Source organism: Streptomyces sp. Tue6028 (assembly GCF_002300165.1).
GTDB classification, from domain to species: Bacteria; Actinomycetota; Actinomycetes; order Streptomycetales; family Streptomycetaceae; genus Streptomyces; species Streptomyces siamensis.
Window position 1 is genome coordinate 1 of record NZ_MLCE01000013.1, and the last position, 56,077, is coordinate 56,077.

Here is a 56,077-nt window from a genome sequence, read left to right on the forward strand (position 1 = left end):
CCCCCCTCCGCCCCCTCCCGGCCCTCGGCCCGGGGGCCGGCGGAGGGGGCACCGGCACGTGCCGCGTCAGTCGAGGTAGCCGCGCAGCTGGTCCGCGAACGCGTGGTCGCGCAGCTTGTTGAGGGTCTTCGACTCGATCTGACGGATCCGCTCCCGCGTGACGCCGAAGATCCGCCCGATCTCCTCCAGTGTGCGCGGCCGTCCGTCCGCGAGGCCGTACCGCAGCTGGACCACCTTGCGTTCGCGCTCGCCCAGCGTGGACAGCACCGCCTCCAGGTGCTCGCGGAGCAGCAGGAACGCGGCGGACTCCACGGGGGACGCGGCGTCGCCGTCCTCGATCAGGTCGCCCAGCGCAACGTCGTCCTCCTCGCCCACCGGGGCGTGCAGGGACACCGGCTCCTGCGCCAGCCGCAGCACTTCGCTGACCCGCTCGCTGGGCAGGTCCAGGTGCGCGGCGACCTCTTCGGGCGTCGGCTCGTAGCCGCGTTCCTGGAGCATGCGCCGCTGTACCCGGACGACCCGGTTGATCAGCTCGACGACGTGGACCGGCACGCGGATGGTGCGGGCCTGGTCGGCGAGGGCGCGGGACATGGCCTGCCGGATCCACCAGGTGGCGTAGGTGGAGAACTTGTACCCGCGGGCGTAGTCGAACTTCTCGACGGCCCGGATGAGGCCGAGGTTGCCCTCCTGGACCAGGTCGAGCATGGTCAGGCCGCGGCCCACGTACCGCTTGGCGACGGAGACGACGAGCCGCAGGTTCGCCTCGATCAGACGGCGCTTGGCCATGCGGCCCATGACGACGAGCCGGTCCAGGTCGAGGGCGAGCTGGCTGTCCAGGTCGGGCGTGAGGCGGAGCTTCTCCTCGGCGAAGAGTCCTGCCTCCACGCGGCGGGCGAGTTCGACCTCCTCGGCCGCGGTGAGCAGGGGGATCCGCCCGATCTCGCGCAGATACTGGCGGAACAGGTCGGAGGAGGGTCCGGCGGTGTCCGTGGCGCGGCTGCGGGGCGCTTCGACCGGCTCGGGGGCCTCGGCCTCGGTCTCCACCTCGCTCTCGACGGCACCGGGCGGCGGGCCGTCGAGTTCCGGCGGGCCGTCCGGCCCGGTCTCGGGGTGGTGCGCACCACGGCTCTGCGGGGGGACCGCCGTGACGGCGTCCGCCTCGGCGTCCGCGTCCGTGGTGGTGTCGGTCTGTGTGAGGGTCTGGGTCTGCACGGGGGCGACCTCCAGGAATGTCGCTGCTGAGGCGTGCGGCAGCGGTACGTCGGGGATGGGGTCGACGGCCTCGCCGCTGTCCATCCCGTAGTCGTGTGGCGGAACCGCGGGGATCGGGAACCCGTCGCGTGCGGGCCGGCCGCGCTCCGAGGACTCAGGCACCGGAACCCAGTGTGGAGTACGACACATCGCCGCCACGAGGGGCGTGCGGTGACTTTTTGCGTCCGGTCCGTGACCGCGTGGTTACCGTGGGGACGGGTGCGCGCTTTCCCGGACCCCAAACTGGTTGAAAGCTGCACGTGAGGGGGCAGTGGGGCGGCAGGGAGCGGAAGGCCGGGCACCGGTGCCCGGATCCCGGGCGCTCAGAGCGCTTCCGCGCCCCGCTCCCGCAACGCCTGCCCGTACTGCTGGAGGACCCACAACTCGTTCTGCACGGCGGTCAGCTGGGCCGGGTCCCCATGGGCGCTGAGACGGGCGAGGGAGCTCTGCACGTCGCGGACGCGACGGTCGACGGCGCGGCGGCGGACCATGACGAGCTGGTCGCCCGCGTACCCCTCGTCGACGGTCTTGCGCAGGATGGCCTCGACGGCGAGCTCGGTGACCATGGCGCGGACCATGTCGTCCGGCGCGGCCTCACGGACCCGGACGAGGTACTCCTGGGAGTCCTGCACGCCGTACTCGGCGCCGCCCGCCTCCATGATCGCCTGGCGCACGGCGGCGTACGGCGGGGCGGTGAACTCGTCCACGCCGTACGCGTCGAAGGCCGGGGAGACCAGTTCGGGCCGCTGGAGGGCGAGTTTCAACAGTTCGCGTTCGGTGGCGAAGACGGGGTTGCGCAGGGTGAGGGCGGGACCGCCGGCGGGTGCCTGGACGGCCGCGTACGCCTGCTGGGGCCGCGGTCCGGACGGCGCCGGGGTCCTGCCGCCCCGCTCGCGGGCCCAACGGGCCAGCTGGGCCACCCGCTTGACCACGAACTGGGTGTCGAGGATGCCGAGCATGCCCGCGAGCTGCACGGCGACCTCGTGCTGCGCGCCGCTGTTCTTGATGCGGGCGACGACGGGCGCCGCCTCGTCGAGGGCGGCGGCGCGGCCCGCCGGGGTCTCCAGGTCGTAGCGCAGGACGATCTGGCGCAGGGCGAACTCGAAGAGCGGCGTACGCGGTTCGACGAGGTCCGTGACGGCGTCGTCGCCCTTGGCGAGGCGCAGCTCGCAGGGGTCCATGCCGTCCGGGGCGATCGCGATGTACGTCTCGGCGGCGAACTTCTGGTCGTCCTCGAAGGCGCGCAGGGCCGCCTTCTGGCCGGCCGCGTCGCCGTCGAAGGTGAAGATGACCCGCGCCGAGCCGTTGTCCATCAGGAGGCGGCGGAGGATCTTGATGTGGTCGCCGCCGAAGGCCGTGCCGCAGGTGGCGATGGCGGTGGTGACGCCGGCCAGGTGGCAGGCCATGACGTCGGTGTAGCCCTCGACGACGACCGCCCGGCTGCTCTTGGCGATCTCCTTCTTGGCGAGGTCGATGCCGTACAGCACCTGGGACTTCTTGTAGATCGCCGTGTCCGGCGTGTTCAGGTACTTGGGGCCGTTGTCCGACTCGTAGAGCTTGCGGGCGCCGAAGCCGACGACGTCGCCGCCGATGTCGCGGATCGGCCACATCAGGCGGCCGCGGAAACGGTCGATGGGGCCGCGGCGGCCCTCCTGGGCGAGACCGGACAGCAGCAGTTCCTTGTCGGTGAAGCCCTTGCCGCGCAGATAGCGGGTGAGGTGGTCCCAGCCCTGGGGGCTGTACCCGACGCCGAAGTGGGCTGCGGCGGCCTGGTCGAAGCCGCGCTCGGCGAGGAACATGCGGCCGGTGTCGGCCTCGGGGCTGGTGCCGAGCTGCTCGACGTAGAACTGGGCGGCCACCTTGTGCGCCTCCACCAGGCGGATGCGCTCACCGCGCTGGTGGGACGGGTTGTACCCGCCCTCCTCGTACCGCAGGGTGATGCCGGCCTGGCCGGCCAGCCGCTCGACGGCCTCCGAGAAGGAGAGGTGGTCGACCTTCATCACGAACGTGATGGTGTCGCCGCCTTCCTGGCAGCCGAAGCAGTGGAAGAGCCCCTTGCTCGGGCTGACCTGGAAGGACGGGGACTTCTCGTCGTGGAACGGGCACAGCCCCTTCAGGTTGCCGCCGCCCGCGTTGCGCAGCTGGAGGTACTCGGACACCACGGCGTCGATCGGGACCGCGTCCCGTACCGCCTTCACGTCCTCGTCGTTGATCCGTCCTGCCACGCATGAATTCTACGGTGGCGCACCGACAGTCCTGACGCCTAGGAGACGAGACCGTCGAGAGGGGTGTGCGGGTCGGCCAGCGCCTCGGTGTCCACCTGGGCCCGGGACCGGACCAGCCGCTGGATCGGCTCTGTGACGTCCCACACATTCACGTTCATCCCGGCGAGGACCCGGCCGTCCTTCACCCAGAACGCGATGAACTCACGCTTTCCGGCGTCGCCACGGATCACCACCTGGTCGTACGAGCCGGGGGGCGCCCAGCCGCTGTACTCCATCCCCATGTCGTACTGGTCGGAGAAGAAGTAGGGCACGCGGTCGTACACCGTGTCGCGGCCCAGCATCGCGCGGGCGGCCGCCGGGCCGCCGTTGAGCGCGTTGGCCCAGTGCTCGACACGCACCCGGGTGTCGAACAGGCCGAGCGGGAAGGACGCCACGTCGCCGGCGGCGTGGATGTCGGGGTCCGAGGTGCGCAGGCGGGCGTCCACCACGATCCCGCCGCCGTGCGCGCGGTCGGCCAGCTCCAGGCCGGCCGCCTCGGCGAGGGCGACCCGCGGGGCAGCGCCGATCGCGGCGAGCACGTCGTGCGCGAGGTGCTCCTCACCGTCGTCGGTGCGGGCCGCGAGGACCACACCGTCCTGGCCGATGATCTCGGTGAGCCGCGCGCCGAAGTGGAAGCGGACGCCGTGCTCGCGGTGCAGCTCGGCGAAGAGCTGGCCGAGCTCCGGGCCGAGGACCCCGTGCAGCGGGGTCGGCTCGGGTTCGACGACGGTGACCTCGGCGCCGTACTCCCGGGCCGCGGCGGCCACCTCCAGGCCGATCCAGCCGGCCCCGGCGATGACGATGTGGCCGTTGTCGCGGCCGAGGGCGGCGAGGACGCCCTTGAGCCGCTCGGCGTGGGCGAGGCGGCGCAGGTGGTGGACGCCGGCCAGGTCGGTGCCCGGGATGTCGAGGCGGCGGGGCTCGGCGCCGGTGGTGAGGAGCAGCTTGTCGTAGTGGACGAGGGTGCCGTCGTCGCCGAAGCGGACGGTCTTGGCGGTCCGGTCGATGGCGTCGACGGTCTGGCCGAGGTGCAGCTCGACGTCGTTCTGCGCGTACCACGCGGGTTCGTGCACGAAGACGCTGTCGCGCTCCTCCTTGCCGAGGAGGTAGCCCTTGGACAGCGGCGGCCGTTCGTACGGGTGGTCGCGTTCGTCGCCGATCAGTATCACGCGCCCGGTGAAGCCCTCAGCCCGGAGCGTCTCGGCCGCCTTCGCGCCGGCGAGACCTCCTCCGACGATGACGAATGTCTGATCCGCGTCGACCACTTGATGCCTCCTCGTAAGGATGTCGCCACATGCGAGCGTCCCGCACGGAGCGTGATGCGGGAAGAGGGTGTGGCCCGATCAGGCCACGCAGGGTCACACTCCTGCGCCCCCATGGGAACGCGTGGTGAGCCTGTGGTGCAGGGAACGCGCCGAGGCGTCGGTGAGGGATGCGATCTGGTCGACGATCACGCGCTTGCGGGCGCGGTCGTCGGTCGCGTCGTCGAACAGCGCCCGGAACTGCGGATCCAGTCCGTCGGGGGCGCGTGCGGTGAGCGCCTCGGCCAGCTCGGCGACCACGACGCGCTGATCGGCGCGGAGCCGTTCCTGCTCGGCGCGCTGCATCACGTACCGGTGGGCGACGGCCTTGAGAACGGCGCACTCGTGACGGGCGCCGCGCGGCACGACCAGCTCCGCCGTGTACCTGCCGAGGCGGCCGCTGCCGTAGGTGGCGCGGGTGGCGCCCTCCGCGGCCAGGCAGAAGCGGCCGATGAGCTGGCTGGTCGCGTCCTTCAACCGGGCCTGCGCGACGGCCGATCCGTCGTACCCGTGGGGCCACCACTCCTGGTCCAGGAGCCGGTCCAGGGCCTCGGACAGCTCGGCGGGGTCGGTGTCCGCGGGGACGTAGCGGCCGATGGCGACCGCGAAGATCTCCTGCCGTTCCGGTTCTGCGTGAAGGCAGTTGGGGTCGATGTGGCCGGCGTGCAGACCGTCCTCGACGTCGTGGACCGAGTAGGCCACGTCGTCCGACCAGTCCATGACCTGGGCCTCGAAGCAGGTGCGGCTGCCGGGGGCGCCCTTACGGATCCAGTCGAAGACCGGCCGGTCGTCCTCGTACACCCCGAACTTCGGGGACGTGGGGTCGGTGGGGTGGGCGCCGCGCGGCCAGGGGTACTTGGTGGCGGCGTCGAGCGCGGCCCGGGTGAGATTGAGCCCGACGCTGACGAGGTCGCCTCCCCCTCCGGGGGCCGGTGCCACGGCGTCGCTGCGCACGAACCTCTTGGGCTCGATCCGGGTGAGCAGCCGCAGGGACTGGGCGTTGCCCTCGAAGCCGCCGCAGTCCTCGGCGAATTCGTTCAGCGCCTGTTCGCCGTTGTGCCCGAAGGGCGGGTGGCCGAGGTCGTGCGAGAGGCAGGCCGCCTCGACCAGGTCGGGGTCGCAGCCGAGCGCGGCGCCCAGCTCACGGCCGACCTGGGCGCACTCCAGGGAGTGCGTCAGACGGGTGCGGGGGCTGGCGTCCCAGACCTGGCTCCGGGTACCGGGGGTGACGACCTGGGTCTTGCCCGCGAGGCGGCGCAGGGCGGCGGAGTGCAGCACGCGGGCGCGGTCGCGCTGGAAGGCGGTGCGCCCTGGGCGTTTGTCGGGCTCTACGGCCCAGCGCTCCACGGCGGAGTCGTCGTACCCGCCGTGCGGGGCGTGGGGCCCGTGGCCGGTCCCGGACTGCGCGGGCCGTACGGGGTTCTCGGGGTGGTGGGGGCTTTCCGGGGTCTCGTGCGCCTGCGGTGCGGTGCCTTCCATGCCACCGACAGTAGACGCAGGCACCGACATCCGGGACGTGGGCGTCGGCGACCGGCGGGGCGGAGCCGTCCGGTTCAGGCCGGGGTGAGGGCGCGTTCGGTGACGGTCCCGGAGGCCGCGACGGCCTGGTCGTAGCGGTGCAGGACGAGGCGGGCCATCGCGGGATGGTCACCGAGCGGTTCGGCCGCGATCCACGGGGCGGCCTCGGCGCACTGGGTGGCGAAGCGGCCGGGGGCGGTGAAGTACGAGGCGACGGCGATCCGGTGCCGGCCTCGGGCGGTGAGGGCGCGCACGGCCGCCGGGACGGTGGGCGAGGCGGCCGACGCGTACGCGGGGACGACGGGGACCCCGAGGCGCTCGGCGAGCAGGTGGGCGGTGCGGCGGGTGTCGACGGCCGAGTCGGGGTCGCGGGAGCCGGCGGCGGCGAGCACGACACCGCTCGCGCGGCGGGCCGCCTCGCCGGCCCTGGTCCGCCAGCCCGCCTCGACGAGCCGTGCGTACAGCGTCTCCACGAGCAGCGGGTGCGGGCCGAGCGGGGCGGCGACGCGGGCCCGCAGGTGGGGTGCGGCGGCCACGGCCTCGGGGATGTCCTGCTTGACGTGGTAGCCGCGGCTGAGCAGCAGGGGGACGAGGACGGCGTCGCCGGCGGGCAGGGCGGCGAGGGTGTCGGGCAGCAGGGGCTCGTTCAGTTCGATGTGCCCCAGGTGCACGGGCAGCTGGGGGCGCACTTCGCGGACCCGCTCGACCAGGGTACGCACGGTGGCGAGGGTGCGCGGGTCGCGGCTGCCGTGCGCCACGAGGACGAGCGCGGGCGGTGCCGGACGGCGCGTGCCGTTGAGCGAGACGAGGCTGAGCTGGCTGCCGAGCTGGCTGGTGATCCGGTTCATGAGTTGCGCCGTACTGTCGAGGTGGCCGTCGAGGATGCTTTCCGGGTGGGCACCCCCGGGCGGCGGGCCGCCCGGGCGGTACGTGGACTCGTCGCGAGGAGTGTTCGACGCCGTCATGGAGCGATCCTGCCGGTACCAGGTTGCCGGGCCGTTGCGTGGGCATGACGGGTGTTTTCCAGGGGTTCACGCCGGGACGGACGGGCGGTGTGAGCGTGCGCGACCTGCGGGGACGGCACGGAGAGTGAACCGGGTCACGTCCTGCGCCGTGAACCGGACGGCGTCCCGCCGCGTCCTGAAGGGGCGGGGCCACCTGGGGAGGGGACAGCGAAGATGCGCTTCGTGATGCCGCGTGCGGTGCGGCGGCTGCGCCGGCCGCGACTGCCGCGCACGCGGGCCGGACAGCGGCGGGCCGTGCAGGCGGTGATGCTGCTGTGCGTCCTCGCGCTGCTGCCCGCGACCTGGATGTACGTGGTGACGGGCGACCGGCTGCGCACGACGGCGAACGCCCCACGCACGGACGTCGCGGTGGTCTTCGGCGCGGGCCTGTGGGACGGCGAGCCGTCACCGTACCTCGCCCACCGTCTCGACGCGGCGGCCAGGCTGTACCGCGACGGCCGGATCAAGGTCGTCCTCGTCACCGGCGACAACAGCCGCGAGGACTACGACGAGCCGGACGCCATGCGGACCTATCTGACCGCGCGGGGTGTGCCCGACGGCCGCATCGTCAGCGACTACGCGGGCTTCGACACCTGGGACTCCTGTGTACGGGCCCGGAAGATCTTCGGGGTGCACGAGGCCGTGCTGATCAGCCAGGGCTTCCACATCCGGCGGGCGGTCGCGCTGTGTCAGGCGGCCGGGGTGCGGTCGTACGGCATCGGCGTGGACGCCAAGCACGACGTCACCTGGTACTACGGGGGCACGCGGGAGATCTTCGCCGCGGGGAAGGCCGCCCTGGACGCGGTGTTCGAGCCCGATCCGCGGTTCCTCGGGCCGAAGGAGCCGGGGATCTCGCGCGCACTGGCCGCCGCCGGCGAGTGAGGGAGGGCGTCCCTCACGGAGCGCCGGACCCGGCCGGGAGGTGCCCGTGCCGTCGGCGTAACGCGGCCCGACCCGGCGCGTAACACGCCCGACCCACGCTGAGCGGTATGAACACCTCCGCGACGCCCACCCACTGCCCGTACTGCGCCCTGCAGTGCGGGATGAACCTGACGCCCGCCTCCGGCGGTGTCGAGGTGACGGAGCGCGCGGACTTCCCGGTGAACCGGGGGGCGCTGTGCGGCAAGGGCCGTACCGCGCCGGAGCTGCTGTCGTCCCGGGTGCGGCTGACGTCGCCGCTGGTGCGCAGGGCGGGTGTGCTGGAGCCGGCCGGCTGGGACGAGGCTCTCGACCGGATCGCCGCGGGTCTTTCGCGCACGCGCGCGGAGCACGGCCCGGACGCGTGCGGTGTGTTCGGCGGGGGCGGACTGACGAACGAGAAGGCGTACGCCCTCGGAAAGTTCGCCCGCGTCGTCCTCGGCACCTCGCAGATCGACTACAACGGCAGGTTCTGCATGTCGTCCGCGGCGGCGGCCGGGATCAAGGCCTTCGGTCTCGACCGGGGGCTGCCCTTCCCGCTGGAGGACGTGCCGCGGACCGGCTGTGTGATCCTCGTCGGCTCCAACCTCGCCGAGACGATGCCGCCGGCGCTGCGCTACCTCACCGAGCTGAAGGAGAACGGCGGCACGCTGATCGTCGTCGACCCGCGCCGGACGCGTACGGCCGAGCAGGCCGACCTGCACCTCGCGCCGCGCCCGGGTACGGATCTGGCGCTGGCGCTCGGGATGCTGCACCTGGTCGTCGCCGAGGGGCGCACCGACGAGGAGTACATCCGGGACCGGACGAGCGGCTGGGAGGACGCGCGGGCGGCGGCCATGGCCCACTGGCCGGAGTACGTGGAGCGGATCACGGGGGTGTCCGTTCCACGGCTGCGGGAGGCCGTGCGGCTGTTCTGCGAGCCGGAGGCCGCCATCGTGCTCACCGCGCGCGGGCCCGAGCAGCAGTCCAAGGGCACGGACACGGTCGGCGCGTGGATCAACCTGTGCCTGGCCACCGGGCGGGCGGGGCGGCCGTTGTCCGGGTACGGCTGTCTGACCGGGCAGGGCAACGGGCAGGGCGGGCGCGAACACGGCCAGAAGGCCGACCAGTTGCCCGGCTACCGCAAGCTGACCGACCCGGAGGCGCGCCGCCACGTGGCCGAGGTGTGGGGCGTGGACCCGGACACGCTGCCCGGCCCCGGACGCAGCGCGTACGAACTCCTCGACGCGATGGGCACGGACATTCGTTCGCTGCTGTTGATGGGGTCGAACCCGGTGGTCTCCGCGCCGCGCGCCGCGCACGTCGAGGAACGCCTCGCCTCGCTCGACTTCCTGGCGGTCGCCGACGTCGTCCTGTCGGAGACGGCCGCGCTCGCCGATGTCGTCCTGCCGGTCACCCAGTGGGCCGAGGAGACCGGCACGACCACGAACCTGGAGGGCCGCGTGCTGCTGCGACGTCAGGCGCTCGCCCCGCCGCGGGGTGTGCACAGCGATCTGTACGTGCTGCGTGAACTGGCCGCCCGCCTGGGCGTGGAGAAGGGGTTCCCGGCGGACCCGGAGGAGGTCTTCGACGAACTGCGCAGGGCGAGCGCGGGCGGGACGGCGGACTACTCGGGGATCACCTACCGGCGGCTGGCGGAGGAGAACGGCGTGTTCTGGCCGTGCCCTGCGCCGGAGCCCGCCGGGGCCGGCGAGCCGTCCGGCACGGATGTCGCCGGGACGGACGGAGCCGCCCGCACGACCGGAGCCGGGCCCGGGGCCGCCGGTGAGTGCGACGACTGCGAGGACGCCTCGCTCGACGTGTTCGAGGACGACCCCGCGGGGGACGCCGGCGCGGTGCCGGGCGGCGGCAGCGGCCCCGCACCGTCGGAAGAGGACGACACGACGGGGACGGGCGCCGGCCCGGCCTGGGCGGGAGGCGGCGCGGCACCGGCCGTCGACGGCACCGCGCGGGCGGGCGACGGTGCGGGCGTGCACCCAGGGACGCCGCGCCTCTTCCTCGACCGCTTCGCCACCGAGGACGGGCGAGCGCGGTTCGTGCCCGTGTCGCACCGGCCGGCCGCCGAGGAACCGGACGACGAGTACCCGGTGCTGCTGACCACCGGCCGGGTCGTGGCGCAGTACCAGTCGGGCGCGCAGACCCGGCGCGTCGACGAGCTCAACGCCGCCGCCCCCGGCCCGTTCGTGGAGATGCACCCGCGGCTGGCCGAACGGCTCGGGGCGCTGGACGGGGACGCGGTGGCGGTCGTGTCGCGGCGGGGCCGTGCCGTGGCACCGGCCCGGATCACGAGCACCATCCGGCCCGACACCGTGTTCATGCCCTTCCACTGGCCGGGCGAGGGCCGCGCCAACACCCTGACCAACCCGGCCCTCGACCCGACGTCGCGCATGCCGGAGTTCAAGGCGTGCGCGGTGCGTCTGGAGGCCGTCGAGCGGTGACCGTCCGGGGCGCGCCGGCGCCCGGGCCGGGGCGCGCCCCGCGGGGACGCCGTGGGCAGGTGCGCCGCCGGTCCGCTCAGAACCGTGAGTGCCAGTCCCCGCCCCTGATCCGCCTGCCCCGGGCGCGGAGGCGGGCCGCGACGGCGGGAGCGGCCACGTACACCCAGGCGCGGACGCCCGCGGTCCCGTCCGCGCGCACGACGTCGCGCGCCACCCGCTCGTAGAGGTTGCGCGGATCGCCCGGCGCGTACTCCTCCAACCGGTCGAGGGCCGCGAGGAGTTCCTCGTACTCGTGGGGCAGCGCGGTCACGAGTTCGCCGCTCACCAGTCCGCCGGCCTCCTCGACGGCGTACGGGTATCCGGGCCCGTCGTACAGCACGACGTCCCGCATCCGGACCGGTTCCTCGGACTGCGTGCGGCCCCGCAGGAACAGGTCGTGGTTGTGCTCGCCGGGGCGCAGGGTGCCGTAGACGAAGAAGGGGAGTCTCACCCGGCGGTCTCCTCCTCCAGCCATCGCAGGTAGTCCGCGCCGCCCCGGACGATCTCCGTCGCGATGATCTCGGGGGTGTCGTAGTCGTGCGCCCGCCGCAGATACGCCTCCAGTTCGTCGTACCGGGCGCCCGTCGTCTTGAAGAGCACCTGCCACTCGGCGGCGGTCTCGATGTCGCCCCGCCATCGGTAGACGGACGTGACCGGTCCGGAGATCTGCGCACAGGCCGCGACCCGTGCCTCGACCGCGCCGCGGGCGAGCGCCTCGGCCTTGTCGGCGGCATCGGTCGTGGTCAGGACGGTCAGCCAGGCGGCCGTGGCCATGATCGGCTCCCTCTCGGTTCGTCGCGGCGGTCTCCGCACGGCCTCGTGGGCGGCTGTCTCCGAGGCCTTTGCAGAAACGATTCTCACCCCTCACACACCCACACACATCCATCAGCGCGCGCTATGGACATGACATGTCATGGACCTTTAAATCTGTGACGACATCAGCGCCTCCCCCCACGCGCCCAAGGCGCCTTCCCAAGGAGACCGATGAGTCGGACACGGCACATCCGAGGTTCCCGTCTCGCCACCGCGGGCATAGCCGCGACCACGGCCACACTGCTGGCCGCGGCACTGGCCCCGACCGCGAGCGCGGACGGCAGACCGAGCAGGGCCACCGCCCTCGCGAACGCGGCGTCGGCGCTCGTGGAGCACGCCACGAGTCTGGGACTCACCTCCGCGCAGGACACCTCCGTACGAGACGTCGTCGTCGACAAGGACGGCACCCAGCACGTCCGGTACGACCGGACCTACCGTCAGCTGCCCGTGCTGGGCGGCGACTTCGTGGTCCACCTGGCGCCGGGCGGTGCGTACCGGAGCGCGGACCGCGCCACCCGCAGCCCTCTGTCGCTGCCCAGCGTGACCCCCAGCCTGGCCGCGCCCAAGGCCGCCGACCTGGCGGTGAACGCGCTGCGCGCCGCGAACCTGGGCGAGACCCTGAAGAAGATCACGGCCAAGCCCCGGCTGGTCGTCGACGCTCTGCACGGAGCGCCCAAACTCGCCTGGCAGACCGACGTGGTGGCACAGGACTCGCTCGGCAACCCGGTCGCCCGCAGCGTCCTCACCGACGCCCGTACCGGCGCACAGATCGACGCCTGGGACACCATCGAGACGGCGACCGGCGACGGCCAGTCGCTCTACAGCGGCACGGTTCCGCTGGAGACCACGCTGTCCGGGTCGACGTACCAGCTCAAGGACCCCACGCGCGGGAACACCTACACCGGCGACGCGGCGAACAAGACGGACCTGTGCATCTTCGGCATCTGCTTCAGCCGCGCCCCGGCGACGCTGTTCACGGACGCCGACAACCACTGGGGCTCGGGCACCGCGTCGGACCGCTCCTCGGCCGCCGTCGACGCCCAGTACGGCACGAACGAGACCTGGGACTACTACAAGAACGTCCACGGCCGCAACGGCATCGCCGGTGACGGCAAGGGCTCGTACAACCGCGTGCACTACGGCAACAACTACAACAACGCCTTCTGGGACGACAGTTGCTTCTGCATGACGTACGGCGACGGCGACGGGACGACGTTCGGCCCGCTGGTGGCGCTGGACGTGGCCGGTCACGAGATGTCGCACGGCGTCACCTCGAAGACGGCCGCCCTCACGTACTCGGGCGAGTCCGGCGGCCTCAACGAGGCGACGTCGGACATCTTCGGCACGATGGTGGAGTGGTACGCGAACAACCCCTCCGACGCCGGTGACTACCTGATCGGCGAGAAGATCGTCCGTTCCGGCTTCGGCAAGCCCGCCCTGCGCTTCATGGACAAGCCCTCCAAGGACGGCAACTCGGCCGACTGCTGGAGCAGTTCGGTGGGCAACCTCGACGTCCACTACTCGTCGGGCGTCGCGAACCACTTCGCGTATCTGCTGGCGGAGGGCAGCGGCGCCAAGACGGTCAACGGCGTCAGCTACAACTCCCCGACCTGCAACGGCTCGACGGTCACCGGCATCGGCCACGACAAGGTCGGCAAGATCTGGTACCGCGCGCTGACGGTCTACATGACGTCCTCGACCAACTACGCGGGTGCCCGTACGGCCACGCTGAACGCGGCGAAGGACCTGTACGGCGCGGGCAGCACCGAGTACAACGCGGTCGCGGCCGCCTGGTCCGCGGTGTCCGTGGCCTGACCCCGCGACAACCCCGGCCGTGCATGGGCAGGCGTCGACAGGACGCCTGCCCATGCGCGCACGGTGACCGGGCACGGGCCGGCCGCCGTCCCGCCGGAGCCTGCCGCCCGCACGGACCGGCGGACGTGGCGGGAGCGGCCGGCCGTCGTCGCTCTCTTCGAACCGGCCGCCCTCGCCTTCCGGGCTCCGCCGGGGGCCGCGCTCCGGCCCGCTACCCCCCGTACGGCCGCCTCTCCTTGGCCTCCCGCAGAGCCCGGGCCCACCAGGCCAGTTGGTCCAGCATCGCCGTGGCCGCCGCGGACGGGCCGGCCGGGTCGCGCGGCCGGCCACCGGTGTCGAAGGCGCCTGCCGCGCCGTGGAAGGACACCGTGTCGCGCACGGTCACGGCGTGCAGTTCCGCGAAGACCTGCCGGAGGTGTTCGGCGGCGCGGAGACCTCCGGAGATGCCGCCGTAGGAGACGAGGGCGACCGGCTTGGCACGCCACTCGGTGAAGTGCCGGTCGATCAGGTTCTTCAGACCCGCGGGGAAGGAATGGTTGTACTCAGGGGTGAGGACCACGAAGGCGTCCGCGGCGTCCAGGGCCGGTGACACCTCCGCGAGCGCGGCCGCCACCGACGGCGACGGGTCGTGCGAGAGCGCCGTGGGAAGCGAGGCGGCGGCGACGTCGACGACCTCGACGGCGAAGTCGTCGCGTTCCCCGATGCGCTCCAGCAGCCAGTCGGCGACGACGGGGCCGAAGCGGCCCTCCCGGTCACTGCCGACGACCACCGTGACCCGCACCGGAGCCTCGGGTAGGGCGGACGCGGCCGGCGCGGCGAGCGGGCCGGGGACCGGGACCGGCGCGGAGGCCGGGAGCGCGGGGTCGGACGCCGACGCGGAGTCGGGTGCGGCCGTGGAGCCGGCGGCCGGCGGGGAGACGGGGGCCGTGGTTTCGGCTGTGGCTGTGTTCATGACGCACACCCTCATACCTCAAGCTTTGTCGAGGTCAAGCCGACGAGACCGCCGCCCCGCGCCGGACCCCGCCTCCGCGCCGAAGCGGCGCCCGGTCACCCGTTCACACCTTCGCCAGCCCCCTTCGGGCTCTTTTCCGCGACCCGCCGGTCGCGGGCCGGTGACCTGCTGGAACACCGTGGAACCAACCCGTGTGGCGCTCCTTCCTGACACCCGTTCACCTCATTTTTGACAGTCCATCAGGAAGCGGGTTCGGTCGTGTGCCACTTACCTCGGTAAAGCAGGGGCGTGACCGACGCAGCGGCACTTGGGGGTGTCGCGGGCCGCGCCCCCTCGGAGGAGCAAGCACGATGCGACGTACCGCCCGGATGCTGACCGGTACCGCGCTCGCCGTCGCCGCCGCGGGTCTCGCCACGGCGCCCGCGTACGGCGGTGAGACCGGAAGGCTGGAGGTGTTCCCCTCGACCGTCGTCCCGGGCGCGGGCGTCACGGTCAACACGGCGGCGTGCGGCGCGGCCGCCGCGGCGGCGGGCGATGCCAGCGCGGTCGGCGCCGGCACGTTCCCGCTGGCCCCGAGCGCTCACGAGAACGACGCGATCGGACAGTTCCGGGTGCCGCCCAGCGCTCAGCCGGGGACGTACGAGATCGTCGCGCAGTGCGCGGGCGGCAAGCAGGTCACGGGTGACCTGATGGTGACGCTGACGTCCACGCGCGAGCAGGTCCAGCCGCGCGGACTGGTGAAGACGGGGGTCGGTGGCGCTCTGGGCACCGATCCCGTGCAGACCGCGGCGGGAGTGGCGGCCCTGGCCGTCGCCGCCGCGGGCGGTACCTGGCTCCTGCATCGCCGGGCGAGAGGCGACGGGATCTGACGGACACCCTCCGCTGTCCGTCCGCCGGTACCGCCGTCCCCTCCCCCTCCGTGGCCCGACGCCCCTCGCGGCCCGGAGGGGGAACGGGACCCGACCCGAACGACCCACAAGGATCCAGGAGAGAGCGCGGCCTTGGACATATCCCGCCAGGAGGCTCACGTGCGCCCGGTCAGCAACATAGCGATAGCGTCCGTCACCGTGGTCGCCCTCTGTTCCGGCGCCTTTCTGCTGCACAGCGGCGCCGAGACGAACGCGCCGCCCCAGCCGTCCGCCGCGCAGGCGGCGGCACCCGGCGCCGGTGACCGGCGGCCCGCCGCGCCCGCGCTGCCGCACTCCCCGCCGGAGCGCATCCGCATACCCTCCATCCGCGTGGACGCCCCCCTGATGGGTCTCTCCCTCACCCCGCAGGGCAGCCTGGACGTCCCGCCCGCGGAGCAGAAGAACCTCGCCGGCTGGTACGAGGCCGGCACCACACCGGGCGAACGGGGCACCGCGATCGTCGCGGGACACGTCGACAACTCCGAGGGCCCCGCCGTCTTCTACGACCTCGGCTCCCTGAAGAAGGGCAGTGTCATCGAGGTGGCGCGCCGCGACGGCGGCACGGCCGTCTTCACCGTCGACTCCGTCGAGGTGTACGACGCCCGCGACTTCCCCGACGACAAGGTGTACGGCGCCGCGCAGCGCGCCGAGCTACGCGTCATCACATGCGGCGGCGGCTATTCGAAGGCGACCGGGTACCAGGGCAACGTCGTCGTCTTCGCCCATCTGACGGGGAGCCGCGCGGCCTGACCGACGGCGCCCACGTGGTCCGGCGGCGGCCGTTCCCCGCCGCGACAGAGGTGTGGCGGAGGATTAGCCTGGAAGGGGCAGTTCTTCTCCCCGGCCTGAGTGTTGGGGCCTCGGCCGGGAGCTGGGAGGGCCCTGATGAGGCCGATAGCGAGAGTCTGCGTCACCGCCGTGTCCGCCATCGCCCTGAGCGGCGGGCTCACCACCACGCCGGCGCGGGCGGACGATCCGGACGAGATCTTCGAGAAGGTGGCACCCGCGACCGTGCAGGTGCTGGCCGGCGGCGAGGCCGACGGCACCGGCGTCATCTACGACGCCGAGAAGGGGCTCATCCTCACCAACGACCATGTGGTCTCCGGTCAGACCTCTCTCCAGGTCCGTATCGAGGACGGTGGGCCCGTGCCCGTGCGGGTCGTGGCGGCCGATCCCTGCGAGGACCTGGCGATCGTGAAGCTCGCCACCCCGCAGGACGACCTCAAGGAAGTGGAGTTCGGCGACAGCGGCGACCTCAAACAGGGCGACCAGGTGACCGCGATCGGCTATCCGGTCGGCGCGGGCGACACCAGCCACGAGAAGGCGGTGCTCACCACCGGCGTGGTGCAGTCCCCGGAGGTCGCACAGACCGGGCAGACCAGCTCGCCCAACCTGTCGTCCACCGTGCAGCATTCCGCGACCCTCAACCCGGGCAACTCCGGCGGCCCGCTGCTGAACAGCGACGCCAAGCTCGTGGGCATCAACACCTTCATCATCGAGGGCACCCAGGGGCAGTACTACTCCATCGCGGGCGACCACGCCAAACCCCTCCTGGAGGGGCTCGCCGAGGGGAAGAGCAAGAACAATCCCGGGTGGCAGGGGCTGGTCGCGCTGAGCGACCCCAACTTCGCGTCCTACTTCCCCGGACAGGAGACCGAGGCGACGAAGCTTCAGAAGGCCATCACCGCCCAGGGGATCGACGGCGTCTATGTGACGAGCGTGGACGGCCACTCCGTGGCCGCCAAGGCGAACATGGCGGCCGGTGACGTGATCACCGACATCAAGGACACGAAGGTCACGACGGTCCCGCAGGTGTGCGACATCCTCCAGTCGTCCGCACCGGGCGAGAAGGTCGACCTGCTCGGGGCGTACACGAGCGACACGAAGTTCCAGGACGGGACGTCCGCCAAGGCCGGGGACACCTGGAGCGCCACCGTCACGCTCGGCCGGTGAGCCCCGTCCGGGCCTGACGCCTCCCCGTGGCTAGGCGATCCACTGCTGGTAGGCCATGTTCGCCACCAGCGCGAACACCACCGTCAGCAGCACGACGCGGACGAACCCGCTGCCCTTCTTGAGCGCGGTGTGGGCCCCGACGGTGCCGCCGACCAGATTGAAGACGGCCATCAGCGCGGCGAGCTGCCAGTGCACCGTGCCCTTCCAGGCGAAGGTCGCGAGGGCACCCGCGTTGGTGCAGCAGTTGACGATCTTGGCGGTGGCGGAGGCGGTCACCAGGTCGAGGTGGAGGAGCGCGGTGAGGGCGAGCACGAGGAACGTGCCCGTGCCGGGGCCGATGAGCCCGTCGTAGAAGCCGATGCCGAGGCCCGCCAGCCCGATCGCGGCGAGGACGCGGCGCGCGGAGACGGGCGTCGTCGGGGGCGCCGTCCCGAAGGCGGGCCTGAGGATCACGAAGGCGCCGACACCGAGCAGGACGACCATGACGACCGGCTTGAGCACATCGGTGCTCAGCCCGGCCGCGACGAACGCGCCCGCCGTGGAACCGGCGAGCGCCGCGAGCCCGATCCGCACCGCGAGGCGCACGTCGACGGGCGCCTTGCGCGCGTACGTCACCGCCGCGCCGGTCGTGCCGACGATCGCCACCGCCTTGTTGGTGCCGAGCGCGTACGCCGCCGGGGTGCCGCTCGGCAGTCCGAGCAGCAGCGCGGGGAGCAGGAGCAGCCCGCCGCCGCCCACCACGGCGTCGATCCAGCCGGCCGCCAGCGAGGCGAGGCACAGGACGACGACCATGGTCAGCGATATGTCGGGCATGATCGCGACCCTACGGACGAGGTAGATGTGCCGTCCATCGATCCGGTGAACCTTGAGCGACTTCTGAGCTTCAGCGCACCGAGTCCAGATAGCGCAGGACCGCGAGGACCCGGCGGTTCCCGGTGTCCGACGGCGGCAGGTCCAGCTTCACGAAGATGTTGGCGACGTGCTTCTCGACGGCCCGCTCGGAGACGGTGAAGGCGGCGGCGATCGCGTGGTTGGTGCGGCCCTCGGCCATCAGCGCGAGGACCTCCCGCTCCCGGGGGGTGAGCGTGTCGAGGGCGCCCGCCCGGCGGCTCGCGCCGAAGAGCTGCGCGACCACCTCGGGGTCGAGGGCCGTACCGCCGCGGGCGACGCGCTCCATGGCGTCCACGAATTCGCCGATGTCGACGACGCGTTCCTTCAGCAGATAGCCGAACCCGGCGGGTTCGCGGAGCAGTTGCGCCGCGTACGTGGTCTCGACGTACTGCGAGAAGACCAGCACCCCGGTGCCGGGGTGGTCCGCGCGCAGCCGTACGGCGGCCCGCACCCCCTCGTCCGTCTGTGTGGGCGGCAGCCGGATGTCGACGACGGCGACGTCCGGCCGGTGCTCGGACACCGACGTCAGCAGCGCCTCCGCGTCCCCCACGGCGGCGGCGACCTCCACCCCGCGCAACCGGAGCAACTGGGCCAGCCCGTCGCGCAGCAGGGCGGAGTCCTCGGCGATGACGACGCGCATATGACCTTCCGGATCAGTAGGGCAGTTCGACCGTGACCACGGTAGGACCTCCCGGTGGACTGTCGCAGGTGAGCGTGCCGTCGACGGTACGGGCCCGGGCGCGCAGCCCGGTCAGGCCGGAGCCCGCGCCGATCACCGCTCCCCCGCGTCCGTCGTCGCGCACGGTCAGCCGCAGCAGTCCGTCCCGGGCGGTCACGGTCACGACGGCGGCGCTCGCCGCGCTGTGCTTGGCCGCGTTGGCGAGGAGTTCGGCGACGCAGAAGTACGCGATCGACTCGACGGCCGGGCTCGGGCGGTCGGCGATGTCGGCGCGGACCTCGACGGGCAGGGCGCTGTCCGCGGCGAGGGTGGCCAGGGCGGTGTCGAGGCCCTGGTCGAGCACGGGCGGGTGGATGCCCTTGACGAGGTGGCGCAGGTCGGCGATGGCCTGGGTGGCGTTGCCCTGCGCGGTGTCGACGACCGTGAGGAGCTGCTGCGGGGAGGCTCCCGTGCCGATCAGCTCCTTGATCATCGTGAGGTGCATGGCGAGGCCGACGAGCCGGGCCTGGGTGCCGTCGTGCAGATCGCGCTCGATCCGGCGCAGGGTCGCCGCAGCGTCCTCGACCGCCTGCGCGCGGGTCTCCTCCAGGGTGCGGATGCGGCGGTCGGCCGCATCGGGTCCGAGCAGCGCGGTGAGCAGGGCGCGATGCGGGGCGAGGGCGTGGCGCAGCAGCCAGGACGCGGTGGCGAGGAGCAGCAACCCGAGGGTCACGGGGATCAGCCAGCGGGGCCAGGAGTCGACCTGGAAGCCGAAGAACTCCAGTGACACACGGTGCTCCGTGCCGTCCGGGGCCCGCCGGGTGTCGTAGTTCCAGTTCTCGAGCAGGGGGTGCAGGGTCAGCAGGACGCCGTATACGTAGCCGATGACGACGGTGACGAGTCCGAAGGCCGCGGTGAAGGGCGTAGCCAGCGCGCAGGCGACGGCGCGCCATCCGCCGCGGTCGGCGAGCAGGGCCCGGCGCCAGCCGAGGATGCCGCTGCCGGTGCGGCGCTGCGGGTCCTCGATCTCCAGCCCGAGCAGCCGCCGTGCCAGCGCGCGTTGCAGCCTGCCGAGCGCCAGCGCTCCGCGCACGGTGACGGCGATCAGCCACAGCCCGAGCGTGGTGACCGACAGGACGCCGCCGACCAGCAGCCCCACGAGGGTGAGGACGAAGCCGACGAGGGCGAGCGGGAAGGCGATCAGGCCGTAGAGGAGGGCCGCGAGGGCACGCCGCCCGAACGGGAGGGCGAGCACGGCGCGGAGCGGGTTCATGGGATCAGCCTGAAGGTCGCGGAGAGGGTCGGGGTCTCGCGGGGCGGTCACGGCAGGAGGGCCGACGCGACACGGAGCTGGACGGCCGCCATCGCGCGGCCGAGCCAGGGCATGACCAGCAGGAACCCGAGGCCGCCGACGACGGCGTGGAAGGTCCAGGCGCCGGCGAAGGTGGGCCCTCCCCAGGCGTCCGCGTAGTCGGAGCCGGCGCGCAGGGGCCAGCCCAGGTTCATCGGCACGAGGGACCAGCCGTACGCGGTGACGGCGAGGACCAGGAGGTTGAGGGGGGCCGCGAGGAGGGCGTGGGCGAGGCCGCCCGAGGAGCCGGCCGGGCGGGCGCCGAGGAAGCGGCGCAGCAGACCGCGCTGCCAGCGCCCGGTCGGAGCGCCCAGCAGCGACAGCGGCATGCACGCCACACCGACCGGGAAGGCCAGCAGCGCGTAGGCGACGCGGCGCCATGTGCCCGCGGTGAAGGGTTCGCGGACGAACCGCCAGACGCGTACGGCGGTGTCGTCGGGTGCGGGCGGCGGCTGAAGTCCGCGGGCGGTGGCCATGGTGGTCCCCCTGTGGGTGAGCTGGTGTGGTCCGGCACCTCAAGGGTTGCGTGCGCGGGCGGCGCGTTCGATGGTGCTCGCACGGAGACCGGGGGTTCGGTCAACCCCACCTCCCCCGCTCCCGGCCGGACGGGCGGATGCCTCAGGTCTGCTCCGGCCGGACGGGCGGAAGCCTCACACCCGCTCCCCGTCGCACGACCCGAAGCCTCACACCCGCTCCCCGTCGCACGACCCGAAGCCTCACACCCGCTCCCCGTCGCACGACCCGAAGCCTCACACCCGGACTCCGGTGCCGCTGAGGGCAGCGTTCCTCCCGGGAAACAGTCGTGATCCTGCCGGGTAACACCGGCACCGCACCGTGTGGTCATGACCTCGAATACGCGTGTGGTGGTGATCGGCGCCGGGCTCGCGGGCGTACGGCTCGCCCGGCGGCTCGCGGAGCTCGGCGCGTCCGGCGGCCCCGCTCTCGTCGCTCCCGGCGGCCTCGCGGCGCCCGGCGTCTCCGTGGTGCTCGTGGGCGAGGAGGAGCACGCACCGTACAACCGCGTCCTGCTCGCCGAGGTCCTGGCCGGGCGGTACGCGCCCGAGGTGATCGCCCTCCCGGCGCCGGGCGGCCTGGTCCGCGCCCGGGTCACCGGCATCGACCGGGCCGCGCGCACCCTGCGCTGCGCGGACGGCTCGGAGATCGCATACGACACGCTGGTCCTCGCGACAGGCTCGAACCCGGTGCTCCCGCCGCTGCGTGGACTGTTCGCGCAGGGCGGGCACGAGCTCCCGGAGGGAGTCCACGCGTTCCGCACCATGGACGACTGTCTGGGCCTGTCGAAGGCCGTGCGGGAGGGCACCCGCGCCGTGGTGATCGGCGGCGGACTCCTCGGCGTCTCGGCCGCCCGCGCCCTCGCGGTGCGTGGCGCCCAGGTGGTGCTGGCGCAGCAGTCCGAGCGGCTCATGGAGCGCCAGCTGGACCCGGCGGCCTCCCGCCTGATCCACCGGCACCTCACCGGCCTCGGGGTGGAGGTGCACACCGAGTGCCGGGTGCGTGACGTGCGCTGTGTCGGCGGCGCGGTCCGCTCCGTGGAGATGGCCGACGGCTACGCCCTCGACGCCGACCTCGTCGTCCTCGCCTGCGGAGTCCACCCGCGTACGGGACTCGCCCAGCAGGCGGGGCTCGCGGTCCACAAGGGAATCCTCGTCGACGACGAACTGCGCACGTCCGACCCGCACATCCGGGCGATCGGCGACTGCGTCCAGTACGACGGGACGGTCTACGGTCTGGCCGCTCCGGCCCTCGAACAGGCCGACGTGCTGGCCGGGTTGATCGCCGCCGAGGCCGCCGGCGCGGGACGCGCCGCGGGCGCGGACGGTCCGGGCGCCGCGGACGGCTCCGGCGCCGCGGACGCTCCGCCTGCCCAGGCACGCTCCGCCGCCCGCTACACGGGGACCCGGTCGCTGACCCGGCTCACCCTCACGGGCGGCCGCGCCCCCTTCGACCTCGCCGCGTTCGGCGAACCCGACCCCCGCCCCGGGGACGACGTCGTCCAGCTCGCCGACGCCACCCGCGGCACCTACCGCAAGGTCGTCGTCCGCGACGACCGGGTGGTCGGCGGCGTGCTCGTCGGCGACCTGGGCACCGTCGGTGCCCTCGCCCGCGCCTGGGAGGGAGCGGAGCCGCTCCCCGGGGACGGCGCACCACTGCTCCACCTGCTCACCAACGACGGAGGCTCCTGATGTCCATGGACACCCCCACGATCGTGCTCGTCGGCCATGGCATGGTCGGCCAGCGCTTCCTCGAAGCGCTCGCCGAGCGCGGGCTGACCGCCACGCACCGCGTGGTCGTGCTCTGCGAGGAGCCCCGCCCGGCCTACGACCGGGTCCAGCTCACCTCGTACTTCTCGGGCCGCACCCCGGAGGAGCTCTCCCTCACCGAGACGGAGTTCATCGAGGAGCACGGCATCGAGCTGCACCTCGGCGACCCGGCCGAGTCGATCGACCGTGCGGCGCGGAAGGTGACGGCCCGCTCGGGTCTGACGGTCGCGTACGACACGCTCGTCCTGGCCACCGGCTCGTACCCCTTCGTCCCGCCGGTCCCCGGCAAGGACGCCGAGGGCTGCTTCGTCTACCGCACGATCGAGGACCTGCTGGCCATCGAGGAGTACGCGAAGGCGCGGGCCACGACCGGTGCGGTGGTCGGCGGCGGACTGCTCGGGCTGGAGGCGGCCGGTGCCCTCAAGGGGCTCGGACTGTCCACGCACATCGTGGAGTTCGCGCCCCGGCTCATGCCGGTGCAGGTCGACGAGGGCGGTGGCGCGGCGCTGCTGCGCACCATCGAGGACATGGGTCTGACGGTGCACACGGGCACCGGCACGCAGGAGATCGTCATCGGGGACGACGGCGCCGTGACCGGCATGCGGCTGTCCGACGGCTCCGAACTCCCCACGGACCTCGTGGTGTTCTCGGCGGGAGTGCGTCCCCGGGACCAGCTGGCCCGCGACACCGGGCTCGCGGTCGGCGAGCGCGGCGGCATCACGGTCGACGCCCAGTGCCGCACCACCGACCCGCGGGTGTTCGCGATCGGTGAGTGCGCCCTCGCCTCGGACGGCCGTGTGTACGGCCTGGTGGCGCCCGGTTACGAGATGGCCGAGACGGTCGCCGCCACGATCGCCGCCGACGAGGCGAGCTTCACCGGCGCCGACCTCTCCACCAAGCTCAAGCTCCTCGGCGTCGACGTCGCCTCCTTCGGCGACGCGCACGGTGCCAGCGCGGGCTGCCTCGACGTCGTCTACGCCGACTCGCGGTCGGGCACGTACAAGAAGCTGGTCATCGGCCGGGACGGCGAGCTGCTCGGCGGCATCCTGGTCGGTGACGCGGAGGCCTACGGCACGCTGCGCGCCCTGACCGGTTCGGTTCCTCCCGTCGCCCCCGAGCAGCTGGTGCTGCCGGCGGGCGCGGGCGCGCCGGTCGCGCTCGGCCCCTCCGCGCTGCCCGACTCCGCGGTCATCTGCTCCTGCCACAACGTCACCAAGGGCACGATCCGCGGCGCGGTCACCGAGCACTCCTGCACCACGGTGCCGGAGGTCAAGAAGTGCACCAAGGCGGGCACCGGGTGCGGCAGTTGCGTCAAGGTACTCGGCCAGCTCGTCAACGACGAGCTGGAGGCGAGCGGTGTCGAGGTCGACCACGGGCTGTGCGGCTGCTTCGGGCAGACCCGCGAGGAGCTGTACGAGATCGTCCTCGCGCTGCGGATCACTTCGTACCAGGTGCTGCTGGACCGGCACGGACGCGAGGAGGCCCGTGGTGGCGAGGGGTGCGAGATCTGCAAGCCGGCCGTCGGCTCGATCATCGCCTCCCTCGCGCCGACGATCGGCGCCGACGGGTACGTCCTGGACGGTGAGCAGGCCGCGCTCCAGGACACCAACGACCACTTCCTCGCCAACCTCCAGAGGAACGGCTCGTACTCGATCGTCCCGCGCATCCCCGGCGGCGAGATCACTCCCGAGAAGCTCATCGTGATCGGCGAGGTGGCCCGGGACTTCGGGCTCTACACGAAGATCACCGGCGGCCAGCGCATCGACATGTTCGGCGCGCGCGTCGAACAGCTGCCGCTGATCTGGGCGCGGCTGGTGGACGCCGGCTTCGAGTCCGGTCACGCGTACGGAAAGTCCCTGCGCACCGTCAAGTCCTGTGTGGGCCAGACCTGGTGCCGGTACGGCGTCCAGGACTCGGTGCGCATGGCGATCGACCTGGAGCTGCGGTACCGGGGGCTCAGGTCCCCGCACAAGCTCAAGTCGGCGGTGTCCGGCTGCGCCCGCGAGTGCGCCGAGGCGCAGTCCAAGGACTTCGGCGTGATCGCCACCTCCAACGGCTGGAACCTGTACGTCGGCGGCAACGGCGGTGCCACCCCGCGCCACGCGGACCTGCTGGCCCAGGACCTGAGCGACGCCGAACTCGTGCGTCTGATCGACCGGTTCCTGATGTTCTACATCCGCACCGCCGACCGGCTGGAGCGCACCTCCACCTGGCTGGAGCGGATCCCGGGCGGCCTCGACCACGTGCGGGACGTGGTGGTCCACGACTCGCTGGGCATCTGCGAGGAGCTGGAGTCGCTGATGTCGGCGCACGTGGCGAACTACCGCGACGAGTGGGCCGAGACCATCAACCACCCCGAGAAGCTGGCCCGGTTCGTGTCCTTCGTGAACGCCCCGGACACCCCCGACCCGGTCGTCGGGTTCATCCCCGAGCGCGACCAGATCAAGCCCGACCTGCCGCTGCTGACCATCGGCACCCGTCCCCAGGCTCTCGGCTCCGCTCGAGCAGGGGAGACCTCATTCCTGGAAGGAAGCGCCCAGCGATGACCCTGGCACCCGAGACGACCACGGCCCTCAGGCTCCAGCTCCTGCTGGAGGACGGCTGGTTCACGGTCTGCGACCCGTCCCTGCTGACCCCGGGCCGCGGAGTCGCCGCGCTGCTGCCCGACGGCCGTCAGGTCGCGCTGTTCACCGACCGCGCGGGGCGGACGTACGCCGTCGACAACCGCGACCCGTTCACCGGTGCGGCGGTGCTGTCCCGCGGGCTGACCGGCACCCACCGGGGCCGCCCGTTCGTCGCCTCCCCGCTCCTCAAGCAGCGCTTCGACCTGGAGTCGGGACGCTGCCTGGACGACGACGCGGTCGGCGTGGCGGTGTACGAGGTGCGCGCCGCCTGACCGGCCACCACCCCTTCTTGACCGGTCGTTCTTGAATGACTTACGGTCACCTGCATGGCCAGGACCAAGGAGTTCGACCCGGACGCCGCGCTGCGGGCAGCCCTGGAGCTGTTCTGGCGGCGCGGCTACGAGGCGACCTCGATGGCCGACCTGGTCGAGCACCTCGGCATCGGCCGGGCGAGCCTGTACGCGACGTTCGGCAGCAAGCACGAGCTGTACCTGAAGGCGTTCGACCGGTACGAGCAGACGGGACTCACCCGGATCGTCGGGGAGTTGTCGCAGCCGGGCCCCGCACTGCCGGCCGTACGGGCGGTCGTGCGGAGCTACGCGACCGAGGCCGCCCATGAGGAACTGCGCCGCAGTGGCTGCCTGGTCACCAACACGGCGGCCGAACTCGCCCCGCACGACCCGGCGTCCGCCCGGCGCGTCGAGCGCAACTGGGACCAACTGGAGACCGTCCTGCACACGACGCTGGTGCGCGCCCAGGCCCAGGGCGAACTGCCTCGGGGCCGCGATCCGCTCGCCCTGGCCCGCATGCTCCTGGTCCTGATGCAGGGCCTGCGGGTGGTCGGCAAGGCCTCGTCGGACCCGGCCCGCGTCCGGGACGCGGCGGAGCAGGCCCTGGCCCTGCTCGACTGAGTTCCGCGCCCTCCGTCGGAGGGCCTTTTTCTCGTCCTCATATTGAAACGATCGGTCAAAAAAGGGGAGATCATGACCACTCGGAGCACCGGCAACCGCTTCACCGACCGGACCGCCCTCGTCACGGGCGCCGGGTCCGGCATCGGCCGCACCACGGCGCTCGCCCTCGCCGCGGAGGGCGCCCGGGTCGTCGTGGCCGGACGGCGGGCGGAGCCCCTGGCCGAGACCGTCCGGCTGATCGAGGAGCAGGGCGGCAAGGCCCTCGCGGTGACCGCGGACGTCTCCCGCCCCGCCGACGCGGAGGAGTTGGTCCGGGCCGCCGTGGAACACTTCGGCTCGCTCGACGTGGCGGTCAACAACGCGGGCGTCTTCCGCGGCGGCCGGCCCCTGGCGGACCTGGCGGAGGACGACTGGCACACCCAGCTCGGCATCAACGTCACCGGCGTGTTCCTGGCCCTGCGGGCCGAGATCGCGCACATGCGGACCCAGCCGTCGGGCGGCGCGATCGTCAACGTCTCCTCCACGTTCGGCGCGCACACGGCCTCCGCGGGTGCCGCCGCCTACTCCGCGACCAAGGCCGCCGTGACCGCGCTCAGCCGCGGTGCCGCCCTGGACCACATCCGGGAGGGCGTCCGCATCAACGTCGTCAGCCCGGGCGCCACCGCCACCACCATGTCGCTGCGTCCCGGTGAGACCGAGGCCGGACGCGCGGAGCGGCTGCGGCACGACCTGCCGCTCGGCCGGGTGGCGCGGACCGAGGAGGCGGCCGCGGCGATCCTGTACCTGGCCTCGGACGACGCGGCCTCGACGGTCGGCACGGACCTGGTGCTCGACGGCGGCGGCTCGCTCTGACCCCGGGCCCGCCCCGGCCCACGGCCCGCCCCTGCCCACCGGCAGGACCTCTCGGCCCGGGTGTGCCGCGCGCTCGGGCCGTCGGCCGAGCGTGGGCCGTCACCCGGGCGCGGGCGGACGGCCGGGCGCCGGCCCAGGCCCCGTCCCGGCCGCGCGGCGGCTCCCGCGGCCGGTGGCGTCACACTTCGATCGTGTCGTAGGTGACGCCCGTCAGCCGCTCCGAGGCGGCCCAGAGGAGCTCTCCCGCCCGGTCGTCGCGGGTCCATGGAGCCCGCCACGACGGCGCGGGCGCGCCCCGCCACATCGCCAGCGACGGGCCGGTGAAGGAGTCGGGCGCCACCCGGGGCGCGGTGGCGGCGTACAGCGAGGGCAGCGCCCCGGCCTCGGCGCTCTGCGCGAAGAGCCGGTTGCCGGCCTCCATCATCCGCTCGGCGCCCTTGCGGCCCTCCAGCCGGGGCCCGGCTGCCTGGAGGTTGGTGGAGGCGTAACCGGGGTGCGCGGCGGCCGCGACGACGTCCGAGCCCGCGGCGGCCAGGCGCCGCGCCAGCTCGTGCGTGAACAGCAGGTTGGCGGTCTTGGAGCGGGCGTAGGCGATCCACTTGCGGTAGCGGCCGCGCTCGCCGCCCAGGTCGTCGATGTCGATGTTCGCCAGCGCGTGCACCATGCTCGACACGGTCACGATCCGCGCGCCGGGCGTGCGCAGCAGCGCGGGGAGCAGGAGCCCGGTGAGCGCGAAGTGCCCGAGGTGATTGACGCCGAACTGGGTCTCGAAGCCGTCGCCGGTGCGGCCCTCGGGCAGCGCCATGACCCCGGCGTTGTTGACGAGGAGGTCGAGCCGCTCGTACGCGCCCGCGTACCCGGCCGCGAACTCCCTGACGGAGGCCAGCTCCCCGAGGTCCAGCGGCAGGAACTCCACGTCCGCGGCCGGCACTTCCGAGACGAGCCGCTCGCGGGCCGCGGTGCCGCGCGCCGCGCTCCGGCAGGCCAGGACCACCCGGGCGCCGTGCCGGGCCAGCTCCCGCGCGGTCACGAAGCCGAGGCCGCTGTTGGCCCCGGTGACCACCGCGGTGCGCCCGCTCTGGTCGGGGATGTCGCCCGCGTTCCACCCGGTCATGACGGATTCCCTCTCCGGTTCCCGCGCCCTCGACGATCACGGTCCTCGCGCTCACGGTACGCGCCGTCCCGTCCCCGGGCAGGCGGAGAGGGCGGCACCCCCCGCACAGGGGTACCGCCCTCTCTTCGTGCACCGGGACCACCGCCGTCGGTGAGGGTCGGGGACCGACGGCGGTCCCGGGGCCGGGACAGGCCCTCAGGGCCTAGCGGTGGTCACTGCCCTTGGACGTCGACGCCGCGCGCCCCGCCTCCAGGCGGGCCACCGGGATCCGGAACGGCGAGCAGGAGACGTAGTCGAGCCCGACCTCGTGGAAGAAGTGGACCGACTCGGGGTCGCCGCCGTGCTCGCCGCAGACGCCGAGCTTCAGGTCGGGGCGCGTCGCGCGGCCGGCCTGCACCGCGGACTTCACCAGGGAGCCGACGCCGTCCTTGTCGATCGTCTCGAACGGGCTGACGCCGAAGATGCCCTTCTCCAGGTACGCCGTGAAGAAGGACGCCTCCACGTCGTCGCGGCTGAAGCCCCACACCGTCTGGGTGAGGTCGTTCGTGCCGAAGGAGAAGAACTCCGCCGCCTCGGCGATCTGGCCGGCCGTCAGCGCGGCGCGCGGCAGCTCGATCATGGTGCCGATCGCGAGCTTGAGCTGCACACCGGTGGCCGCCTCGACCTCGGCGATGACCTGGTCGGCCTCCTCGCGGACGATCTCCAGCTCCTGGACGGTGCCGACGAGCGGGATCATGATCTCGGCGCGCGGGTCGCCCTTCGCGTTCTTGCGCTCGGCGGCGGCCTCCGCGATCGCCCTGACCTGCATCGTGAACAGGCCGGGGATGACCAGGCCGAGGCGCACACCGCGCAGGCCCAGCATCGGGTTCGCCTCGTGCAGGCGGTGCACCGCCTGGAGCAGGCGCAGGTCGTTCTCGTTGGCGTCCTTGCGGGACTCGGCGAGCGCGACGCGCACCGACAGCTCGGTGATGTCCGGCAGGAACTCGTGCAGCGGCGGGTCCAGGAGACGGACCGTGACCGGCAGGCCGTCCATCGCCGAGAACAGCTCCACGAAGTCCTTCTTCTGGAGCGGCAGGAGCGCCTTCAGCGACTCCTCGCGCTCGGCCTCGGTGTCCGCGAGGATCAGGCGCTCGACCAGCTCGCGGCGGTCGCCGAGGAACATGTGCTCGGTGCGGCACAGACCGATGCCCTGGGCGCCGAAGCGGCGGGCGCGCAGCGCGTCCTCGGCGTTGTCGGCGTTGGCGCGTACGCGCAGGCTGCGCTTGCGGTCGGCGAACGCCATGATCCGGTGCACGGCCTCGACCAGCTCGTCGGCGTCGTCGGCTCCGGCGTGCATCCGGCCCTCGAAGTACTCGACGACCGGGGACGGGACGACGGGGACCTCACCGAGGTACACCTTGCCGCTGGAGCCGTCGATCGAGATGAGGTCGCCCTCCTCGACGACGTGCCCGCCGGGCACGGTCATCCGGCGGCGCTTGGTGTCGACCTCCAGCTCCTCGGCGCCGCAGACACAGGTCTTGCCCATGCCGCGCGCGACGACGGCCGCGTGCGAGGTCTTGCCGCCGCGCGAGGTCAGGATGCCCTCGGCCGCGATCATGCCGTCGAGGTCGTCGGGGTTGGTCTCCCGGCGGACCAGGATGACCTTCTCCCCGGAACGCGACCACTTCACGGCGGTGTACGAGTCGAAGACCGCCTTGCCGACCGCCGCACCCGGCGAGGCCGCGATGCCCCGGCCGACCTGCTCGACCTTCGCGTGCTCGTCGAAGCGCGGGAACATCAGCTGGGCGAGCTGGGCGCCGGTGACGCGCTGCAGCGCCTCGGCCTCGTCGATCAGGCCCTGGTCCACCAGCTGCGTGGCGATACGGAAGGCCGCGCCCGCCGTGCGCTTGCCGACGCGGGTCTGGAGCATCCACAGCTGGCCGCGCTCGATGGTGAACTCGATGTCGCAGAGATCCTTGTAGTGGTTCTCCAGGGTCTCCATGATCTGCATCAGCTGGTCGTACGACTTCTTGTCGATCGACTCCAGCTCGGCGAGCGGGACCGTGTTGCGGATGCCCGCGACGACGTCCTCGCCCTGCGCGTTCTGCAGGTAGTCGCCGTACACGCCCTGGTGGCCGCTGGCGGGGTCACGGGTGAAGGCGACGCCGGTGCCGGAGTCCGGGCCCAGGTTGCCGAAGACCATGGAACAGATGTTGACGGCGGTGCCCAGGTCGTGCGGGATGCGCTCCTGGCGGCGGTACAGCTTCGCGCGGTCGCCGTTCCACGAGTCGAAGACCGCCTTGATGGCGAGGTCCATCTGGTCGCGCGGGTCCTGCGGGAAGTCGCGGCCGGCCTCGGTCTTGACGATCTTCTTGAACTTGGTGACGAGCTTCTTCAGGTCGGCCGCCTCGAGGTCGGTGTCGACCGTGACCTTCTTGGCGTCCTTCGCGGCGTCCAGCGCCTCCTCGAAGAGCTCACCGTCCACACCGAGGACCGTCTTGCCGAACATCTGGATGAGGCGGCGGTACGAGTCCCACGCGAAGCGGTCGTCGCCGGCCTGCTTGGCGAGGCCCTGGACCGACTTGTCGGAGAGGCCGATGTTCAGGACGGTGTCCATCATGCCCGGCATCGAGAACTTCGCCCCGGAGCGGACGGACACGAGCAGAGGGTTGTCGGCCTGGCCGAGCTTCTTGCCCATCTTCGTCTCGAGGGCTTCGAGGTGTGCACTCACCTCGTCACGCAGTGCCGCGGGCTCCTCGCCGCTGTCGAGGTACGTCTTGCACGCCTCGGTCGTGATCGTGAAACCCGGAGGGACGGGAAGACCCAGGTTGGTCATCTCGGCGAGGTTTGCACCCTTGCCGCCGAGGAGGTCCTTGAGGTCCCTGTTGCCCTCGGTGAAGTCATAAACGAACTTCACGCCTTCGACGCCGTTCTCGGCTACGTGAAGATCCTTGTTTTCCGACACGCGTCTCGACTCCTCGACGTCGCGGTGGCTGCCCTGACGGCGAGGAACATACCCAGATCGAAGGCGCCTGGGTACGTCCACTTGTGCGTCATGCGCCTGTAACCACTCGTCCGCCAGCAGATCGAAAGTCAAAGCTTGGCAAGCGCCGAGGCCCAGATGTTTTCACTTCTTGAACGCAAGATCCCCCACGACACCTCATGAGCGCTCACATGAGCGAGCTTCAGCACGCCTGAGTTTAATCGATGAACGATCAAGGGGTGGCACTGAGTGCCACCCCTTAGGGAAGTGCAGCCGCCCATGATCCGCTCATCTGAGCAGCACCCCTATCAAGGGTGGCGAGAATCACGCCGGTGAGGACGTCCGGATTTCACCATGCGGACCGGTTCGCGGACACGACACACGGTGGTCACACACCGAGCGCGGCCAGCCGCTCCTCGGCCCGCTCCGGCGCGTACAGGTGCTCGACGACCAGCGCACCGGCCCCCACCAGCCCCGCCCGCTCACCGAGCCGCGAGGTCACCACGTCCAGATGAGCGGTGGAACGGGGCAGCGCCCGCTGATAGAGGAGCTCACGCACGCCCGTGAGGAAGGGAGTTCCGGCCAAATCGCCGGCGATCATCAGCACGCCGGGGTTGAGCAGCGTCACCACGGTGGCGAGCACGTCGCCGACCTGCCGTCCCGCTTCCCGCGCGAGCGCCATCGCCTCGGGATGTCCGGCCGCCAGCAGGTCCCGCACGTCCGAGCCGGACGCGGCGGGGACCCCCGCCTCGGCGAGCCGGCGCGCCACCGCGCCACCGCTCGCGACGGCGGCCAGGCAGCCGTACGAGCCGCACCGGCACAGCGCGTCGGCGCCCACCCGGATGTGCCCGATGTCGCCCGCGCCTCCGTCGACGCCCCGGTAGATGCTGCCGCCCACGACCATGCCCGCGCCTATTCCGGTGGAGACCTTGACCAGGGCGAACGCCGAGCAGTCGGGATAGCCGGTGCGCTGTTCGCCGTACGCCATGAGATTGGCGTCGTTGTCCACGAGGACGGGGACCGCCGCCCGGCCGGCGCCCGGGGCCGTGCGCGGGCCGGCGTGTTCGGCGAAGGCGCGGCCCAGGCGGCCCCTTATGTCGTAACCGTCCCAGCCCGGCATGATCGGCGGCTGCACCACGCGGCCGGTGTCGCTGTCGACCGGACCCGGCACCGCGAGGCCGATGCCGCACACCGCGTCCGTGCGCTGCCCGGCCTCCTCCAGCAGGCCGGCGAACCAGCGCCCCAGTTCGTCCAGGACCGCCTCCGGGCCCTCGTCGACCACCAGGACGCCGGTCCGCTCGGCCAGGATCTCCCCGGTCAGCGTGAGGAGGGCCGCCCGGCCGTGCCGGGTGTCGAGGTCGGCGGCCAGGACGACGGCGTGCTCGTCGTCGAACTCCAGGGTGATGGAGGGGCGGCCCCCGAGAGGCGAGTCGACCGGACCGCCGGCGCCCTCACGCAGCCAGCCCGCGCGGAAGAGCCGGTCGAGCCGCTGGCCGACCGTGGCGCGGGACAGACCGGTGACCTGCTGGAGCGCACCTCGCGTGGTGGCCCGGCCGCTGCGCACCAGTTCGAGCAGATCTCCGGCGCTCGCCTGATGTGAGGCCTTCACGGTTCTCCCTGCCCTTCCCGTCATGCGCACCCCCTTGCGTTCCTCAACTCTGCATTACATATTGAGTTTTGCGTGTTAAATAGACGTAACCCTACGGTAGCCACTGCCGAACCGGTCGGCCGGACGTCTTCGGGGAGACCTGAGTGGACCGCACAACCCAGCTCACCGCCCTGCGCACGGGGACCGCCACCCCCCTGCACACCTCCGGCACTCCCGCACACGCCTCCGGCCCGCCACTCCCGCCCGGCACGGGCGGAACTTCCCGGTCCGGATCACTTGTATACGACCCTGCCGGTCCGGCCGCTTCGATGCACCTCGGGGCCGCGCGCGTCCTCGACGACAACTGGACCGGCACGTCCACGGTGCCCTCGCGCGGCCTGTACCCGCACCAGTGGTCCTGGGACTCTGCGTTCATCGCGATCGGCCTGCGCCACCTGTCCCCGCTGCGTGCCCAGACGGAGTTGGAGACCCTGCTCGGCGCCCAGTGGGCCGACGGACGCGTCCCGCACATCGTGTTCAACCCCTCCGTCCCGCTGGACGCGTACTTCCCGAGCCCCGACTTCTGGCGCTCCTCGACCGCGGGGCGCGCTGCGGGCGCCCCGCGCACCGTACAGACGTCGGGCATCGTGCAGCCACCGGTGCACGCGCTCGCCGTCTGGCTGGTGCACCGCGCGGACCCGGGCCTGTCGTGGGCGCGCGCGTTCCTCCCCCGGATGTATCCCCGTCTCGCGGCCTGGCACCGCTATCTCCTGCACCGCAGGGACCTGGGGGGCGGCGGCCTCGCCTCCGTGGTCCACCCCTGGGAGCAGGGCATGGACAACAGCCCCTGCTGGGACGCCCCGCTCAGCCGGGTCACCCCGGCGCCGGCCCGCTCCTTCCGCCGTGCCGACCTCGACCACGGGTCCGCCGAGGACCGGCCGACCGATCTCGACTACGGGCGGTACGTGCGGCTGGCCGCCGACTACCGGGACGGCGGATACGCGGACGGGGGCGGCGCGTTCGCCGTCGAGGACCCCGCGTTCAACGCGCTGCTGATCGCCTCCGAGCACGCGCTGGCGTGCATCGCGCAGGAGCTGGGCGCGGCGGGCACCGCCCGGCACGCCCGCGCCGAACGCCTCACGGCGGCCCTGGTGGAGCGGCTGTGGGACCCGGCGGCGGGCATGTTCTTCTGCCGGGACGTGCACGACGGGGGTAGGAGCGGTGCTCCCGACACGGAGCGGCGTTCGCGGAGCGATGCTCACGACACCGAGCAGCGTTCGCAGAGCAGTGCTCGCGGCACGGAGCGGCGCTCTCCGGGTGGCGCGCTGATCCGCGAGCGCAGTGTGGCCGGGCTGCTGCCGATCGTCCTGCCCGCGCTGCCGCGCGACATCGCCGCCGCCCTGGTCCGCACGGCGAGCGGCCCGCACTTCGGACTCGGCGGCGACACCCGGCTCGTACCGAGCTACGACCTCGCGGGGGACGCCTTCGACCCGCACCGGTACTGGCGCGGACCGGCCTGGTTCAACACCAACTGGCTGCTGGAGCGCGGCCTGCGGCTGCACGGGGAGCACGCGCGGGCGGACGGTCTGCGGGCCGCGCTGCTCGACACCGCGGCGGAGTCCGGATTCGCGGAGTACGTGGACCCGTACACCGGCGAGGCCTGCGGAGCGCTCGGCTTCAGCTGGACGGCCGCGCTGACGCTCGATCTGCTGCACGACCCCTTCGGGGCGGACCGATTCGTGTCCCCGGCGGGCCGCGACGCGTTCGACAGGACACAGGGCGCAACACCACACGACACGACGGCACACAGCGCATGCGACACGGGCGCCAAAGGAGGGGACCGGGGATGACGGACCGGCATCATCTGCTCGTGCACGGTGGGACGTTCGCCGCCGTGGGCGACGGCGGGGACATCAGCGGCGTACGGGGCGGCAGCTCGCCGGACGGGCTGTTCGTGCGGGACGCCCGGCACCTCAGCCGCTGGCAGCTGACCGTGGACGGCGCGGTGCCCGAGGCGCTCACGCCGGTCGCGGACGGCGACACGGCACGCTGTGTGCTGGTGCCGCGCGGCGGGCGCACGGAGCCGCCCGCCTGCACGCTCTTCCGCGAACAGGCGGTCGCCGAGGGCGCGTTCGTGGAGGCGCTGCGCGTCACCAGCAACCGTCCGACGCCCACCACGGTCCGTATCGCGGTCACCGCGGACGCCGACTTCACCGACCAGTTCGAACTGCGCTCCGACCACCGCACGTACGCGAAGACGGGCGTGGTGCGGCAGCGTCAGGTCCTCGACGACGGCGTGGAGTTCAGCTACCGGCGCGGTGAGTGGCGGTCCTGTACGACGGTCACCTCCGAGCCCGCGCCGGACGGTGTGGAGGAGACGGGCACGGGCGCCCGCCGCCTCGTGTGGACGCTCGAACTCGAACCGCACGGTTCGGCGGAGCTGGCGCTGCGCGTCGCCGCCCGTCCGCACGGCGCCGTCGTGGCGCCGCGCGTGCCGCTGTCCCCCGCCGCCGCCAACGAGCAACTGCTGGAACTCGAAGGGGAGTTCGCGGAGGGAGTGCCCTTCCCGACCGGCTGGCCGGAGCTGGCCGCGGCCTGTGCGCGCGGCCTGTCCGACCTGGCCGTGCTCCAGGTCCCGGCGACGGGTCCGGACGGCGAGGAGCTGCGGGTGCCCGCGGCCGGGGTCCCGTGGTTCCTCACCCTGCTGGGCCGGGACGCCCTGCTGACCTCGCTCTTCGCCCTGCCGTACCGTCCCGGGCTCGCCGCCGCCACGCTGCCCGCGCTCGCCGCGACCCAGGCGACGGAGACGGGCGCAGGGGCGGTGGCCCAGCCCGGCAAGATCGTGCACGAGGTGCGGCACGGCGAACTGGCGCACTTCGGGCAGGTGCCGTACGGGCGGTACTACGGCTCGGTCGACGCGACTCCCCTGTTCCTGGTGCTGCTCGGCGCGTACACGGAGCAGACCGGCGACACGGCGCCGGCCCGCCGCCTGGAGGCCAACGCCCGTGCGGCGATCGGCTGGATGCTCGACCACGGCGGTCTGACCTCGCGCGGCTATCTCGTCTACCGCGCGGACGGAGGCGGCCTCGCCAACCAGAACTGGAAGGACTCGCCGGGGGCGATCTGCTCGGCGGACGGCAGCCGCCCCACCGGCCCGGTGATGGCGGCGGGCGCGCAGGGGTACGCGTACGACGCCCTGCGCCGCACCGCGCAACTGGCGCGCACGGTCTGGGACGACGAGGTCTACGCGGCCCTGCTCGAACAGGCCGCCGCCGATCTGCGCGACCGCTTCCAGCGGGACTTCTGGATGTCCGAGCACGGCTTCCCCGCGCTGGCGCTGGACGGCGACGGCCGGCACGTCGACGCGCTCGCCTCGGACGCGGGCCATCTCCTGTGGTCCGGTCTGCTGGACAAGGAGTACGGCGAACTGGTGGGCCGCCGCCTCCTCGAACCGGACTTCTTCTCGGGCTGGGGCGTACGCACGCTCGCCGCGGGACAGCCCGCGTACCACCCGATGTCGTACCACCGCGGTTCGGTCTGGCCGCACGACAACGCGCTGATCACGCTGGGGCTGGCCCGCTACGGCCTGCACGACGAGGCCCGCACGGTCGCGCACGGGCTGGTCGACGCGGCGACCGCCGCCGGGCACCGGCTCCCCGAGGTCCTCGCCGGCTACGGCCGTGACACGCACCGCGAGCCGGTGCCGTACCCGCACGCGTGCGTACGGGAGTCGAGGTCGGCGGCGGCTCCGCTGGCGCTGCTCACCGCCGTGGGAGGTGCGTAGCCCGGGGCCGGCCGGCCCCGGGCGCACGGACCGGGTCAGCCCCCGGACGTGTCCAGTTCCGCGTCCTCGCTGATCCCCGCGCAGTCGTACGGGTCCTTCAGCCAGCCGTCCGGCAGGACGACCCTGTTGTTGCCGGAGGTGCGGCCGCGGGGCCCGTCCGCGCCGGCGGGCCAGGGCTGGTCGAGGTCCAGCTCGGCGAGTCCTTCGGAGAGTTCGGCGAGCGACGAGGTGATCGCGAGGCGCTTGCGCATCTCGGAGCCGACCGCGAAGCCCTTCAGGTACCAGGCGACGTGCTTGCGGAAGTCGATGACACCGCGGGCCTCGTCGCCGATCCACTCACCGAGCAGGGTCGCGTGGCGGACCATGACGTCCGCGACCTCGCGCAGCGTCGGCCGGGCGAACTCCGCGCGCCCCTCGAAGGCGGCCACCAGGTCACCGAAGAGCCAGGGCCGGCCGAGGCAGCCGCGGCCCACGACGACGCCGTCGCAGCCGGTCTCGCGGACCATCCGGATCGCGTCCTCGGCGGACCAGATGTCGCCGTTGCCGAGGACGGGGATCTCCGGCACGTGCTCCTTGAGGCGCGCGATGGCGTCCCAGTCCGCCGTGCCGCCGTAGTGCTGTGCGGCGGTCCGGCCGTGCAGCGCGATCGCCGTGACGCCTTCCTCGACGGCGATCCGCCCGGCGTCCAGGAAGGTGATGTGGTCGTCGTCGATGCCCTTGCGCATCTTCATGGTGACCGGGAGGTCGCCGGCGCCGGCGACGGCCTCGCGCAGGATCGCCCGCAGCAGGTTCCGCTTGTACGGGAGCGCGGAGCCGCCGCCCTTGCGGGTCACCTTCGGGACCGGGCAGCCGAAGTTCAGGTCGATGTGGTCGGCGAGGTTCTCCTCCGCGATCATGCGGACGGCCTTGCCGACGGTGGCGGGGTCCACGCCGTACAGCTGGATCGAGCGCGGCTTCTCGGTCGCGTCGAAGTGGATCAGCTGCATGGTCTTCTCGTTGCGCTCGACCAGCGCCCGCGTGGTGATCATCTCGCTGACGAACAGGCCCTTGCCGCCGCTGAACTCGCGGCACAGGGTGCGGAACGGCGCGTTCGTGATCCCGGCCATGGGCGCGAGGACGACGGGCGGCTGCACCGTGTGGGGGCCGATCGACAGAGGGGACGCGGGGGCGAGGGTGGGCGTGGACATTCCCCCATTGTCGCGTACGCCGGCGGGTGCTCGTACGGGGATCCGGTCTCACCCCGCGGCCAAGATCGTGTACCGGTCATTAGTTAGACGCACTATCGAAAAAGGCGTACGCTGGGTGGATGCCCGAGCTCAGCCACCGCCACCGGATGCTGGTGCTCGCGATCTGCTGCATGAGCCTGCTGATCGTGAGCCTGGACAACACGGTCCTGAACGTCGCCCTCCCCTCGATGCAGCGGGAACTGCACGCCGACGTCGCGGGCCTGCAGTGGACCATCGACGCCTACACCCTGGTCCTCGCCTCGCTGCTGATGCTCGCGGGCTCGACCGCCGACCGCATCGGCCGCCGCAAGGTCTTCACCGCGGGCCTGGTGATCTTCACCCTCGGTTCGGTCCTGTGCTCCCTCGCCCCGAACCTCGAATCCCTCGTCGTCTTCCGCATGGTGCAGGCGGTCGGCGGTTCGATGCTCAACCCGGTGGCGATGTCGATCATCACCAACACCTTCACCGACCCGCGCGAGCGCGCCCGCGCGATCGGCGCGTGGGGCGGTGTCGTCGGCATCTCCATGGCCGCCGGCCCCCTGGTCGGCGGCCTCCTTGTCGACTCGGTCGGCTGGCGCTCGATCTTCTGGATCAACCTCCCGGTCGGCCTCGCGGCGCTGCTGCTCACCCTGCGCTTCGTCCCCGAGTCCCGCGCCCCCAAGGCCCGCCGCCCCGACCCGGTCGGACAGCTGCTGGTCATCGCGCTGCTCGGCTCGCTGACGTACGCGATCATCGAGGCGCCCAGCTCCGGTGCCCCGAAGACCCTCGCCTTCGGCGCGATCGCCGTCGCCGCGCTGCTCGGCCTCCTGTGGTTCGAGCCGCGACGGGCCGAACCCCTCATCGATCTGCGCTTCTTCCGCTCCGCGCCGTTCAGCGGGGCCACGGTCATAGCCGTCAGCGCGTTCGCCGCGCTCAGCGGCTTCCTCTTCCTGTCGACGCTCTACCTGCAGAACGTGCGCGGTCTGGACGCGTTGCACGCCGGTCTGTGGATGCTGCCGATGGCCGCCCTGTGCTTCGTCTGCGCCCCCCTGTCGGGACGGGTGGTCGGCAGCCGGGGACCGCGCCTGCCGCTGCTGATCGCCGGCGTGGCGATGTCGGCGAGCGGCGTTCTGTTCGCGGCCTTCGAGGCCGAGACGTCGAACGTCACGCTCGTCGTCGGCTACGTCCTGTTCGGGCTCGGCTTCGGTTTCGTCAACGCACCCATCACCAACACCGCCGTCTCCGGCATGCCCCGCTCCCAGGCGGGCGTCGCCGCCGCCGTCGCCTCGACCAGCCGCCAGATCGGCGGCACCCTCGGGGTCGCCGTGGTCGGCGCCGTGCTGGCGTCGGGGGTACAGGGGGCGGCCTACCGGGACACGTTCGTGTCGGCCGCCCGGCCCGGCTGGTGGATCATCGCCGCGTGCGGCCTCGCGGTCCTCGTCCTCGGCGCGCTGACCAGCGGACGCTGGGCCCGCAGGACGGCCGAGGACACGGCCGCGCGGCTGGTGTCGGAGGAGTCCCCGGAGGTACGGGACCCGGCGGGCGTAAGCGCCTAGAGGGTCGGTCCTGGCGCAGCACCACGGTGACGCCCAGCCGCTCCAGGAACGGCACCACCGCCTCGAAGTACTCCAGCTCGCCGTCCCTGTCCACGCTGACGCCCGCCAGGGCCCGCCGGGCCACGTCGGCGTGGTGCCAGACGAGCGTGAAGGGCGCGCGGGGCCCCTCCGGCCTCCGACGGCCGCGCCGATCATAGGCCGGGCACCTCCCTGACGTGGCCGGCGCGCGGTGCAGGGGACCGCGACCGGCCGTCACGGGCAGCCGTCACGCGGGCCCGGCGTCCCGCTCCGGATTCCCGTCCGCCGGCGCGAGGGCGTGCAGCCGCTCCAGCCGCTCACGGCTCTCCTCGTCCGTCGGGACGTACGTCACCATGCGGGCCCCCAGGTCGGGGGCGAGCCACAGGTCGGTGTGGTCGACGGTGACCAGCCCCACGTACGGGTTGAGGAACTGCTTGGTCCTGCTGCGGGCGCCGCCCACCACCTCGTACCGCTCCCAGTGCTCACGGAACTCCGCGGACTCCGTCGTCAGCCGCTTGACCAGCATCTTCCAGGCGGGTTCGCCGAGGTGTCCGGCCATCGAGCCGCGCAGCTTCGCGGCCATCATGCGCATCGCGTCGTCGAGCTGCACGATCGACCTGCGCCACTCGGCGTTCGTGTAGACGAGGATCATGCAGTTGCGGTCCTCGGGCGGCACCGCGTCGAGGTCGCTCATCAGCAGGCGGGCGTACGTCCTGTTGTACGCGAGGATGTCGTACCGGCTGTTCTGGATGCAGGCGGGGACCGGCTCCAGCTGGGTCAGCATGTGCCGCAGCGCCGGGGTGATCGTCGGGCACTGCGCGGCGGGCGAGGGGTCGACGGCGCCCGCCAGCTGGAAAAGGTGGGCACGCTCGCTCGCGTCCAGCAGCAGGGTGCGGGCCAGCGCGTCGAGGACCTGCTCGGAGACCTGGATGTCCCTCGCCTGTTCGAGCCACGTGTACCAGGTGACGCCCACGGCGGAGAGCTGCGCGACCTCCTCGCGGCGCAGTCCCGGGGTGCGCCGGCGCCGGCCGCGGGGCAGTCCGACCTGCTCGGGCGGGATGCGTTCGCGCCGGCTGCGGAGGAAGCCGGCGAGTTCGTGACGCCTGATCTCGCTGCCGCGGGGTGCGGCGGTGGCGGAGGGTCGGTCGACGGCGGGGGCGGCCGGTCCCGGCTGCGGGGCGGGGGCCGGGGTGCGGGCCCGTCCGGCCGGGGCGGGGGCCGGCGCGTCGGCCGGGGTGCGGGCCGGTGTCCCGGCCTGCGCGGCCGGGGCCGGGTGTGCTGCCCGCGGGGCCGGGGTCGTGGTCGTCTCCCGCACCATCGTCGTCATGCCTCCAGCCTGAGCCTCACCGGAACCTGTTTCCAGGTACTGCTTCTACCAGGATAAGAAGACTCTGGTACCAGCCTGAGGCGGGGAGAAGGCTGAGGGACGTGACCGATACCGGAACTCTCACGACCCCGACCGGCTCCCGAGTCGCCCCACCCGTGCTCGGCGGCCTCGGGCTCTTCACCGTGCTGCTCGGTGCGGCACTGCCCCTCATCGACTTCTTCATCGTCAACGTCGCCCTGCCGACCATCGGCCGTGACCTGAACGCGAGCGAAGCCGTCCTCGAACTCGTCGTCGCCGGCTACGGAGTCGCCTACGCCGTCCTCCTCGTCCTCGGCGGACGCCTCGGCGACCTCTTCGGCCGGCGGCAGTTCTTCCTCGGCGGCATGGCCGCCTTCGGCCTGACGTCCCTCGCGTGCGGGCTCGCGCCCTCCGCCTGGACGCTGGTCGCGGCACGCGTCGCGCAGGGCGCGGCGTCCGCGGCGATGCTGCCGCAGGTCCTCGCGACCATCCAGTCGGCGACCAGCGGGCCGCGCCGCGCCAAGGCGATGGGCCTGTACGGAGCCACGGCCGGCCTCTCCATGGTCGCCGGGCAGATCCTCGGCGGCGTCCTGGTCGCCGCGGACATCGCGGGCACGGGCTGGCGCTCGGTGTTCCTCGTGAACGTGCCCGTCGTCATCGTCGGCCTGGTCCTCGCCGCGCGCGCCGTACCGGAGACCCGCTCGCAGCACCCGGAGCCGGTCGACGCCCCCGGCACGGTCCTGCTCGCGGTGTCCCTGCTCGCCCTGCTCGCTCCGCTGACCGAGGGCCGGGCGGCGGGCTGGCCGCTGTGGACCTGGCTGTCGCTGGCCCTGTTCCCGCTCGCGGCGGCGGCGTTCTATCTGGTCGAACGCGGCAAGGACCGGAGCGGCCGTACTCCGCTGGTTCCGCCCAGCCTGTTCGCGCTGACCTCGCTGCGCCGCGGCCTGGTGATGATCGTGCCGTTCTCGATCGGGTTCAGCGGCTTCATGTTCGTGATCGCGGTGGCGTTGCAGCGCGGTGCGGGCCTCGGTCCGGTGCCCGCGGGGCTCGCCCTCGCGCCCATGGCCGTCGTCTTCCTCGCCGTCTCCCTGTGCGGGCCCCGGCTGGTCGCCCGCCACGGCACCCGTGTCGTCACCGTCGGCGGTCTCGTCCAGGCGGTGGGCGTGACGCTGCTGGCGCTGGCCGCCTGGCGGTCCTGGCCGGACCTCGGCGTGCGGGAACTGCTGCCCGGCGCGGCGGTGGCGGGCGCCGGCCAGGCCCTCCAGCTGCCGGTCATCTTCCGGATCATCCTCTCCGAGGTGCCGCCGGCCCGGGCCGGTGTCGGCAGCGGAGTCATGATCACCACCCAGCAGTCGGCCCTCGCCCTGGGTGTCGCCACCCTGGGCTCCCTCTTCCTGGCCCTGGTCCCCGCCCACGGCATGCGGGACGCCCTGGTGACCACACTCCTGGTCCAACTCGCGGGCGTGGCCCTGACCACAGCACTGAGCCTCCGCCTGCCGCGCACGATCAGCTGACGCCGAAGAAGTTCAACTCGCCGCCGAAGACACCCCGTTGATCTTCTCCTTGCTGCACACTCCTAAGCGCACGAGCGGAGCGCTGTCATTGGAGGGCGTCATGCTTCAGATCAACACGAGCAAAGTGAGCCGCTGGGACCAGCACGGTCGGGAGCATGTCGTCCATGTGCAACGCGCGGGCGTGCAGCGGACGATCAGATGCGACACGTGCGGCTGGCGCAAGGGTGCGCAGTTCCTGCCATGGCTCAAGGCGGAGGAACATCTCGCCGAGGCGCATCAGGCGACGGTGGATCCGGCCGACGCGTGAGGGGGACGCGAGGCCGGGCGTCCGGCGGCCCGGGGGCCGGGCGCCCGGCGGGTCAGGCGCGCAGGCCGCGCAGGACCAGGGCGACGACCGCCTCGAAGTCCGCCTCGATGCCCGGCTGTTCCCATTCGCGGGCGTAGCAGGGGTCGTGGAAGCGGCCTGTGGCGTCGAAGGCGGCGCGGGCCGAGACGGCGGGGTCGGCGGCGTCGAACACGCCACGCGCGACGCCGTCCTGGACGATCTCGGTGAGCTGGCCGGTGAGGTCGGCGATGTGCCGCTCGACGACCGCGCTGGTCTCGCCGATCAGCACCTGGTAGGTGGCGAAGAGCTGGGGGTCGTCGCCCGCCTTCTTGCGCTTGGCCGCGAACAGAGCGGTGAACCAGTCGCGCATCCGCGACGCGGGGTCGCGGTCCTCGGCGACGATGCCGGCGAGGGCCTCGGACGTCCGGTCCAGCCAGTGCTGGGTGACCGCTTCCCGCAGCGCCGCCTTCGTACGGAAATGACGGTAGACGCTGCCGTGGCTGACGCCGAGCGCGCGGGCCACGTCCACCACGGTGGCCTTGGCCGGGCCGTGGCGGCGCAGCACCTCCTCGGTGGCTGCGAGGATGCGCTCGGCGGTCAGGGTCTCGGAGGTCGGTGCCATGACGAAGACCGTACCTGCCGGTGCCGTCAGCGTTCGCTGTCGAGGTGTGCCATCTGGGCCGCCGGGTAGCGGGCGCCCGCGGCGGCCCCCACCGGCACCGCTGCCTCGATGGCGGTCAGGTCGTCCGGGCCGAGCGTGACGTCGAGGGCGCCCAGCGCCTCCGTGAGACGGTCGCGGGTGCGCGCGCCGACGAGCGGCACGATGTCCTCGCCGCGTGACAGCACCCAGGCGATCGCGATCTGCGCGACGCTGACGCCCTTCTGTTCGGCGATCTTCCGGAGCGCTTCGACGAGCGTGAGGTTGTGGCGCAGGTTCTCGCCCTGGAAGCGGGGGCTCATGGACCGGAAGTCGTTCGCGCCGAGCTGCCGGTCGGCCGTGAAGTGGCCGGAGATCAGCCCGCGGGACAGCACGCCGTACGCGGTGACGCCGATGCCCAGTTCCCGGACGGCCGGGAGGATCTCCCGCTCGATGCCGCGCGAGATGAGCGAGTACTCGATCTGGACGTCGGCGACGGGCGCCGTCGCGGCGGCCCGGCGGATGGTGTCGGCGGCGACCTCGCTGAGGCCGATGTGCCGTACGTGCCCGGCCTGGACCAGTTCGGCGATCGCGCCGACCGTCTCCTCGATCGGCACGTCGGGGTCGACCCGCGCGATCCGGTACACGTCGATGTGGTCCACGCCCAGGCGCTGGAGGGAGTACGCGGCGAAGTTCTTCACGGCGGCGGGGCGGCCGTCGTAACCCGTCCAGCCGCCGTCCGGGTCACGCAGCGCGCCGAACTTGACGCTGGTCAGGGCCTGTTCACGCAGGGCGGGCGGGGCGGAGCGGAGCGCTTCGCCGATCAGCATCTCGTTGTGGCCCATGGCGTAGAAGTCGCCGGTGTCGAGCAGGGTCACGCCCGTTTCGAGCGCGGCGTGGACCGTCGCGACGGACTCGGCCCGGTCGGTGTCGCCGTACAGCGCGGACATGCCCATGCAGCCGAGGCCGAGGGCGGAGACCTGGGGGCCGGTGGTTCCGAGGGTGCGGGTGCGCATGAGGACTCCTTGTGTCCCGAGGGGGGTGGTACGTCCCCAGCCTGACATGACAGATGACAGATTTCAATATCTGTCATCTGTCATTTGTCAGCCCACCTCACCGCCACTTTGGTCCAGACCTATTGACGAAAGGTCTGGACCGCGAGCACTGTCATGCCTACGACATTCCTTGCCAGCTCCACGGACACCTCGCCGTACCCCCACCCGGGAGGCCCGCATGATCCGCCGGAAGATCCGTCTGCTGGGCGCCGCACTCGCGGCGGCCTGTCTCGCACAGCTCATGACCATCGCCGGCGCGCCCGGCGCGTCCGCCGCCGACACCTGCGCCGTGAAGTCCCGCCCCACCGGGAAGGTCCTCCAGGGGTACTGGGAGAACTGGGACGGTTCGTCCAACGGCGTGCACCCGCCCTTCGGCTGGACCCCGATCACCGACTCCCGTATCGCCGCGCACGGCTACAACGTGATCAACGCCGCGTTCCCCGTCATCCGCTCGGACGGCACGGCGCTGTGGGAGGACGGCATGGACGCGGGCGTGAAGGTCGCGACGCCGGCGGAGATGTGCGCGGCCAAGGCGTCCGGGCAGACGATCCTGCTGTCGATCGGCGGCGCCGCCGCGGGCATCGACCTCAGCTCGTCCACGGTCGCCGACCGCTTCGTCGACACGATCGTGCCGATCCTGAAGAAGTACAACTTCGACGGAATCGACATCGACATCGAGACCGGTCTCGTCGGCAGCGGCAGCATCGGTCAGCCGTCCACGTCGCAGGCCAACCTGATCCGGATCATCGACGGGGTGCTGTCCCGGATGCCGTCGAACTTCGGTCTGACCATGGCGCCGGAGACCGCCTACGTCACGGGCGGCAGCATCACGTACGGGTCGATCTGGGGCGCGTACCTGCCGATCGTGAAGAAGTACGCGGACAACGGACGCCTGTGGTGGCTCAACATGCAGTACTACAACGGCAGCATGTACGGCTGCTCCGGCGACTCGTACTCCGCGGGCACCGTGCAGGGCTTCACCGCCCAGACCGACTGCCTGAACAAGGGGCTGGTCGTCCAGGGCACCACGATCAGGGTGCCGTACGACAAGCAGGTCCCGGGCCTGCCTGCCCAGTCGGGCGCGGGCGGCGGCTACATGTCGCCGAGCCTGGTGTCCCAGGCGTGGCGGCACTACGGCACGTCCCTCAAGGGCCTGATGACCTGGTCGATCAACTGGGACGGCTCGAAGAACTGGACGTTCGGCGACAACGTCAAGGCGCTCCAGGGGCGTTGAGCGACAGAGCCCCCGGTTCCGTGGGGAACCGGGGGCTCGTGTGCGCCGGGCGGGCGTGCGGCCCGGCGGCCGATCAGGCGCGGGGCGCGGTCAGCAGCCGATCAGACGCGCGGCGAGGTAGCCCTCGATCTGGTCGAGGGAGACGCGCTCCTGCTTCATGGAGTCGCGCTCGCGGACGGTGACGGCGTTGTCGTCCAGGGTGTCGAAGTCGACGGTGACGCAGAACGGCGTGCCGATCTCGTCCTGGCGACGGTAGCGGCGGCCGATGGCGCCGGCGTCGTCGAACTCGATGTTCCAGTGCTGGCGCAGCGCGGTCGCCAGGCCCTTGGCCTTCGGCGACAGCTCGGGGTTGCGGGAGAGCGGCAGCACGGCGACCTTGACCGGCGACAGGCGCGGGTCGAGGCGGAGCACGGTGCGCTTCTCCATCTTGCCCTTGGCGTTCGGCGCCTCGTCCTCGACGTAGGCGTCGAGGAGGAAGGCGAGCATGGCGCGGCCGACACCGGCGGCGGGCTCGATGACGTACGGGGTCCAGCGCTCGCCGGCTTCCTGGTCGAAGTACGACAGGTCCTGGCCGGAGGCCTTGGAGTGGGCGGAGAGGTCGTAGTCCGTACGGTTGGCGACGCCCTCCAGCTCACCCCACTCGTTGCCGCCGAACTGGAAGCGGTACTCGATGTCCGCGGTGCGCTTGGAGTAGTGGGAGAGCTTCTCCTGCGGGTGGTCGTACCACCGCATGTTCTCCTCGCGCAGACCGAGGCCGGTGTACCAGTTCCAGCGCTCCTGCATCCAGTACTCCTGCCACTTCTCGTCCTCGCCCGGCTTGACGAAGAACTCCATCTCCATCTGCTCGAACTCGCGGGTGCGGAAGATGAAGTTGCCGGGCGTGATCTCGTTGCGGAAGGACTTGCCCATCTGCGCGATGCCGAACGGCGGCTTGCGGCGCGAGGTGGTCTGCACCTGGGAGAAGTTGGTGAAGATGCCCTGCGCGGTCTCGGGGCGCAGGTAGGCGACGGAGCCGCTGTCCTGCGTGGGGCCGAGGTGGGTGGACAGCAGGCCCGAGAACTGCTTGGGCTCGGTGAACTGGCCCTTGTTGCCGCAGTTGGGGCAGTTGATGTCCGCGAGACCGTTCTCCGGGGCACGGTTGTGCTTCGCCTCGTAGGCCTCCTCCAGGTGGTCGGCGCGGAAGCGCTTGTGGCAGGAGGTGCACTCGGTGAGCGGGTCGGTGAAGGTGGCGACGTGACCCGACGCGACCCAGACCTCGGTGGCCAGGATCACCGACGAGTCGATACCGACGACGTCCTCACGGGAGGTGACCATGTAGCGCCACCACTGGCGCTTGATGTTCTCCTTGAGCTCGACGCCCAGCGGGCCGTAGTCCCAGGCGGCGCGCTGGCCGCCGTAGATCTCACTACAGGGGAAAACGAAGCCACGGCGCTTGCTCAGGCTGACGATGGTGTCGATCTTGTCGGCGGCCACGGTGCTCTCTTCATTACGAACGGAGATGGATGGGGGCGGCGCTGAGCGCCTCGGTGAGGGGTGGAGATCGGGAGACGGGCGGACGAATGCTTCAGGTTACCGGCGGGGCCCACCCCTGTATCAAATCGGTTCGCGGTGCCGGTCGCTTCCTGCCGCTTGCTGCCACTTGATCCGCTCACCGGGACTTCCGGAACCGCTCTCTCCAGGGTCGCCCCGGGTCCCGTCGGAGCGCTTGTTGACAACCGTTTCCAAGTTTGTTGAAAATGACTGTCATGAACGTACAGCGACGCCTCATATCCGGGACCGCCGTGGCCGCCGCCACCGTCCTCGGTCTCGGCACCCTCTCCGCCTGCTCCGGCTCGGCCTCCGCCGACGGCAAGGGCGGAGGGAAGCTCGACGTGGTGGCGTCGTTCTACCCGATGCAGTACCTCGCCGAGCAGATCGGCGGGACGCACGTGGACGTCACGACGCTGACCCAGCCCGGCCAGGAGCCGCACGACCTGGAGATCAGCGCGCGGCAGACCGCGCAGCTCCAGGAGGCGGACGCCGTCCTCTACCTGAAGAACCTCCAGCCGGCCGTCGACGACGCCGTGGCGCAGTCCGAGGTCAAGACCAAGATCGACGCCGCGTCGCTGACCTCCCTGGAGAAGCACGGCAACGAGGTCGGCGGGCACGCCGCGGCCCACGACCACAGCGAGGGCGAGGAGAGCGGCGGCAGCGATCCGCACATCTGGCTCGACCCGGTGAAGTACGCCGAGGTCGCCAAGGGCGTCGGCTCGGCCTTCGTGAAGGCCGACCCCGACCACGCGGCGGACTACCAGAAGAACACCGAGGCGCTGGTGAAGAAGCTGGACGCGCTGAACACCCGCTTCACGGACGGCCTGAAGAACACCAGGACCAAGGTCTTCATCACCACGCACGCCGCCTTCGGCTACCTCGCCGAGCGCTACGGCCTCACCGAGGAGGCCATCAACGGCCTGGACCCGGAGTCGGAGCCCAGCGCGAACCGGGTGAAGGGGCTGGAGGAGATGGCCCGCGCCGACGGCGTCACCACCGTGTTCTACGAAACCCTCGTGAGCGACAAGACGGCCCGGACCATCGCCGGCGACGCCCACCTGAAGACGGACGTCCTCGACCCGGTCGAGGGCATCACCGACAAGTCCAGGGGCGACGACTACGTGCAGGTCATGGAGTCGAACCTGAAGGCGCTCCAGACAGCCCTGGGCGCCAAGTGACCGCCATGGAGGAAGCCTTGAGCGAGCCCGTCATATCCCTGCGCGGGGTGACCGCCCGGCTGGGTTCGCGCCCGGTCCTGCGCGGCATCGACCTGGCCGTGCACCGCGGCGAGGTCGTCGCGCTGCTCGGCGCCAACGGCTCCGGCAAGTCGACCGCCGTGCGCAGCATCATCGGACAGGTCGGCGTCAGCGGCGGCGACATCGAGATCTTCGGCACCCCGCGGAACCGCTTCCGGGACTGGAAGCGCGTCGGGTACGTGCCGCAGCGCACCACCGCGGCCGGCGGCGTGCCCGCGACGGTCGCCGAGATCGTGGCGTCCGGCCGGCTGTCGCGCGCCCGCTTCGGCGTGCTGCGCAAGGCCGACCACGCGGCCGTACGGCGCGCCCTGGAGCTCGTCGGCATGGCCGACCGCGCCAAGGACCCCGTCGACGCGCTCTCCGGCGGCCAGCACCAGCGCGTGCTGATCGCCCGCGCGCTGGCGTCCGAACCCGAGCTGCTGATCATGGACGAGCCGATGGCGGGCGTCGACCTCGCCAGCCAGGAGGTGCTGGCCGCGACCCTGCGCGAGCAGGTCGCCCAGGGCGTCTCCGTCCTCCTCGTCCTGCACGAGCTGGGCCCGCTGGAGCCGCTGATCGACCGTGCGGTCGTGCTGCGCGACGGCTGCGTCCTGCACGACGGCCCGCCCCCGCGGGCGGTCGGCCAGCACGCGCTGCCCGGCCACGACCACGTACACCCGCACGCGGCTCACGACGCCGAACCGATCCGGACGGGACTGCTGAGCTGATGGAGATCCTCGACTACGCCTTCATGCAGCGGGCCCTGCTCGCCGCCGTCCTGGTGGGGATCACCGCGCCCGCCGTCGGCATCTACCTCGTGCAGCGCCGCCAGGCCCTGATGGGCGACGGCATCGGCCACGTCGCGATGACCGGAGTGGGCCTCGGCTTCCTCCTGTCGACCTCGCCGGTGTGGATGGCGACGGCCGTCTCGGTCCTCGGTGCCGTCCTGATGGAACTGATCCGCTGGTACGGCAGGACGCGCGGCGACATCGCCCTCGCGATGCTGTTCTACGGCGGCATGGCGGGCGGCGTGATGTTCATCAACCTCGCGCCGGGCGGCTCGAACGCCAACCTGACCTCGTACCTCTTCGGCTCGCTGTCCACCGTCTCGGAGTCCGACGTGACGGCGATCTGCCTGCTCGCCGCGTTCGTCGTGCTCGTCACCCTGGGGCTGCGCCGTCAGCTGTTCGCGGTCAGCCAGGACGAGGAGTTCGCGCGGGTGACCGGCCTGCCGGTGCGCGCCCTGAACCTGCTGACCGCGGTCACGGCCGCGGTGACCGTGACGGTCGCCATGCGGGTGGTCGGACTGCTTCTGGTGAGCGCGCTGATGGTGGTCCCGGTGGCCGCCGCCCAGCAGCTCAGCCGCAGCTTCGCGGCCACCTTCGCCATCGCCGTGGCGATCGGGGTGAGCGTGACCATCGGCGGCACCGTGACGTCGTACTACCAGGACGTGCCGCCCGGCGCGACCATCGTGCTGCTGACGATCGGCGCATTCATCGCGCTGACGGCGCTGGCGACTCCGCTGGCCCGCCGACGGGCCCGCGCGGCAGCGGCGGCGCAGGCCGCGGGCGACCCCGCGGAGTGTGCGATTCCGGCCACGCGGGGTGAACGGACGGACGTCGGCGTCTGACCGGGCACAGCCCGGACTGGCACAATGGCCGGGCAAGGGCAGACGTGAGGAGGCAACGGTGACAACCGCTGGATCGCCCGTTCGGGGCCGTTCCACCCGGCAGCGTGCCGCCGTGGCGGCGGCTCTCGACGAGGTCGACGAGTTCCGCAGCGCTCAGGAACTCCACGACATGCTCAAGCACAAGGGTGACTCGGTCGGGCTCACCACCGTCTACCGCACCCTTCAGTCCCTCGCCGACGCGGGCGAGGTCGATGTCCTGCGCACCAACGAAGGCGAGTCCGTCTACCGCCGCTGCTCCTCGGGCGAGCACCACCACCACCTGGTGTGCCGCGTGTGCGGCAAGGCCGTCGAGGTCGAGGGCCCGGCCGTCGAGAAGTGGGCGGAGTCGATCGCGACGGAGCACGGCTACGTGAACGTCGCGCACACCGTGGAGATCTTCGGCACGTGCGCGGACTGCGCGCAGTGCCCGTCGTCCGAGGGCTGACGCCGCCCGCCCGCGACCGCCGGCCCCGACACGGGAGCCGGGCGGGCCTCGGGCGGGATTCGGGCAGGATCCGGACCGCCGTCGAAGGGTGGGCCGGTCAGACGCGGGTGAGGTTGCGGTCGAGGATCGAGCGCAACCTCTCGACGTCCAGGGGGCTGCCGGCCCCGCGCTTCGGCAGCAGGATCGAGGCGGGCGCCTTGGGCCCGGAACCCAGCAGGACGAAGGAGCGACGCGTCTCCGCGTAGCGGGCCATCCGCGGCCAGCCGGTCAGCCGACTGCCCTCCTCGTGCGTGACCCGCACCCCCCACACGTCCACGACGGCCCGGTACTCGCCCCGGGCGGTGGCGCGCCGCTGGACGAGCCGGGCCTGCCACCACGGCAGCACCCCGAGGCCCAGCACCGCCGCACCGAGCATCACGGCCACCCTGGGATCGGCGGAGGCCCCGAGAGCCATCGGCAGCACACCGACGAGCACCCCGAGGACGCCGGAGGCGAGCAGGAGGCGCCGGCCCCAGCGCCCGGCGGCCGAGGCGTTCTCCGCGACGCGCAGCGCCTCACGGAACTCCCCGGCCGTGGCCCGGTACACCAGCTCGACGCGCTCCCCCTCGTCCATCGGCGTCAGACGCCCTCGGCGTCGGGCCGCCCCTTCATGGCCGCCTCCATCGCCATGAGCTCCTCGTTCGGGACGGCGCCGCCGAAGCGGCGGTCGCGCGAGGCGTATTCGACGCAGGCGCGCCACAGGTCACGCCGGTCGAAGTCGGGCCACAGCACGTCCTGGAAGACCATCTCGGCGTACGCGCTCTGCCAGAGGAGGTAGTTGGAGGTGCGCTGCTCGCCGCTGGGCCGCAGGAACAGGTCCACGTCCGGCATGTCCGGGTAGTAGAGGTACTTCGCGAACGTCTTCTCGGTGACCTTCGACGGGTCGAGCCGTCCGGCCTTCACGTCCTCCGCCATGGCCTGCGCCGCGTCGGCGATCTCGGCACGGCCGCCGTAGTTCATGCAGAAGTACAGCGTGAGCCGGTCGTTGTCCTTCGTCTGTTCCTGGGAGATCTGGAGCTCCTTGGCGACGGACTTCCACAGCTTGGGCATCCGGCCCACCCAGCGCACCCGGATGCCGAGGTCGTCGAGCTGGTCGCGGGTCTTGCGGATGAAGTCGCGGTTGAAGTTCATCAGGAAGCGCACCTCGTCCGGCGAGCGCTTCCAGTTCTCCGTGGAGAAGGCGTACAGCGAGATCGCCCCGACGCCCATCTCGATCGCGCCCTGGAGCACGTCCACCACGCGCTCGGCGCCGACCTTGTGCCCCTCGGTGCGCGGCAGTCCGCGCTCCTTGGCCCACCGGCCGTTCCCGTCCATGACGATCGCCACATGGCCCGGGACCAGTTCACCGGGGAGCTTCGGCGCGCGGGCGCCTGACGGGTGTGGTTCGGGCGACAGGTACTCGCGGCGCTGGCGTCCCAGGATCCCGCGTACGGCCATGTGCTTCTCGTCTCCTCTTGCTGCTTGCGCTTGCAGTCACTGCTTCTCGACGTACCGAAGGGAACGCAGTCCGCGCTCCAAGTGCCAGTGCAGATAGGCCGACACCAGCCCGCTGCCCTCCCTGACGTACCGCGGCTCGCTCGCGTCCGCGGTCTCCCAGTCTCCCGTGAGCAGCGCCCCGAGCAGTTCCAGGGCCTGGGCCGAGGGTACGACGCTGCCGGGCACCCGGCAGTCGACGCAGACGGAACCTCCCGCCGCGACCGAGAAGAACCGGTTCGGACCCGGCATGCCGCATTTCGCGCAGTCGCCGAAGCTCGGCGCGTAGCCGTTCACCGCGAGGGAGCGCAGCAGGAAGGCGTCCAGGACGAGGTGCGGCTCGTGCTCGCCGCGGGCGAGCGTGCGCAGCCCGCCGACCAGCAGCAGGTACTGCTGCACGGCCGGCTCGCCCTCGTGGTCGGTGAACCGCTCGGCGGTCTCCAGCATGGCCGTGCCCGCGGTGTAGCGCGCGTAGTCGGTGACGATCCCGCCACCGTACGGAGCGATCGTCTCGCTCTGCGTGCACAGCGGCAGTCCGCGTCCGACGAGTTCACTGCCCCGCGCGAAGAACTGCACGTCGACGTGCGAGAAGGGCTCCAGCCTGGCGCCGAACTTCGACTTGGTGCGCCGGACGCCGCGGGCCACGGCACGTACCCGTCCGTGACCGCGGGTGAGCAGCGTGATGATCCGGTCCGCCTCACCCAGCTTCTGGGTGCGCAGCACGATGCCGTCGTCGCGGAACAGACTCATGGGCCCATTCTCCCGTACGGATTCAGCGTCCGTGGTCGGGGCGGCCGATCGCCTCCCAGGGAGCCATGTTCCAGGGGCTGGCCCGGTTCGCCGGGTCCAGGAGGGACGTCAGGTGCGCGTCGGACACGGCCTGCGGTGCCGGGAGGTCCTCGCCGCCGCGGCTTCGGAGGTTGTCGCGCCAGACCATGCGGCCCAGCAGGTAGTGGTCGGCGTACTCGGACCAGGAGGCGTACGACCGCACCACCGCCGGCACGATGTTCTTCAGCGCGGTCCACGCCTCGGACTCGCTCAGCATCCCCGCCGCGAACCCCCTGCGCGAGATGTCCACGTACAGTCCGGCGTCCCACGCCAGCGGTTCGACGCCGAGCCGCCGCCGGGCTCCCGAGCGGTAGCCGGACCGCGCCAGGCCGTCGAGGCGGCCGACCAGCGCCTCGCGCGAGGTGATCTCCCACTGGTCGGCCAGCCAGCGCCGGGCCTTGTCGTCGTCGATGCGGGTGAACGGGTACAGGGTCGTCCGGGAGGCGTCCCGGTCCCGGTTCACCGGCGCGCTCAGCGACACCATCCACAGCTGGTGCATGGTGAGCGGAACGGGGTACTTGCGCGTGACCTTCCGCCCGCGACGGTTCCATATCGCCATGCGGCCGCACCCTACGTCACGCGGTTCTCCGCCCCGCGGTCCCTGCGCCGCCCCTTCAAGGGACCTCACCGCGGCTGCGTGCGTTGGCGTAGGCCGTCGCCGCGCTGAGCCGCTCCGCGGCGGTGGCATCGCGGACCGCGTCCGGGTCGCAGTCCCACTCCCTCCCGCCGCCGAGCGGTCTGAGCTGTACGTAGGGGCCCTCGTGCCCCATCACCAGACCCACCCGTCCCGTACGCGTGTCGACGGCGTACGAGCCGACCGGCGGCTGCTGTCGCGGCGGCCTCATCGCAGCGCCGCCGCGAGCCGGGCGGCGACCTCGGCGGAGCAGCCCCCCAGTTCGACACGCGGGCACGGTGCCTCGCGGGCGAGGGATGCCGCGTCCAGTCGCAGCGACGGCAAGGTAATTCCCGCGTTCGCGAGTGCCATCCGCAATTCCCTCACTGTTTCCTCCGCCTCTTCGACGCAACGCGCCGAGTGCCGTCCCCCGAGTGGTCCGTGTTCTGCCGTCACCCTGCTCCCCTTCCCTTTCCTGTTTCACTCTTCACCTCTCGATGGTGACGCCGTGCGCCTACACTCGGCAGGAGTCTGTGCACTGCAAGTACGCGGCAGTACAAGGGGGTTGGCCATGGCCAACGGTTCGCGGCAGGCGGCGTGGGAGTTCTTCGGAGCGGAGTTGAAACGGCGCCGGGAGGATGCCGGTCTCACTCAGGTGGAGTTGGGGGCACGCGTTTTCGTGTCCGGCGGATACATCGGCCAGTTCGAACAAGCGATTCGCAAACCTCAGTTGGACGTGGCCCAGCGAATCGACGAAATCCTGCAAACCGAGGGTTTTTTCGAACGCACATGGCGGAAACTCATCGACGACAAGCGGTACGCGGAATACTTCGCGGAGGTCGTCGAACTGGAGCGGACGGCGACGAAGATCTGCGAGTTCGCGCCGACGCTCGTGCCGGGGCTTCTCCAGACCGCCGCGTACGCGAGTGCGGTCACACTGGCCAACAACCCCTTCGCCGCCGACGATTACGTCGAGGAGAGGATGACCGCTCGCCTGGAGCGCTCTCGCATCCTCGCGGACGCCGCAAGGCCCGAGTACTGGATCGTGCTCCACGAGAACGTGCTGCGCATCCCCATCGGCGGCAAGGAGGCGATGGCCGGGCAGCTCCGGCACGTCATGGAGACGGCGCGGCAGCACAAGGCGCTGGTGCAGGTACTCCCCTACGAGCACGGGGCGCACGCCGCCATGCTCGGGATGCTGAAGCTCATGGAGTTCGACGACGCTCCGCCAACCGCCTATACAGAGACCTCGTTTTCGGGGACTCTCGTCGATGATCCGGCGGTGGTGAAGCGTACGCAGCGAGCATACGATCTGCTCAGGGCCGCCGCGCTGTCGCCGAAGGCGTCCCTGGCCCTGATCGCATCGGCGGCTGAGGACTACAGACGATGCACGAGTACGACCTGAGCAACGCCCGCTGGCGCAAGAGCAGCTACAGCAACGGCGAGGGCGGCGACTGCGTCGAGGTGGCCGCCGGAGTCCTCGGCGTCGTCCCCGTCCGGGACAGCAAGGTCCCGGACGGCCCCGCTCTGGTCTTCCCGTCAGCCGCCTGGGCCGGCTTCGTGGCCCATCAGGCGACCCTGTCCAGGCCGGCCCGCACGGACTGCTGAGTGCCGTCGCGCTTGGTCGACTCGTAGGTGAAGTCCACGGTGTCGCCGGGCCGCAGTGTGAGGGTGATCCTGCCGTTCTTCACGCAGTTGCCCGACTGGATGTCCTCCCCGAGCGTCAGTCGGTCACTGCCGCCGACCGCGGTCAGCGTGACGACGCCGTAGCAGTCGGAGGACTCCATGGCGTAGTGGATGCTGCCGACCTGTTCCCGCGGGGAGCCCTGGTTCAGCTCCAGGGTGACCCGGTAGTGGTCGGTCTCCGAGGCGTCGAGCTCCTCGGCGTACCCCTGCCAGCGCCCGAGGAACGCCTCCGGCATGCCGGCGAGCGCCGGGGCCGCCGACGGCGTGGTGGGCGTAGCGGACGGGGTGGGTGTCGCGGACGGGCCGGAGGGGCCGGACGTACCCGGCGCGCTGGACGTACCGGGGCTGCCGGGTGCGCCGGACGCGCCGGACGTGGGTGACGCGCCGCTGACCGTCGAGCCGGCATCGCGCCGGTCCGAGTCCCCGCTGAGCTGCACGAACAGTCCGATCAGGGCCGCCACGATGGTGGCGGCGGCACCGATCAGGGCCACGACGAGCGCGGTGCGGTGGGAGTCCCCCGATCCTGCGGCCGGGCGCCCCTGGTGCGGCGGATGCTGCCGCCTCGCGTAGGGGTCCGTCGGGGACTGCGGTGTGGTCATGGAGCGGCCTCGGGTCCGTGGTTCGGCGGAAGATCAGGCCATATTGCCGCCCAGACCCCCGACTTGTGCGACTTTCACCCAAATCTACGGAATAGATCATGCCGAAACGATTCGTCCCCCGGGGCCGGGGTCACCGGCCCACGGCCCCGATGTCCGTCCGGGCTTTCCGGGCAGTGCGGAGTTCATCGGACCGGCGACCGCACAGCCCTCAAGTACCGGTGGAAGCAGCGGAGTTGCCTGCGACGCTCTCGCCCACGTCCCAGAGCTCCGCGAACCGCTTGATCCGCTGCCTGACATGGTCCTCGCGTGCGTTCAGCGTGGTCTTGGCGTTCATCTGCAGCAGGTCCGGCTCGACTTCGTAGCAGAGCTCGTCGTCGAAGATGACGAAATCGTTCGTCGTGCCGCGTCGGACTCTCAGGGGAAGTTCGGAGACGGTCACCACCCGCGTCTCGATGCCGATGTCGCTCTGCGACTCGCACAGCCGGCGCAGATCGTTGTCGACGTGCTCCGGCCGCTGGACGATGAACAGTCGCCGAATGCTCATCCCGCGCTGCTGCATCGCATCCGCCTGAGCCTGCAGATAGCGCAGCGCGGGCTCGCTGTTCCAGTAGTCACGCTCCACGAAGCTGCTGGTGGCGTCCATCGTCACCCTGGCGCACTTCGTGAGCGCCATGAGCCAGTCGTGGTTCTCCCCCGGGCAGTCGGTACTCAGCGACGTGAGGTTCTCCATCATCGACGCGAGGCGGTCGATCTCCTCGTGCGCGAAGGCGCTCACCAGCCCGTGTCCCAACGAGGTGACACGCGTGGCGCTCCGGGCCAACCGCGGCACCCCGTCGGAGCGCAGTACCGATCGGTCGAGCTCGCAGAAGAGTTCGGTCGC

General features: G+C 72.1%; 51 protein-coding genes (1 of these 51 cut by a window edge). 23 read left to right on the forward strand and 28 right to left on the reverse strand.

The annotated features are described in order from the left end of the window. Positions 1–66: 66 nt before the first annotated feature. The 5 genes from BKI49_RS11455 to BKI49_RS11475 form a co-directional block, all read right to left on the reverse strand. Positions 67–1,374: an RNA polymerase sigma factor gene (locus tag BKI49_RS11455; protein WP_095934144.1), complete on the reverse strand. Its 1,308-nt coding sequence runs from the start codon at positions 1,372–1,374 to the stop codon at positions 67–69. A 200-nt stretch (positions 1,375–1,574) separates the two neighbouring features. Then, the gene (gene dnaG, locus BKI49_RS11460; protein ID WP_095934145.1) at positions 1,575–3,476 is read right to left on the reverse strand and encodes a DNA primase; all 1,902 of its coding nucleotides are present in this window, start codon (positions 3,474–3,476) and stop codon (positions 1,575–1,577) included. 38 nt (positions 3,477–3,514) lie between these two features. Then, positions 3,515–4,780 (reverse strand): NAD(P)/FAD-dependent oxidoreductase, encoded by a 1,266-nt coding sequence (locus BKI49_RS11465; protein ID WP_095934146.1) that lies wholly within the window; start codon positions 4,778–4,780, stop codon positions 3,515–3,517. Positions 4,781–4,873: 93 nt separating this feature from the next. Then, positions 4,874–6,295, reverse strand: coding sequence for a deoxyguanosinetriphosphate triphosphohydrolase (locus BKI49_RS11470; protein ID WP_095934147.1), 1,422 nt, complete (start codon positions 6,293–6,295; stop codon positions 4,874–4,876). Positions 6,296–6,369: 74 nt separating this feature from the next. Then, entirely contained in the window at positions 6,370–7,299 is a 930-nt protein-coding gene (locus BKI49_RS11475; protein ID WP_095934148.1) for a sirohydrochlorin chelatase, read from the reverse strand. A gap of 213 nt (positions 7,300–7,512) precedes the next feature. Between BKI49_RS11475 and BKI49_RS11480 the strand changes: the two genes are divergently transcribed. Continuing rightward, positions 7,513–8,220: a SanA/YdcF family protein gene (locus BKI49_RS11480; RefSeq protein ID WP_257004717.1), complete on the forward strand. Its 708-nt coding sequence runs from the start codon at positions 7,513–7,515 to the stop codon at positions 8,218–8,220. Between the two features lie 107 nt (positions 8,221–8,327). After that, the gene (locus BKI49_RS11485) at positions 8,328–10,694 is read left to right on the forward strand and encodes a molybdopterin oxidoreductase family protein (protein ID WP_095934149.1); all 2,367 of its coding nucleotides are present in this window, start codon (positions 8,328–8,330) and stop codon (positions 10,692–10,694) included. A gap of 76 nt (positions 10,695–10,770) precedes the next feature. On the opposite strand, the gene BKI49_RS11490 is transcribed toward BKI49_RS11485, so the two are convergent. Further along, on the reverse strand, positions 10,771–11,208 hold the full coding sequence (locus BKI49_RS11490) for a gamma-glutamylcyclotransferase family protein (protein WP_095934150.1): 438 nt from the start codon (positions 11,206–11,208) through the stop codon (positions 10,771–10,773). Next, positions 11,181–11,507 (reverse strand): divalent-cation tolerance protein CutA, encoded by a 327-nt coding sequence (gene cutA, locus BKI49_RS11495; protein ID WP_095934151.1) that lies wholly within the window; start codon positions 11,505–11,507, stop codon positions 11,181–11,183. Before cutA ends, BKI49_RS11490 begins: the two co-directional genes overlap by 28 nt. 210 nt (positions 11,508–11,717) lie before the next feature. On the opposite strand from cutA, the gene BKI49_RS11500 reads away from it, so the two are divergent. Continuing rightward, positions 11,718–13,361 carry a M4 family metallopeptidase gene (locus BKI49_RS11500; RefSeq protein ID WP_095934152.1) on the forward strand — a complete coding sequence of 548 codons (1,644 nt, stop codon included), beginning with the start codon at positions 11,718–11,720 and terminating at the stop codon, positions 13,359–13,361. Between the two features lie 211 nt (positions 13,362–13,572). Here BKI49_RS11500 and BKI49_RS11505 read toward each other — a convergent pair whose 3' ends face one another. Then, positions 13,573–14,313 carry an NADPH-dependent FMN reductase gene (locus BKI49_RS11505; protein WP_095934153.1) on the reverse strand — a complete coding sequence of 247 codons (741 nt, stop codon included), beginning with the start codon at positions 14,311–14,313 and terminating at the stop codon, positions 13,573–13,575. A 350-nt stretch (positions 14,314–14,663) separates the two neighbouring features. Between BKI49_RS11505 and BKI49_RS11510 the strand changes: the two genes are divergently transcribed. The 3 genes from BKI49_RS11510 (at position 14,664) to BKI49_RS11520 (ending at position 17,174) form a co-directional block, all read left to right on the forward strand. Then, positions 14,664–15,182: a hypothetical protein gene (locus BKI49_RS11510; RefSeq protein WP_028804553.1), complete on the forward strand. Its 519-nt coding sequence runs from the start codon at positions 14,664–14,666 to the stop codon at positions 15,180–15,182. Positions 15,183–15,341: 159 nt separating this feature from the next. Continuing rightward, a complete protein-coding gene (locus BKI49_RS11515) occupies positions 15,342–15,971 on the forward strand; it encodes a class F sortase (protein ID WP_095934154.1) in 630 nt (209 codons plus the stop codon). A 135-nt stretch (positions 15,972–16,106) separates the two neighbouring features. Beyond that, positions 16,107–17,174 (forward strand): S1C family serine protease, encoded by a 1,068-nt coding sequence (locus tag BKI49_RS11520; RefSeq protein WP_095934155.1) that lies wholly within the window; start codon positions 16,107–16,109, stop codon positions 17,172–17,174. A gap of 30 nt (positions 17,175–17,204) precedes the next feature. On the opposite strand, the gene BKI49_RS11525 is transcribed toward BKI49_RS11520, so the two are convergent. The 4 genes from BKI49_RS11525 to BKI49_RS11540 form a co-directional block, all read right to left on the reverse strand. Beyond that, a complete protein-coding gene (locus BKI49_RS11525; protein ID WP_028804556.1) occupies positions 17,205–17,987 on the reverse strand; it encodes a sulfite exporter TauE/SafE family protein in 783 nt (260 codons plus the stop codon). A gap of 70 nt (positions 17,988–18,057) precedes the next feature. Next, positions 18,058–18,705, reverse strand: a complete 648-nt coding sequence (locus BKI49_RS11530; protein ID WP_095934156.1) for a response regulator transcription factor — start codon at positions 18,703–18,705, stop codon at positions 18,058–18,060. A gap of 13 nt (positions 18,706–18,718) precedes the next feature. Further along, positions 18,719–19,996 (reverse strand): sensor histidine kinase, encoded by a 1,278-nt coding sequence (locus BKI49_RS11535; protein WP_095934157.1) that lies wholly within the window; start codon positions 19,994–19,996, stop codon positions 18,719–18,721. Positions 19,997–20,043: 47 nt separating this feature from the next. Beyond that, positions 20,044–20,550, reverse strand: a complete 507-nt coding sequence (locus BKI49_RS11540) for a hypothetical protein (RefSeq protein WP_095934158.1) — start codon at positions 20,548–20,550, stop codon at positions 20,044–20,046. Between the two features lie 366 nt (positions 20,551–20,916). Here BKI49_RS11540 and BKI49_RS11545 point away from each other — a divergent pair, with 366 nt between their 5' ends. The 5 genes from BKI49_RS11545 to BKI49_RS11565 all read left to right on the forward strand — a co-directional run bounded on the left by BKI49_RS11545 (position 20,917) and on the right by BKI49_RS11565 (position 26,743). Then, positions 20,917–22,278: an NAD(P)/FAD-dependent oxidoreductase gene (locus BKI49_RS11545; protein WP_095934159.1), complete on the forward strand. Its 1,362-nt coding sequence runs from the start codon at positions 20,917–20,919 to the stop codon at positions 22,276–22,278. Continuing rightward, positions 22,278–24,902, forward strand: coding sequence for a nitrite reductase large subunit NirB (gene nirB / locus BKI49_RS11550; RefSeq protein ID WP_095934160.1), 2,625 nt, complete (start codon positions 22,278–22,280; stop codon positions 24,900–24,902). The genes BKI49_RS11545 and nirB overlap by 1 nt, the downstream gene beginning before the upstream one ends. After that, entirely contained in the window at positions 24,899–25,252 is a 354-nt protein-coding gene (gene nirD, locus BKI49_RS11555) for a nitrite reductase small subunit NirD (protein WP_095934161.1), read from the forward strand. The genes nirB and nirD overlap by 4 nt, the downstream gene beginning before the upstream one ends. Positions 25,253–25,306: 54 nt before the next feature. Then, positions 25,307–25,891 (forward strand): TetR/AcrR family transcriptional regulator, encoded by a 585-nt coding sequence (locus BKI49_RS11560; protein WP_095934162.1) that lies wholly within the window; start codon positions 25,307–25,309, stop codon positions 25,889–25,891. 72 nt (positions 25,892–25,963) lie between these two features. After that, entirely contained in the window at positions 25,964–26,743 is a 780-nt protein-coding gene (locus BKI49_RS11565) for an SDR family NAD(P)-dependent oxidoreductase (RefSeq protein WP_095934163.1), read from the forward strand. Positions 26,744–26,921: 178 nt separating this feature from the next. On the opposite strand, the gene BKI49_RS11570 is transcribed toward BKI49_RS11565, so the two are convergent. The 3 genes from BKI49_RS11570 to BKI49_RS11580 form a co-directional block, all read right to left on the reverse strand. Continuing rightward, the gene (locus BKI49_RS11570; protein WP_095934164.1) at positions 26,922–27,857 is read right to left on the reverse strand and encodes an oxidoreductase; all 936 of its coding nucleotides are present in this window, start codon (positions 27,855–27,857) and stop codon (positions 26,922–26,924) included. A gap of 202 nt (positions 27,858–28,059) precedes the next feature. Further along, positions 28,060–30,801, reverse strand: a complete 2,742-nt coding sequence (gene ppdK, locus BKI49_RS11575) for a pyruvate, phosphate dikinase (protein ID WP_373557537.1) — start codon at positions 30,799–30,801, stop codon at positions 28,060–28,062. 406 nt (positions 30,802–31,207) lie between these two features. Further along, positions 31,208–32,452 (reverse strand): ROK family protein, encoded by a 1,245-nt coding sequence (locus tag BKI49_RS11580; protein ID WP_179332408.1) that lies wholly within the window; start codon positions 32,450–32,452, stop codon positions 31,208–31,210. A 119-nt stretch (positions 32,453–32,571) separates the two neighbouring features. Between BKI49_RS11580 and BKI49_RS11585 the strand changes: the two genes are divergently transcribed. Beyond that, the gene (locus BKI49_RS11585) at positions 32,572–34,257 is read left to right on the forward strand and encodes an MGH1-like glycoside hydrolase domain-containing protein (RefSeq protein ID WP_095934167.1); all 1,686 of its coding nucleotides are present in this window, start codon (positions 32,572–32,574) and stop codon (positions 34,255–34,257) included. Further along, a complete protein-coding gene (locus BKI49_RS11590; protein ID WP_095934168.1) occupies positions 34,254–36,191 on the forward strand; it encodes an amylo-alpha-1,6-glucosidase in 1,938 nt (645 codons plus the stop codon). Before BKI49_RS11585 ends, BKI49_RS11590 begins: the two co-directional genes overlap by 4 nt. A gap of 35 nt (positions 36,192–36,226) precedes the next feature. Here the strand turns inward: BKI49_RS11590 and dusB are convergent, their stop codons facing one another. Then, the gene (dusB, locus tag BKI49_RS11595) at positions 36,227–37,378 is read right to left on the reverse strand and encodes a tRNA dihydrouridine synthase DusB (protein WP_095934169.1); all 1,152 of its coding nucleotides are present in this window, start codon (positions 37,376–37,378) and stop codon (positions 36,227–36,229) included. A gap of 119 nt (positions 37,379–37,497) precedes the next feature. Between dusB and BKI49_RS11600 the strand changes: the two genes are divergently transcribed. After that, the gene (locus BKI49_RS11600) at positions 37,498–38,952 is read left to right on the forward strand and encodes an MFS transporter (RefSeq protein ID WP_095934170.1); all 1,455 of its coding nucleotides are present in this window, start codon (positions 37,498–37,500) and stop codon (positions 38,950–38,952) included. A 265-nt stretch (positions 38,953–39,217) separates the two neighbouring features. On the opposite strand, the gene BKI49_RS11605 is transcribed toward BKI49_RS11600, so the two are convergent. Further along, the gene (locus BKI49_RS11605) at positions 39,218–40,297 is read right to left on the reverse strand and encodes a helix-turn-helix transcriptional regulator (protein WP_257004720.1); all 1,080 of its coding nucleotides are present in this window, start codon (positions 40,295–40,297) and stop codon (positions 39,218–39,220) included. A 101-nt stretch (positions 40,298–40,398) separates the two neighbouring features. On the opposite strand from BKI49_RS11605, the gene BKI49_RS11610 reads away from it, so the two are divergent. Continuing rightward, positions 40,399–41,829, forward strand: coding sequence for an MFS transporter (locus BKI49_RS11610; protein WP_095934171.1), 1,431 nt, complete (start codon positions 40,399–40,401; stop codon positions 41,827–41,829). 100 nt (positions 41,830–41,929) lie between these two features. Continuing rightward, a complete protein-coding gene (locus tag BKI49_RS11615; RefSeq protein WP_028804569.1) occupies positions 41,930–42,136 on the forward strand; it encodes a hypothetical protein in 207 nt (68 codons plus the stop codon). A gap of 52 nt (positions 42,137–42,188) precedes the next feature. Here the strand turns inward: BKI49_RS11615 and BKI49_RS11620 are convergent, their stop codons facing one another. Both BKI49_RS11620 and BKI49_RS11625 read right to left on the reverse strand, forming a co-directional pair. Continuing rightward, a complete protein-coding gene (locus tag BKI49_RS11620; RefSeq protein ID WP_095934172.1) occupies positions 42,189–42,776 on the reverse strand; it encodes a TetR/AcrR family transcriptional regulator in 588 nt (195 codons plus the stop codon). Positions 42,777–42,802: 26 nt separating this feature from the next. Beyond that, the gene (locus BKI49_RS11625) at positions 42,803–43,807 is read right to left on the reverse strand and encodes an aldo/keto reductase (protein WP_095934173.1); all 1,005 of its coding nucleotides are present in this window, start codon (positions 43,805–43,807) and stop codon (positions 42,803–42,805) included. Positions 43,808–44,024: 217 nt separating this feature from the next. Here BKI49_RS11625 and BKI49_RS11630 point away from each other — a divergent pair, with 217 nt between their 5' ends. Continuing rightward, positions 44,025–45,080 (forward strand): chitinase, encoded by a 1,056-nt coding sequence (locus BKI49_RS11630; protein WP_095934174.1) that lies wholly within the window; start codon positions 44,025–44,027, stop codon positions 45,078–45,080. Positions 45,081–45,170: 90 nt separating this feature from the next. On the opposite strand, the gene BKI49_RS11635 is transcribed toward BKI49_RS11630, so the two are convergent. Then, complete coding sequence (locus BKI49_RS11635) at positions 45,171–46,553, reverse strand: glycine--tRNA ligase (protein WP_095934175.1); 1,383 nt, start codon at positions 46,551–46,553, stop codon at positions 45,171–45,173. Between the two features lie 272 nt (positions 46,554–46,825). Here BKI49_RS11635 and BKI49_RS11640 point away from each other — a divergent pair, with 272 nt between their 5' ends. Genes BKI49_RS11640 through BKI49_RS11655 form a run of 4 tightly spaced genes read left to right on the forward strand, consistent with a single transcriptional unit; the run spans position 46,826 to position 49,959 of the window. Next, positions 46,826–47,788 carry a metal ABC transporter substrate-binding protein gene (locus tag BKI49_RS11640; RefSeq protein ID WP_095934176.1) on the forward strand — a complete coding sequence of 321 codons (963 nt, stop codon included), beginning with the start codon at positions 46,826–46,828 and terminating at the stop codon, positions 47,786–47,788. 5 nt (positions 47,789–47,793) lie between these two features. Beyond that, a complete protein-coding gene (locus tag BKI49_RS11645; protein WP_095934296.1) occupies positions 47,794–48,573 on the forward strand; it encodes a metal ABC transporter ATP-binding protein in 780 nt (259 codons plus the stop codon). Further along, a complete protein-coding gene (locus BKI49_RS11650) occupies positions 48,573–49,475 on the forward strand; it encodes a metal ABC transporter permease (protein ID WP_095934177.1) in 903 nt (300 codons plus the stop codon). Before BKI49_RS11645 ends, BKI49_RS11650 begins: the two co-directional genes overlap by 1 nt. A 58-nt stretch (positions 49,476–49,533) precedes the next feature. Beyond that, on the forward strand, positions 49,534–49,959 hold the full coding sequence (locus BKI49_RS11655) for a Fur family transcriptional regulator (RefSeq protein WP_095934178.1): 426 nt from the start codon (positions 49,534–49,536) through the stop codon (positions 49,957–49,959). A gap of 97 nt (positions 49,960–50,056) precedes the next feature. On the opposite strand, the gene BKI49_RS11660 is transcribed toward BKI49_RS11655, so the two are convergent. Genes BKI49_RS11660 through BKI49_RS36305 form a run of 6 tightly spaced genes read right to left on the reverse strand, consistent with a single transcriptional unit; the run spans position 50,057 to position 53,284 of the window. After that, on the reverse strand, positions 50,057–50,572 hold the full coding sequence (locus tag BKI49_RS11660) for a hypothetical protein (protein ID WP_095934179.1): 516 nt from the start codon (positions 50,570–50,572) through the stop codon (positions 50,057–50,059). A gap of 5 nt (positions 50,573–50,577) precedes the next feature. Further along, on the reverse strand, positions 50,578–51,435 hold the full coding sequence (locus BKI49_RS11665; RefSeq protein ID WP_095934180.1) for an isoprenyl transferase: 858 nt from the start codon (positions 51,433–51,435) through the stop codon (positions 50,578–50,580). Positions 51,436–51,471: 36 nt separating this feature from the next. Then, positions 51,472–52,221, reverse strand: coding sequence for a DNA repair protein RecO (recO, locus tag BKI49_RS11670; RefSeq protein WP_095934181.1), 750 nt, complete (start codon positions 52,219–52,221; stop codon positions 51,472–51,474). Positions 52,222–52,243: 22 nt separating this feature from the next. Continuing rightward, positions 52,244–52,858 (reverse strand): DUF1266 domain-containing protein, encoded by a 615-nt coding sequence (locus BKI49_RS11675; protein WP_095934182.1) that lies wholly within the window; start codon positions 52,856–52,858, stop codon positions 52,244–52,246. A 55-nt stretch (positions 52,859–52,913) separates the two neighbouring features. After that, positions 52,914–53,144 carry a hypothetical protein gene (locus BKI49_RS11680; protein ID WP_095934183.1) on the reverse strand — a complete coding sequence of 77 codons (231 nt, stop codon included), beginning with the start codon at positions 53,142–53,144 and terminating at the stop codon, positions 52,914–52,916. Continuing rightward, positions 53,141–53,284, reverse strand: a complete 144-nt coding sequence (locus tag BKI49_RS36305; RefSeq protein ID WP_179332407.1) for a hypothetical protein — start codon at positions 53,282–53,284, stop codon at positions 53,141–53,143. Before BKI49_RS36305 ends, BKI49_RS11680 begins: the two co-directional genes overlap by 4 nt. 199 nt (positions 53,285–53,483) lie before the next feature. Between BKI49_RS36305 and BKI49_RS11685 the strand changes: the two genes are divergently transcribed. Together BKI49_RS11685 and BKI49_RS11690 are read left to right on the forward strand one after the other, a co-directional pair. Further along, on the forward strand, positions 53,484–54,317 hold the full coding sequence (locus BKI49_RS11685) for a helix-turn-helix domain-containing protein (protein WP_095934184.1): 834 nt from the start codon (positions 53,484–53,486) through the stop codon (positions 54,315–54,317). Next, a complete protein-coding gene (locus tag BKI49_RS11690; RefSeq protein ID WP_095934185.1) occupies positions 54,299–54,520 on the forward strand; it encodes a DUF397 domain-containing protein in 222 nt (73 codons plus the stop codon). The genes BKI49_RS11685 and BKI49_RS11690 overlap by 19 nt, the downstream gene beginning before the upstream one ends. Here the strand turns inward: BKI49_RS11690 and BKI49_RS35270 are convergent. Together BKI49_RS35270 and BKI49_RS11700 are read right to left on the reverse strand one after the other, a co-directional pair. Beyond that, positions 54,481–55,197 (reverse strand): hypothetical protein, encoded by a 717-nt coding sequence (locus tag BKI49_RS35270; protein ID WP_095934186.1) that lies wholly within the window; start codon positions 55,195–55,197, stop codon positions 54,481–54,483. The two genes, BKI49_RS11690 and BKI49_RS35270, sit on opposite strands and share 40 nt — an antisense overlap. A 208-nt stretch (positions 55,198–55,405) precedes the next feature. Beyond that, positions 55,406–56,077: the 3' portion of a DUF6879 family protein gene (locus BKI49_RS11700; RefSeq protein ID WP_095934187.1), read on the reverse strand. Its footprint extends 351 nt past the window's final position; the window shows 672 of its 1,023 coding nt (coding positions 352–1,023); the start codon falls outside the window, past its right edge; its stop codon occupies positions 55,406–55,408.

Bases quoted from the DNA above. Each gene is read 5' to 3' on its own strand.
- recO (WP_095934181.1), bottom strand. From the start codon at position 52,221: ATGAGTCTGTTCCGCGACGACGGCATCGTGCTGCGCACCCAGAAGCTG.
- BKI49_RS36305 (WP_179332407.1), bottom strand. From the start codon at position 53,284: ATGGCACTCGCGAACGCGGGAATTACCTTGCCGTCGCTGCGACTGGAC.
- BKI49_RS11500 (WP_095934152.1), top strand. From the start codon at position 11,718: ATGAGTCGGACACGGCACATCCGAGGTTCCCGTCTCGCCACCGCGGGC.
- BKI49_RS11565 (WP_095934163.1), top strand. From the start codon at position 25,964: ATGACCACTCGGAGCACCGGCAACCGCTTCACCGACCGGACCGCCCTC.
- BKI49_RS11615 (WP_028804569.1), top strand. From the start codon at position 41,930: ATGCTTCAGATCAACACGAGCAAAGTGAGCCGCTGGGACCAGCACGGT.
- BKI49_RS11525 (WP_028804556.1), bottom strand. From the start codon at position 17,987: ATGCCCGACATATCGCTGACCATGGTCGTCGTCCTGTGCCTCGCCTCG.
- BKI49_RS11620 (WP_095934172.1), bottom strand. From the start codon at position 42,776: ATGGCACCGACCTCCGAGACCCTGACCGCCGAGCGCATCCTCGCAGCC.
- BKI49_RS11560 (WP_095934162.1), top strand. From the start codon at position 25,307: ATGGCCAGGACCAAGGAGTTCGACCCGGACGCCGCGCTGCGGGCAGCC.
- BKI49_RS11485 (WP_095934149.1), top strand. From the start codon at position 8,328: ATGAACACCTCCGCGACGCCCACCCACTGCCCGTACTGCGCCCTGCAG.
- BKI49_RS11685 (WP_095934184.1), top strand. From the start codon at position 53,484: ATGGCCAACGGTTCGCGGCAGGCGGCGTGGGAGTTCTTCGGAGCGGAG.
- BKI49_RS11625 (WP_095934173.1), bottom strand. From the start codon at position 43,807: ATGCGCACCCGCACCCTCGGAACCACCGGCCCCCAGGTCTCCGCCCTC.
- BKI49_RS11650 (WP_095934177.1), top strand. From the start codon at position 48,573: ATGGAGATCCTCGACTACGCCTTCATGCAGCGGGCCCTGCTCGCCGCC.
- BKI49_RS11490 (WP_095934150.1), bottom strand. From the start codon at position 11,208: ATGGCTGGAGGAGGAGACCGCCGGGTGAGACTCCCCTTCTTCGTCTAC.
- BKI49_RS11545 (WP_095934159.1), top strand. From the start codon at position 20,917: ATGACCTCGAATACGCGTGTGGTGGTGATCGGCGCCGGGCTCGCGGGC.
- BKI49_RS11645 (WP_095934296.1), top strand. From the start codon at position 47,794: ATGGAGGAAGCCTTGAGCGAGCCCGTCATATCCCTGCGCGGGGTGACC.
- cutA (WP_095934151.1), bottom strand. From the start codon at position 11,507: ATGGCCACGGCCGCCTGGCTGACCGTCCTGACCACGACCGATGCCGCC.
- BKI49_RS11690 (WP_095934185.1), top strand. From the start codon at position 54,299: ATGCACGAGTACGACCTGAGCAACGCCCGCTGGCGCAAGAGCAGCTAC.
- BKI49_RS11540 (WP_095934158.1), bottom strand. From the start codon at position 20,550: ATGGCCACCGCCCGCGGACTTCAGCCGCCGCCCGCACCCGACGACACC.
- BKI49_RS11480 (WP_257004717.1), top strand. From the start codon at position 7,513: ATGCGCTTCGTGATGCCGCGTGCGGTGCGGCGGCTGCGCCGGCCGCGA.
- BKI49_RS11640 (WP_095934176.1), top strand. From the start codon at position 46,826: ATGAACGTACAGCGACGCCTCATATCCGGGACCGCCGTGGCCGCCGCC.
- BKI49_RS11520 (WP_095934155.1), top strand. From the start codon at position 16,107: ATGAGGCCGATAGCGAGAGTCTGCGTCACCGCCGTGTCCGCCATCGCC.
- BKI49_RS11535 (WP_095934157.1), bottom strand. From the start codon at position 19,996: ATGAACCCGCTCCGCGCCGTGCTCGCCCTCCCGTTCGGGCGGCGTGCC.
- BKI49_RS11590 (WP_095934168.1), top strand. From the start codon at position 34,254: ATGACGGACCGGCATCATCTGCTCGTGCACGGTGGGACGTTCGCCGCC.
- BKI49_RS11600 (WP_095934170.1), top strand. From the start codon at position 37,498: ATGCCCGAGCTCAGCCACCGCCACCGGATGCTGGTGCTCGCGATCTGC.
- BKI49_RS11510 (WP_028804553.1), top strand. From the start codon at position 14,664: ATGCGACGTACCGCCCGGATGCTGACCGGTACCGCGCTCGCCGTCGCC.
- BKI49_RS11530 (WP_095934156.1), bottom strand. From the start codon at position 18,705: ATGCGCGTCGTCATCGCCGAGGACTCCGCCCTGCTGCGCGACGGGCTG.
- BKI49_RS11470 (WP_095934147.1), bottom strand. From the start codon at position 6,295: ATGGAAGGCACCGCACCGCAGGCGCACGAGACCCCGGAAAGCCCCCAC.
- BKI49_RS35270 (WP_095934186.1), bottom strand. From the start codon at position 55,197: ATGACCACACCGCAGTCCCCGACGGACCCCTACGCGAGGCGGCAGCAT.
- BKI49_RS11665 (WP_095934180.1), bottom strand. From the start codon at position 51,435: ATGGCCGTACGCGGGATCCTGGGACGCCAGCGCCGCGAGTACCTGTCG.
- dusB (WP_095934169.1), bottom strand. From the start codon at position 37,378: ATGTCCACGCCCACCCTCGCCCCCGCGTCCCCTCTGTCGATCGGCCCC.
- nirB (WP_095934160.1), top strand. From the start codon at position 22,278: ATGTCCATGGACACCCCCACGATCGTGCTCGTCGGCCATGGCATGGTC.
- BKI49_RS11570 (WP_095934164.1), bottom strand. From the start codon at position 27,857: ATGACCGGGTGGAACGCGGGCGACATCCCCGACCAGAGCGGGCGCACC.
- BKI49_RS11675 (WP_095934182.1), bottom strand. From the start codon at position 52,858: ATGGCGATATGGAACCGTCGCGGGCGGAAGGTCACGCGCAAGTACCCC.
- BKI49_RS11580 (WP_179332408.1), bottom strand. From the start codon at position 32,452: ATGACGGGAAGGGCAGGGAGAACCGTGAAGGCCTCACATCAGGCGAGC.
- nirD (WP_095934161.1), top strand. From the start codon at position 24,899: ATGACCCTGGCACCCGAGACGACCACGGCCCTCAGGCTCCAGCTCCTG.
- BKI49_RS11680 (WP_095934183.1), bottom strand. From the start codon at position 53,144: ATGAGGCCGCCGCGACAGCAGCCGCCGGTCGGCTCGTACGCCGTCGAC.
- BKI49_RS11475 (WP_095934148.1), bottom strand. From the start codon at position 7,299: ATGACGGCGTCGAACACTCCTCGCGACGAGTCCACGTACCGCCCGGGC.
- BKI49_RS11630 (WP_095934174.1), top strand. From the start codon at position 44,025: ATGATCCGCCGGAAGATCCGTCTGCTGGGCGCCGCACTCGCGGCGGCC.
- BKI49_RS11505 (WP_095934153.1), bottom strand. From the start codon at position 14,313: ATGAACACAGCCACAGCCGAAACCACGGCCCCCGTCTCCCCGCCGGCC.
- BKI49_RS11660 (WP_095934179.1), bottom strand. From the start codon at position 50,572: ATGGACGAGGGGGAGCGCGTCGAGCTGGTGTACCGGGCCACGGCCGGG.
- BKI49_RS11605 (WP_257004720.1), bottom strand. From the start codon at position 40,297: ATGACGACGATGGTGCGGGAGACGACCACGACCCCGGCCCCGCGGGCA.